At 71.4% G+C, this 55,748-nt stretch carries 54 protein-coding genes (1 of these 54 cut by a window edge); 34 read left to right on the forward strand and 20 right to left on the reverse strand.

Annotation, left to right across the window (positions count from 1 at the left end; translation table 11 throughout):
- The first annotated feature begins 689 nt into the window (after positions 1-689).
- The 12 genes from glyA (at position 690) to AB0G63_RS23560 (ending at position 12,167) form a co-directional block, all read left to right on the forward strand.
- On the forward strand, positions 690-1,928 hold the full coding sequence (gene glyA, locus AB0G63_RS23505) for a serine hydroxymethyltransferase (RefSeq protein ID WP_360753483.1): 1,239 nt from the start codon (positions 690-692) through the stop codon (positions 1,926-1,928).
- Positions 1,929-2,158: 230 nt separating this feature from the next.
- A complete protein-coding gene (locus AB0G63_RS23510) occupies positions 2,159-3,481 on the forward strand; it encodes an MraY family glycosyltransferase (RefSeq protein ID WP_324786206.1) in 1,323 nt (440 codons plus the stop codon).
- A gap of 302 nt (positions 3,482-3,783) precedes the next feature.
- Positions 3,784-4,197, forward strand: coding sequence for a hypothetical protein (locus AB0G63_RS23515; RefSeq protein WP_324786278.1), 414 nt, complete (start codon positions 3,784-3,786; stop codon positions 4,195-4,197).
- Between the two features lie 225 nt (positions 4,198-4,422).
- The gene (atpB, locus tag AB0G63_RS23520; protein WP_360753486.1) at positions 4,423-5,244 is read left to right on the forward strand and encodes a F0F1 ATP synthase subunit A; all 822 of its coding nucleotides are present in this window, start codon (positions 4,423-4,425) and stop codon (positions 5,242-5,244) included.
- Between the two features lie 71 nt (positions 5,245-5,315).
- The gene (gene atpE, locus AB0G63_RS23525) at positions 5,316-5,546 is read left to right on the forward strand and encodes an ATP synthase F0 subunit C (RefSeq protein WP_024884520.1); all 231 of its coding nucleotides are present in this window, start codon (positions 5,316-5,318) and stop codon (positions 5,544-5,546) included.
- A 43-nt stretch (positions 5,547-5,589) separates the two neighbouring features.
- Positions 5,590-6,144 (forward strand): F0F1 ATP synthase subunit B, encoded by a 555-nt coding sequence (locus AB0G63_RS23530; protein ID WP_324786208.1) that lies wholly within the window; start codon positions 5,590-5,592, stop codon positions 6,142-6,144.
- On the forward strand, positions 6,141-6,956 hold the full coding sequence (locus tag AB0G63_RS23535) for a F0F1 ATP synthase subunit delta (protein WP_360753489.1): 816 nt from the start codon (positions 6,141-6,143) through the stop codon (positions 6,954-6,956). The genes AB0G63_RS23530 and AB0G63_RS23535 overlap by 4 nt, the downstream gene beginning before the upstream one ends.
- Before the next feature lie 130 nt (positions 6,957-7,086).
- Complete coding sequence (atpA, locus tag AB0G63_RS23540) at positions 7,087-8,679, forward strand: F0F1 ATP synthase subunit alpha (RefSeq protein WP_360753491.1); 1,593 nt, start codon at positions 7,087-7,089, stop codon at positions 8,677-8,679.
- A 20-nt stretch (positions 8,680-8,699) separates the two neighbouring features.
- The gene (locus AB0G63_RS23545; protein WP_360753493.1) at positions 8,700-9,638 is read left to right on the forward strand and encodes a F0F1 ATP synthase subunit gamma; all 939 of its coding nucleotides are present in this window, start codon (positions 8,700-8,702) and stop codon (positions 9,636-9,638) included.
- The gene (atpD, locus tag AB0G63_RS23550; RefSeq protein WP_360753496.1) at positions 9,638-11,074 is read left to right on the forward strand and encodes a F0F1 ATP synthase subunit beta; all 1,437 of its coding nucleotides are present in this window, start codon (positions 9,638-9,640) and stop codon (positions 11,072-11,074) included. Before AB0G63_RS23545 ends, atpD begins: the two co-directional genes overlap by 1 nt.
- Positions 11,075-11,203: 129 nt before the next feature.
- A complete protein-coding gene (locus tag AB0G63_RS23555) occupies positions 11,204-11,578 on the forward strand; it encodes a F0F1 ATP synthase subunit epsilon (RefSeq protein ID WP_324786214.1) in 375 nt (124 codons plus the stop codon).
- Positions 11,579-11,720: 142 nt separating this feature from the next.
- Complete coding sequence (locus tag AB0G63_RS23560; RefSeq protein WP_360753500.1) at positions 11,721-12,167, forward strand: DUF2550 domain-containing protein; 447 nt, start codon at positions 11,721-11,723, stop codon at positions 12,165-12,167.
- A 144-nt stretch (positions 12,168-12,311) separates the two neighbouring features.
- On the opposite strand, the gene AB0G63_RS23565 is transcribed toward AB0G63_RS23560, so the two are convergent.
- From AB0G63_RS23565 to AB0G63_RS23575, 3 genes are all read right to left on the reverse strand, one after another.
- Positions 12,312-14,135: a glycoside hydrolase family 18 chitinase gene (locus tag AB0G63_RS23565; RefSeq protein ID WP_360753502.1), complete on the reverse strand. Its 1,824-nt coding sequence runs from the start codon at positions 14,133-14,135 to the stop codon at positions 12,312-12,314.
- Between the two features lie 117 nt (positions 14,136-14,252).
- Positions 14,253-14,897, reverse strand: a complete 645-nt coding sequence (locus AB0G63_RS23570) for a response regulator transcription factor (RefSeq protein WP_360753504.1) — start codon at positions 14,895-14,897, stop codon at positions 14,253-14,255.
- Positions 14,894-16,093: a histidine kinase gene (locus tag AB0G63_RS23575; RefSeq protein ID WP_360753507.1), complete on the reverse strand. Its 1,200-nt coding sequence runs from the start codon at positions 16,091-16,093 to the stop codon at positions 14,894-14,896. The genes AB0G63_RS23570 and AB0G63_RS23575 overlap by 4 nt, the downstream gene beginning before the upstream one ends.
- A 160-nt stretch (positions 16,094-16,253) precedes the next feature.
- Between AB0G63_RS23575 and AB0G63_RS23580 the strand changes: the two genes are divergently transcribed.
- Positions 16,254-16,787 carry a hypothetical protein gene (locus tag AB0G63_RS23580; protein WP_360753510.1) on the forward strand — a complete coding sequence of 178 codons (534 nt, stop codon included), beginning with the start codon at positions 16,254-16,256 and terminating at the stop codon, positions 16,785-16,787.
- Between the two features lie 120 nt (positions 16,788-16,907).
- Here AB0G63_RS23580 and AB0G63_RS23585 read toward each other — a convergent pair whose 3' ends face one another.
- Complete coding sequence (locus AB0G63_RS23585) at positions 16,908-17,480, reverse strand: cob(I)yrinic acid a,c-diamide adenosyltransferase (protein ID WP_360753513.1); 573 nt, start codon at positions 17,478-17,480, stop codon at positions 16,908-16,910.
- A gap of 244 nt (positions 17,481-17,724) precedes the next feature.
- Between AB0G63_RS23585 and AB0G63_RS23590 the strand changes: the two genes are divergently transcribed.
- The 5 genes from AB0G63_RS23590 (at position 17,725) to AB0G63_RS23610 (ending at position 23,451) form a co-directional block, all read left to right on the forward strand.
- The gene (locus AB0G63_RS23590) at positions 17,725-18,588 is read left to right on the forward strand and encodes a helix-turn-helix transcriptional regulator (RefSeq protein WP_360753515.1); all 864 of its coding nucleotides are present in this window, start codon (positions 17,725-17,727) and stop codon (positions 18,586-18,588) included.
- A complete protein-coding gene (locus AB0G63_RS23595; RefSeq protein ID WP_360753518.1) occupies positions 18,560-18,760 on the forward strand; it encodes a DUF397 domain-containing protein in 201 nt (66 codons plus the stop codon). Before AB0G63_RS23590 ends, AB0G63_RS23595 begins: the two co-directional genes overlap by 29 nt.
- Before the next feature lie 514 nt (positions 18,761-19,274).
- The gene (locus AB0G63_RS23600) at positions 19,275-20,123 is read left to right on the forward strand and encodes a 3-hydroxyacyl-CoA dehydrogenase family protein (RefSeq protein ID WP_324786228.1); all 849 of its coding nucleotides are present in this window, start codon (positions 19,275-19,277) and stop codon (positions 20,121-20,123) included.
- A gap of 167 nt (positions 20,124-20,290) precedes the next feature.
- Positions 20,291-20,614, forward strand: coding sequence for an STAS domain-containing protein (locus AB0G63_RS23605; protein ID WP_003997851.1), 324 nt, complete (start codon positions 20,291-20,293; stop codon positions 20,612-20,614).
- Between the two features lie 263 nt (positions 20,615-20,877).
- Positions 20,878-23,451, forward strand: coding sequence for an ATP-binding protein (locus AB0G63_RS23610; protein WP_360753521.1), 2,574 nt, complete (start codon positions 20,878-20,880; stop codon positions 23,449-23,451).
- A gap of 58 nt (positions 23,452-23,509) precedes the next feature.
- Here the strand turns inward: AB0G63_RS23610 and nucS are convergent, their stop codons facing one another.
- Complete coding sequence (gene nucS, locus AB0G63_RS23615; RefSeq protein ID WP_351898933.1) at positions 23,510-24,181, reverse strand: endonuclease NucS; 672 nt, start codon at positions 24,179-24,181, stop codon at positions 23,510-23,512.
- Between the two features lie 298 nt (positions 24,182-24,479).
- Between nucS and AB0G63_RS23620 the strand changes: the two genes are divergently transcribed.
- Positions 24,480-24,872: an SCO5389 family protein gene (locus tag AB0G63_RS23620; RefSeq protein WP_030656147.1), complete on the forward strand. Its 393-nt coding sequence runs from the start codon at positions 24,480-24,482 to the stop codon at positions 24,870-24,872.
- 86 nt (positions 24,873-24,958) lie between these two features.
- Here the strand turns inward: AB0G63_RS23620 and AB0G63_RS23625 are convergent, their stop codons facing one another.
- Positions 24,959-25,987 carry an LLM class flavin-dependent oxidoreductase gene (locus AB0G63_RS23625; protein ID WP_360753525.1) on the reverse strand — a complete coding sequence of 343 codons (1,029 nt, stop codon included), beginning with the start codon at positions 25,985-25,987 and terminating at the stop codon, positions 24,959-24,961.
- 222 nt (positions 25,988-26,209) lie between these two features.
- Between AB0G63_RS23625 and AB0G63_RS23630 the strand changes: the two genes are divergently transcribed.
- The gene (locus AB0G63_RS23630) at positions 26,210-26,539 is read left to right on the forward strand and encodes an ATP/GTP-binding protein (RefSeq protein WP_360753528.1); all 330 of its coding nucleotides are present in this window, start codon (positions 26,210-26,212) and stop codon (positions 26,537-26,539) included.
- A 43-nt stretch (positions 26,540-26,582) separates the two neighbouring features.
- Here AB0G63_RS23630 and AB0G63_RS23635 read toward each other — a convergent pair whose 3' ends face one another.
- From AB0G63_RS23635 to mce, 7 genes are all read right to left on the reverse strand, one after another.
- On the reverse strand, positions 26,583-27,461 hold the full coding sequence (locus AB0G63_RS23635) for an ABC transporter permease (protein ID WP_360753530.1): 879 nt from the start codon (positions 27,459-27,461) through the stop codon (positions 26,583-26,585).
- A complete protein-coding gene (locus tag AB0G63_RS23640) occupies positions 27,458-28,843 on the reverse strand; it encodes an ABC transporter ATP-binding protein (protein ID WP_360753532.1) in 1,386 nt (461 codons plus the stop codon). The genes AB0G63_RS23635 and AB0G63_RS23640 overlap by 4 nt, the downstream gene beginning before the upstream one ends.
- A gap of 102 nt (positions 28,844-28,945) precedes the next feature.
- Positions 28,946-29,716 carry an ABC transporter permease gene (locus tag AB0G63_RS23645; RefSeq protein ID WP_360753535.1) on the reverse strand — a complete coding sequence of 257 codons (771 nt, stop codon included), beginning with the start codon at positions 29,714-29,716 and terminating at the stop codon, positions 28,946-28,948.
- The gene (locus AB0G63_RS23650; protein WP_360753538.1) at positions 29,713-30,699 is read right to left on the reverse strand and encodes an ATP-binding cassette domain-containing protein; all 987 of its coding nucleotides are present in this window, start codon (positions 30,697-30,699) and stop codon (positions 29,713-29,715) included. The genes AB0G63_RS23645 and AB0G63_RS23650 overlap by 4 nt, the downstream gene beginning before the upstream one ends.
- A 248-nt stretch (positions 30,700-30,947) precedes the next feature.
- Positions 30,948-31,886 (reverse strand): cellulose-binding protein, encoded by a 939-nt coding sequence (locus AB0G63_RS23655; protein WP_360753541.1) that lies wholly within the window; start codon positions 31,884-31,886, stop codon positions 30,948-30,950.
- A gap of 247 nt (positions 31,887-32,133) precedes the next feature.
- The gene (scy, locus tag AB0G63_RS23660; RefSeq protein WP_360753543.1) at positions 32,134-36,048 is read right to left on the reverse strand and encodes a polarized growth protein Scy; all 3,915 of its coding nucleotides are present in this window, start codon (positions 36,046-36,048) and stop codon (positions 32,134-32,136) included.
- 209 nt (positions 36,049-36,257) lie between these two features.
- Positions 36,258-36,698: a methylmalonyl-CoA epimerase gene (gene mce, locus AB0G63_RS23665; RefSeq protein ID WP_360753545.1), complete on the reverse strand. Its 441-nt coding sequence runs from the start codon at positions 36,696-36,698 to the stop codon at positions 36,258-36,260.
- Positions 36,699-36,847: 149 nt separating this feature from the next.
- Here mce and AB0G63_RS23670 point away from each other — a divergent pair, with 149 nt between their 5' ends.
- On the forward strand, positions 36,848-38,047 hold the full coding sequence (locus tag AB0G63_RS23670) for an acetyl-CoA C-acetyltransferase (RefSeq protein WP_360753548.1): 1,200 nt from the start codon (positions 36,848-36,850) through the stop codon (positions 38,045-38,047).
- Positions 38,048-38,093: 46 nt separating this feature from the next.
- Positions 38,094-39,050 (forward strand): methylmalonyl Co-A mutase-associated GTPase MeaB, encoded by a 957-nt coding sequence (meaB, locus tag AB0G63_RS23675; protein WP_360753625.1) that lies wholly within the window; start codon positions 38,094-38,096, stop codon positions 39,048-39,050.
- 208 nt (positions 39,051-39,258) lie between these two features.
- Here the strand turns inward: meaB and AB0G63_RS23680 are convergent, their stop codons facing one another.
- Positions 39,259-39,927 carry a ScbR family autoregulator-binding transcription factor gene (locus AB0G63_RS23680; protein WP_360753550.1) on the reverse strand — a complete coding sequence of 223 codons (669 nt, stop codon included), beginning with the start codon at positions 39,925-39,927 and terminating at the stop codon, positions 39,259-39,261.
- Positions 39,928-40,296: 369 nt separating this feature from the next.
- Here AB0G63_RS23680 and AB0G63_RS23685 point away from each other — a divergent pair, with 369 nt between their 5' ends.
- The gene (locus AB0G63_RS23685; protein ID WP_360753553.1) at positions 40,297-41,178 is read left to right on the forward strand and encodes an AfsR/SARP family transcriptional regulator; all 882 of its coding nucleotides are present in this window, start codon (positions 40,297-40,299) and stop codon (positions 41,176-41,178) included.
- 201 nt (positions 41,179-41,379) lie between these two features.
- Here the strand turns inward: AB0G63_RS23685 and AB0G63_RS23690 are convergent, their stop codons facing one another.
- Positions 41,380-41,529: a hypothetical protein gene (locus AB0G63_RS23690; protein WP_360753556.1), complete on the reverse strand. Its 150-nt coding sequence runs from the start codon at positions 41,527-41,529 to the stop codon at positions 41,380-41,382.
- Positions 41,530-41,886: 357 nt separating this feature from the next.
- Here AB0G63_RS23690 and AB0G63_RS23695 point away from each other — a divergent pair, with 357 nt between their 5' ends.
- Positions 41,887-43,296, forward strand: coding sequence for a DHA2 family efflux MFS transporter permease subunit (locus AB0G63_RS23695; RefSeq protein ID WP_360753559.1), 1,410 nt, complete (start codon positions 41,887-41,889; stop codon positions 43,294-43,296).
- A 79-nt stretch (positions 43,297-43,375) separates the two neighbouring features.
- Positions 43,376-44,479 (forward strand): Gfo/Idh/MocA family oxidoreductase, encoded by a 1,104-nt coding sequence (locus AB0G63_RS23700; RefSeq protein WP_360753561.1) that lies wholly within the window; start codon positions 43,376-43,378, stop codon positions 44,477-44,479.
- A gap of 237 nt (positions 44,480-44,716) precedes the next feature.
- On the opposite strand, the gene AB0G63_RS23705 is transcribed toward AB0G63_RS23700, so the two are convergent.
- The 4 genes from AB0G63_RS23705 to AB0G63_RS23720 form a co-directional block, all read right to left on the reverse strand.
- Entirely contained in the window at positions 44,717-45,193 is a 477-nt protein-coding gene (locus tag AB0G63_RS23705; protein ID WP_360753564.1) for a MarR family transcriptional regulator, read from the reverse strand.
- Positions 45,194-45,286: 93 nt separating this feature from the next.
- Positions 45,287-46,084: an AIM24 family protein gene (locus tag AB0G63_RS23710; RefSeq protein ID WP_360753567.1), complete on the reverse strand. Its 798-nt coding sequence runs from the start codon at positions 46,082-46,084 to the stop codon at positions 45,287-45,289.
- Positions 46,081-46,731 carry an AIM24 family protein gene (locus AB0G63_RS23715; RefSeq protein ID WP_360753570.1) on the reverse strand — a complete coding sequence of 217 codons (651 nt, stop codon included), beginning with the start codon at positions 46,729-46,731 and terminating at the stop codon, positions 46,081-46,083. The genes AB0G63_RS23710 and AB0G63_RS23715 overlap by 4 nt, the downstream gene beginning before the upstream one ends.
- A 1-nt stretch (position 46,732) precedes the next feature.
- Positions 46,733-47,365: an AIM24 family protein gene (locus AB0G63_RS23720; protein WP_324784785.1), complete on the reverse strand. Its 633-nt coding sequence runs from the start codon at positions 47,363-47,365 to the stop codon at positions 46,733-46,735.
- Between the two features lie 195 nt (positions 47,366-47,560).
- On the opposite strand from AB0G63_RS23720, the gene AB0G63_RS23725 reads away from it, so the two are divergent.
- From AB0G63_RS23725 to AB0G63_RS23745, 5 genes are all read left to right on the forward strand, one after another.
- Positions 47,561-47,905 (forward strand): DUF3817 domain-containing protein, encoded by a 345-nt coding sequence (locus AB0G63_RS23725; protein WP_360753572.1) that lies wholly within the window; start codon positions 47,561-47,563, stop codon positions 47,903-47,905.
- The gene (locus AB0G63_RS23730; RefSeq protein ID WP_189701513.1) at positions 47,902-48,195 is read left to right on the forward strand and encodes an MTH1187 family thiamine-binding protein; all 294 of its coding nucleotides are present in this window, start codon (positions 47,902-47,904) and stop codon (positions 48,193-48,195) included. Before AB0G63_RS23725 ends, AB0G63_RS23730 begins: the two co-directional genes overlap by 4 nt.
- A 121-nt stretch (positions 48,196-48,316) precedes the next feature.
- On the forward strand, positions 48,317-49,069 hold the full coding sequence (locus AB0G63_RS23735) for a hypothetical protein (protein ID WP_360753575.1): 753 nt from the start codon (positions 48,317-48,319) through the stop codon (positions 49,067-49,069).
- 23 nt (positions 49,070-49,092) lie between these two features.
- Positions 49,093-49,737, forward strand: a complete 645-nt coding sequence (locus AB0G63_RS23740; RefSeq protein WP_360753628.1) for a DUF4166 domain-containing protein — start codon at positions 49,093-49,095, stop codon at positions 49,735-49,737.
- A complete protein-coding gene (locus AB0G63_RS23745; RefSeq protein ID WP_360753577.1) occupies positions 49,734-50,384 on the forward strand; it encodes a TetR/AcrR family transcriptional regulator in 651 nt (216 codons plus the stop codon). The genes AB0G63_RS23740 and AB0G63_RS23745 overlap by 4 nt, the downstream gene beginning before the upstream one ends.
- 383 nt (positions 50,385-50,767) lie before the next feature.
- On the opposite strand, the gene AB0G63_RS23750 is transcribed toward AB0G63_RS23745, so the two are convergent.
- Positions 50,768-51,751, reverse strand: coding sequence for a DUF5937 family protein (locus AB0G63_RS23750; RefSeq protein WP_360753580.1), 984 nt, complete (start codon positions 51,749-51,751; stop codon positions 50,768-50,770).
- 69 nt (positions 51,752-51,820) lie between these two features.
- Here AB0G63_RS23750 and AB0G63_RS23755 point away from each other — a divergent pair, with 69 nt between their 5' ends.
- From AB0G63_RS23755 to AB0G63_RS23770, 4 genes are all read left to right on the forward strand, one after another.
- Entirely contained in the window at positions 51,821-53,131 is a 1,311-nt protein-coding gene (locus AB0G63_RS23755; protein ID WP_360753583.1) for an MFS transporter, read from the forward strand.
- Positions 53,132-53,153: 22 nt separating this feature from the next.
- Entirely contained in the window at positions 53,154-53,663 is a 510-nt protein-coding gene (locus tag AB0G63_RS23760; protein WP_360753586.1) for a MarR family transcriptional regulator, read from the forward strand.
- Between the two features lie 66 nt (positions 53,664-53,729).
- The gene (locus AB0G63_RS23765) at positions 53,730-54,068 is read left to right on the forward strand and encodes a DUF3817 domain-containing protein (RefSeq protein WP_360753588.1); all 339 of its coding nucleotides are present in this window, start codon (positions 53,730-53,732) and stop codon (positions 54,066-54,068) included.
- A gap of 128 nt (positions 54,069-54,196) precedes the next feature.
- Positions 54,197-55,748 carry the 5' portion of a methylmalonyl-CoA mutase family protein gene (locus AB0G63_RS23770; protein WP_360753591.1) on the forward strand. The gene runs 149 nt beyond the window's last position, so 1,552 of the gene's 1,701 nt are visible here — the first part of the coding sequence; its start codon is at positions 54,197-54,199; its stop codon lies beyond the right edge, outside the window.

Below are 55,748 nucleotides of genomic sequence, written 5' to 3' on the forward strand. Positions count from 1 at the left end.
CGTGGCCTTCCGGCCTGGTGGCCTTCCGGCCTGGTGGCCTTCCGGCCTGGTGGCCTTCCGGCCTGGTGGCCTTCCGGCCTGGTGGCCTTCCGGCCTGGTGGCCTTCCGGCCTGGCGGCCTGCGGCCTTCCGGCCTGCGGCCTGGCGGCCTGCGGCCTTCCGGCCTGCGGCCTGGCGGCCTGCGGCCTTCCGGCCTGCGGCCTGGCGGCCTGCGGCCTTCCGGCCTGCGGCCTGGCGGCCTGCGGCCTTCCGGCCTGGCGGCCCGGCGGCCCGGCGGCCTTCCGACCTACGGCCCGGCGGCCCCGGTGGCCGAGGTCCGCGACGCGAGTGCGTGGACGGCCGGAGTCCGCCGCAGAGGTTGGAGGCGCCGGAGGCCTGCCGGGGCTGGATGGACAGGACCGGCTGCACAGGCCGGCTGGAGGCGCGGTGTGCCGGCGGCCCGTAGCGGGCGCCGTGTGCCTCTACCGGGCGCGGGCGCGTGTCGCTGGCATGTGCGCGGTCATCGGCGCGGGCGCGGGCGCGGGCGTGAGGGTGTCGGAGTGGGGCGGGGGCGTGAAGGTGGGGGGCGGGAGGGCCGGGTGGGTGTCAAGGGGCTGGTCCGGTCACCCGGGAGGACGTCGCGGCCGGGCGCACCGGCGGCGGCGGGCCTACATTGGTCGTACGTCACCGTCGACGCCCCCGGAGCACACCATGCCGGTCACCCCTACGCGAGAGGCCGATGTCCTGCGGCGGCAGGACCCGGAACTGGCCGACATCCTGTTCGGCGAGCTCGACCGGCAGTCCACGACGCTCCAGCTGATCGCCGCCGAGAACTTCACCTCGCCCGCCGTGCTGGCCGCGCTCGGCTCGCCGCTGGCCAACAAGTACGCCGAGGGCTACCCCGGCGCCCGCTACCACGGCGGCTGCGAGATCGTCGACGTCGCCGAGCGTCTCGCCGTCGAGCGGGCCAAGGAACTGTTCGGCGCCGAGCACGCCAACGTGCAGCCGCACTCCGGCTCGTCGGCCGTCCTGGCCGCCTACGCGGCGCTGCTGCGCCCCGGGGACACCGTCCTCGCCCTCGGCCTGCCCTACGGCGGCCACCTCACGCACGGCTCGCCCGCCAACTTCTCCGGCCGCTGGTTCGACTTCGTCGGCTACGGCGTGGACGCGGAGACCGGCCTGATCGACCACGACCAGGTGCGCACCCTGGCCCGCACCCGCCGGCCGAAGGCGATCGTGTGCGGGTCGATCGCCTATCCGCGCCACATCGACCACGCCTTCTTCCGCGAGGTCGCCGACGAGGTCGGCGCGTTCCTCATCGCCGACGCCGCCCACCCGATCGGGCTCGTCGCCGGGAAGGCGGCGCCCAGCCCGGTGCCGTACGCCGACATCGTCTGCGGCACCACGCACAAGGTGCTGCGGGGGCCGCGCGGCGGGATGATCCTGTGCGGAGCCGACCTCGCCGAGCGGGTCGACCGGGCCGTCTTCCCGTTCACCCAGGGCGGCGCCCAGATGCACACCATCGCCGCCAAGGCGGTCGCCTTCGGCGAGGCGGCGACACCGGCGTTCGCCGCGTACGCCCATCAGGTGGTCGCCAACGCCCGGGTCCTGGCGGCCCAACTCGCCGCCGAGGGGCTGGTGGTGACCACCGGCGGCACGGACACCCACCTGATCACCGCCGACCCGGCGCCGCTCGGCGTGGACGGACGCACCGCGCGCGGGCGGCTGGCCGCCGCCGGGATGGTGCTGGACTGCTGCGCGCTGCCGCACGGGGACGGCCGGGGCCTCAGGCTGGGCACGGCAGCGGTGACCACCCAGGGCATGGGCCAGGGGGAGATGGCGTTCATCGCCGGTCTGCTGGCCGGCGTGCTGCGCGGCGAGGTGGAGAGCCAGAAGGCGCGTGAGGAGGTGCGCGAGCTGGCCGGTAGATTTCCGCCGTACTCCGGCTGAGCGGCCGTGCTTCCGGCTGAGCGGGGGCAGCCGCACCGGCGTGCACATGGGTGCGTGCACCGGCGTGCACAAGGGTGTGCGCACTGGCGTGCACATTAGGTTTGACCGGGGCGCGACCCGAGGACACAGCCTCACGTGCAACCATCATCGCTACCCGGAAGTCCCCACTGGTATGCGTCCATCGCTAGGGTGTGGGGCTGTGATGGCCAGCGAGACCTGTGGGGAAGCCCGTGCGTGAATACCTGCTGACGCTCTGCATCACGGCCGCGGTGACGTATCTGCTGACAGGGCCGGTACGGAAGTTCGCGATCGTGGCCGGGGCGATGCCGGAGATCCGGGCACGCGACGTGCACCGGGAACCCACCCCGCGGCTCGGCGGTATCGCGATGTTCTTCGGCCTGTGCGCGGGCCTGCTCGTCGCGGACCACCTGACCAACCTCAGCGAGGTCTTCGAGAAGTCCAACGAACCGCGGGCGCTGCTGTCCGGCGCGGCGCTGATCTGGCTGATCGGCGTGCTGGACGACAAGTTCGAGATCGACGCGCTGATCAAGCTGGGCGGTCAGATGATCGCTGCCGGCGTCATGGTCATGCAAGGTCTGACCATTCTGTGGCTGCCGATCCCGAGTGTCGGTACGGTCGCCCTGACGCAGTGGCAGGGCACCCTCTTGACGGTCGCTTTGGTCGTCATCACCATCAACGCGGTCAACTTCGTGGACGGCCTCGACGGTCTCGCCGCAGGAATGGTGTGCATCGCGGCGGCCGCGTTCTTCATGTACACCTACCGTATCTGGTACTCGTACGGCATCGAGGCCGCCGCTCCCGCGACGCTGTTCGCCACCATTCTCATGGGAATGTGCCTGGGCTTTCTGCCGCACAACATGCACCCCGCGCGCATCTTCATGGGTGACTCGGGGTCGATGCTGATCGGACTCGTACTGGCCGCGGGCGCGATCTCCGTCACGGGGCAGGTCGACCCGGACAACCTGTTCGGGGGCTCCGAGCGCAGCACCGTCCATCAGATGGTGCCTGTGTACATCCCCTTGCTCATGCCGCTGACGATCATCGCGGTGCCGACCGCCGACCTGGTGCTGGCGATCGTGCGGCGCACCTGGCGTGGCCAGTCGCCGTTCGCGGCCGACCGCGGCCACCTGCACCACCGGCTGCTGGAGATCGGCCACTCGCACAGCCGGGCGGTGCTGATCATGTACTTCTGGTCGGCCCTGATCGCCTTCGGCGCCCTGGCGTACTCCGTCAACTCGGCGTCCATGTGGATCGTGCTGAGCGTGGTGATCCTCAGCGCGCTGGGGCTGGTGCTGCTCCTGCTGCCGCGCTTCACCCCGCGGGCGCCGCGCTGGGCGGAGGCCTTCGTGCCGCCGCGCTACCGCCGGCGCAGGGCGGTCGCCGAGGCGGCGTCCACCCCGGCGCACGCGTCCGCGGCCGATGAGGAGCCGCGCCCTCCGGTCGCCGCCGGGACCTCCGGGGTCAACGGGGCGACCGCCGTGAGCCGCCGTTCCCGCTCGCTGGACCGACGTAAGGCCGGGACGTCGGGCTGACGGCCGCAAGGTAAGAATCTGACTAGAGCATTGCCAAGTCGTGGGGGAACGAACCAGCCCAATATCAGACAGATCGGCGCTGTTTCTGCACAGACGCGCAGGGTCACTCTCATGTGTGACAGCAAGCACACCCGCTTGGTAAAGACCGCATCAAATAGTTTGTGATACGGTTCACGAGAACCCCGGACAAAGCCGAAGGGCCGCACTGTGACGGTCCCTTGGCCGTGAGGTTCCCTCTCACCCCGGGACTACGCTCGTCCATGACGACACCCCTGCCCCCTGTGAAAAGCGGAGTTGCCGCCATGCCGTCATCTGACGCCCGGAACCTGCTCCAGGCCGCTGTGCCCACAGCCGCCGTCGGCGCGATCGCCGTCGGTGTCAGCGCTGTGGTCGCCGGCGGCAAGGGGGCGATCGGGGCGGTCGTCGCGACGCTGGTCGTGATCCTGTTCATGGGGCTGGGGCTCTACGCTCTGCAGCGCACCGCCAAATCGCTTCCGCACCTGTTCCAGGCCATGGGGCTGATGCTGTACGCCGCCCAGATCCTGCTGCTGTTCGTCTTCATGGCAGTGTTCAAGAACACGACGCTGTTCCACCCCAAGGCTTTCGCGATCACGCTGCTCGTCGGCACGCTCGCGTGGATCGCCGCACAGACACGTGCCCATATGAAGTCGAAGATCCTCTATGTCGAGCCCGAAAAGTCGGGGCATTCGTCGTGAGGGGTAGGGCTGGGATAAAGACGTCTGAGAGATCCTGCTATCGTCCGGTGCCAACTGCGGCATCGCGGGCGCGGGCATCCGAGCTGACGCCTGATCGATCGCGAGGCTTGATGCCCCACAGCCGCCACCACATCCGTAACACCAGTCCGGTGCCGAACCGCGGCCTTGCGCCGCGCCGACACAACGAGGTTGCCGTACCTATGCGCCACGCTGAAGGAGCCCGCGGTGAGTGCTGACCCGACGCAGGTGCTCGCCTTCGAGACCGACTGCCACATCTTCGACGGCTGTGGCTTCCCGGCCCCCGGCCTGCACTCGTTCCTGTTCGAGCCCATCTGGGGCGACGCGAACAGCAACGTGTACTTCAACAAGACGATGCTGCTGGCGTTGCTCGGCTCGGTCATCATCGTCGGGTTCTTCTGGGCCGCGTTCCGTAAGCCGCAGGTCGTGCCGGGCAAGCTGCAGATGGTCGCCGAAGCCGGTTACGACTTCATCCGGCGCGGAGTCGTCTACGAGACGATCGGCAAGCGCGAGGGCGAGAAGTACGTTCCGCTCGTCGTCTCGCTGTTCTTCTTCATCTGGATGATGAACCTCTGGTCGGTCATTCCGGTCGCCCAGTTCCCGGTCACGTCGATCATCGCCTACCCCGCGGTCCTGGCCCTGGTCGTCTACGTCCTGTGGGTCTCGCTGACCTTCAAGCGCCATGGCTTCGTCGGTTTCTTCAAGAACGTCACCGGCTACGACAAGTCCCTGGGCGCAGTGCTCCCGCTCGCCATGGTCATCGAGTTCTTCTCGAACCTGCTGGTCCGCCCGTTCACGCACGCCGTCCGACTCTTCGCGAACATGTTCGCCGGTCACACGCTGCTGCTGCTCTTCACGATCGCCAGCTGGTACCTGCTGAACGGCATCGGTATCGCCTACGCCGGCGTCAGCTTCATCATGACCGTGGTGATGACGGCCTTCGAGCTCTTCATCCAGGCCCTGCAGGCGTACGTCTTCGTGCTCCTGACCTGCACCTACATCCAGGGTGCGCTCGCCGAGCACCACTGAGCGCCCTCACCACCCCCTATTCGTCCGGTGGCCAACCCCCACCGGTCCGGTAAAGAAAAGGAAGAACTGGCATGTCCCAGACCCTTGCTGCTGTCTCCGGTTCGCTCGGCTCCATCGGTTACGGCCTTGCCGCCATCGGCCCCGGCGTCGGCGTCGGCATCATCTTCGGCAACGGCACGCAGGCCCTGGCCCGTCAGCCCGAGGCGGCCGGCCTGATCCGCGCCAACCAGATCCTGGGCTTCGCCTTCTGTGAGGCGCTGGCCCTGATCGGTCTGGTCATGCCCTTTGTCTACGGCAAGTGATCTGACAGATCCACCACCAGCCGACTAGACGAAAGGCACCGAAATGAGCCAGCTGCTCATTGTGGCGGCCGAGGAGATGGAGAATCCCCTCGTCCCGCCGATCCCCGAGCTCGTCATCGGCCTCATCGCCTTCGTCATCGTCTTCGGCTTCCTCGCCAAGAAGCTCCTTCCGAACATCAACAAGGTTCTGGAAGAGCGTCGCGAGGCCATCGAGGGCGGTATCGAGAAGGCCGAGGCCGCGCAGACCGAGGCCCAGAGCGTCCTTGAGCAGTACAAGGCTCAGCTCGCCGAGGCCCGGCACGAGGCCGCGCGTCTGCGCCAGGAGGCGCAGGAGCAGGGCGCCGCGCTCATCGCCGAGATGCGCGCCGAGGGCCAGCGGCAGCGTGAGGAGATCGTCGCCGCCGGTCACGCCCAGATCGAGGCCGACCGCAAGGCCGCCGCGTCCGCGCTGCGCCAGGACGTCGGCAAGCTCGCCACCGAACTGGCCGGCAAGCTCGTCGGCGAGTCCCTCGAGGACCACGCCCGGCAGAGCCGTGTGATCGACCGTTTCCTTGACGAGCTCGACGACAAGGCGACGAAGGCCGAGGCCACGCGATGAACGGAGCGAGCCGCGAGGCCCTGGCAGCCGCACGCGAGCGTCTCGACGCGCTGACGGACTCCACGTCCGTGGACGCCGGCTCGCTCGCCGACGAGCTGGCCGCCGTCACCGCGCTGCTCGACCGCGAGGTCGGCTTGCGTCGGGTCCTGACCGACCCGGCGCAGTCCGGTGAGGCCAAGGCCGGTCTGGCCCAGCGCCTGTTCGGCAGCCAGGTCAGCGGTCCCGCCGCCGACCTGGTGTCCGGGATGGTGCGCTCCCGCTGGTCGCAGTCCCGCGACCTGGCGGACGCGCTCGAGGAGCTGGCGAACATCGCCGACCTCACCGCCGCCCAGCGGGCGGGCACGCTCGACGACGTCGAGGACGAGCTGTTCCGGTTCGGCCGGATCCTCACCTCGAACACCGAGCTGCGTGCCGCGCTGACCGACCGCAAGGCCTCCGTACCGGCCAAGGTCGAGCTGCTGCACCGGCTGCTCGGCGGCCGGGCCGCCGCGACGACCGAGCGTCTGGTGGTGCGTCTTGTGAGCGCGCCGCGGGGACGTAGCCTGGAGACGGGACTGGACTCCCTGTCCAAGCTGGCCGCCGAGCGCCGGGACCGTCTGGTGGCCGTGGTCACCTCGGCGGTGCCGCTGAGCGACGCGCAGAAGCAGCGCTTGGGCGCCGTCCTGGCGAAGCTCTACGGGCGCCGCATGCACCTGAACATCGACGTGGACCCCGAAGTTCTCGGCGGGATCCGGGTGCAGGTCGGCGACGAGGTCATCAACGGCTCCATCGCGGACCGCATCGAGGACGCCGGCCGCCGACTGGCGAGCTAGCAGCAACTTCATAAGCAAGACGTACTTACGGCCCTGGTTGGGCCGTGCAGAGGATTCACCTCTTTCAGGGGGGAGTCCCCATCCCCCCAAAGTGAAACTTCGGGCCCAACAAGGAGAGCAGGGAACCCAGATGGCGGAGCTCACGATCCGGCCGGAGGAGATCCGGGACGCACTGGAGACCTTTGTCCAGTCGTACCAGCCGGACGCGGCCTCGCGCGAGGAGGTCGGTACGGTCACCCTTGCCGGCGACGGCATCGCGAAGGTCGAGGGCCTGCCCTCGGCCATGGCCAACGAACTGCTGAAGTTCGAGGACGGCACCCTCGGCCTCGCCCTCAACCTCGAGGAGCGCGAGATCGGTGCCATCGTGCTCGGCGAGTTCGCCGGCATCGAGGAGGGGCAGCCGGTCACCCGCACCGGTGAGGTGCTCTCCGTGGCCGTCGGCGAGGGCTACCTCGGCCGCGTCGTCGACCCGCTCGGCAACCCGATCGACGGCCTCGGCGAGATCGAGACGTCCGGCCGCCGCGCCCTCGAACTGCAGGCCCCCACGGTCATGCAGCGCAAGTCGGTGCACGAGCCGATGGAGACCGGCTACAAGGCCGTCGACGCGATGACCCCGATCGGCCGCGGCCAGCGTCAGCTGATCATCGGTGACCGCCAGACCGGCAAGACCGCCCTGGCCATCGACACGATCATCAACCAGCGCGACAACTGGCGCTCGGGCGACCCGAAGAAGCAGGTCCGCTGCATCTACGTCGCCATCGGCCAGAAGGGCTCCACCATCGCCGGCGTGCGCCGCGCGCTGGAGGAGAACGGCGCCCTGGAGTACACGACCATCGTCGCCGCCCCGGCGTCCGACCCGGCCGGCTTCAAGTACCTGGCGCCGTACACCGGTTCGGCCATCGGCCAGCAGTGGATGTACGAGGGCAAGCACGTCCTCATCATCTTCGACGACCTGTCGAAGCAGGCCGACGCCTACCGTGCCGTGTCGCTGCTGCTGCGCCGCCCGCCGGGCCGTGAGGCCTACCCGGGTGACGTCTTCTACCTGCACTCCCGTCTGCTGGAGCGCTGCGCGAAGCTCTCCGACGACCTGGGTGCCGGCTCGATGACCGGTCTGCCGATCGTCGAGACCAAGGCCAACGACGTCTCGGCCTTCATCCCGACCAACGTCATCTCCATCACCGACGGCCAGTGCTTCCTGGAGTCCGACCTGTTCAACGCCGGCCAGCGCCCGGCCCTGAACGTCGGTATCTCGGTCTCCCGCGTCGGTGGCTCGGCCCAGCACAAGGCGATGCGCCAGGTCTCCGGCCGCCTCCGCGTGGACCTCGCCCAGTACCGTGAGCTGGAGGCGTTCGCCGCCTTCGGTTCCGACCTGGACGCCGCGTCGAAGGCCTCGCTGGAGCGCGGTCAGCGCATGGTCGAGCTGCTGAAGCAGGCGCAGTACGAGCCGATGGCCACCGAGGACCAGGTCGTCTCCGTCTGGGCCGGCACCACCGGCAAGATGGACGAGGTCCCCGTCGCCGACATCCGCCGCTTCGAGAAGGAGCTCCTGGAGTACCTGCACCGCAAGGAGCAGGGCCTCATGACCTCCATCAAGGAGGGCGGCAAGATGTCCGACGACACGCTGACGGCCATCGCCGACGCCATCGCGGAGTTCAAGAAGCAGTTCGAGACCTCGGACGGCAAGCTGCTCGGCGAGGACGCCCCTGCCACCTCCGGCAAGTGACGACGGAAGGGACCTGACTCATGGGAGCCCAGCTCCGGGTCTACAAGCGTCGCATCCGATCCGTCACCGCGACCAAGAAGATCACGAAGGCGATGGAGATGATCGCCGCCTCGCGCGTCGTCAAGGCGCAGCGCAAGGTGGCGGCCTCCACGCCGTACGCGAACGAGCTCACCCGAGCGGTCACGGCGGTCGGTACCGGTTCGAACACCAAGCACCCGCTCACCACGGAGGCGGAGAACCCGACCCGCGCCGCGGTCCTGCTCATGACGAGCGACCGCGGTCTGGCCGGCGCCTTCAACTCCAACGCCATCAAGGCCGCGGAGCAGCTGACCGAGCGTCTCGAGCGCGAGGGCAAGGAGGTCGACACGTACATCGTCGGCCGCCGCGGTGTCGCCCACTACAAGTTCCGTGAGCGCAAGATCGCGGAGTCCTGGGGCGGCTTCACCGACGAGCCCACGTACGCGGACGCCAAGAAGGTCGCGGCCCCGCTGATCGAGGCGATCGAGAAGGACACGGCGGACGGCGGCGTGGACGAACTCCACATCGTCTTCACCGAGTTCGTCTCGATGATGACGCAGACCGCTCTCGGCGCCCGGCTGCTGCCGCTGCGTCTCGAAGAGGTGGCCCAGACCCCGACATCAGCGGCTACCGCCGCGGGGCCGCAGGGCGAGATCCTGCCGCTGTTCGACTTCGAGCCGTCGGCGGAGGACGTCCTCGACGCCCTGCTGCCGCGGTACGTCGAGAGCCGTATCTACAACGCGCTGCTCCAGTCGGCCGCTTCGAAGCACGCCGCCACGCGGCGCGCGATGAAGTCGGCCACGGACAACGCCGGTGAGCTGATCGAGACGCTCACCCGGCTTGCCAACCAGGCCCGCCAGGCCGAAATCACCCAGGAAATCAGCGAGATCGTCGGTGGCGCGAGCGCCCTGGCCGACGCGACCGCGGGGAGTGACCGCTAATGACCACCACTGTTGAGACCGCGACGGCTACGGGCCGCGTCGCCCGGGTCATCGGCCCGGTCGTCGACGTGGAGTTCCCCGTCGACGCGATGCCGGAGATCTACAACGCCCTGCACGTCCAGGTCGCCGACCCGGCGAACGCGGGCGAGAAGAAGACGCTGACCCTGGAGGTCGCCCAGCACCTGGGTGACGGCCTGGTCCGCGCCATCTCCATGCAGCCCACCGACGGTCTGGTCCGCCAGGCCCCGGTGACCGACACGGGCGCGGGCATCTCCGTGCCGGTCGGCGACTTCACCAAGGGCAAGGTGTTCAACACCCTCGGCGAGGTGCTGAACGTCGACGAGTCCTACGACGGCGAGCGCTGGTCCATCCACCGCACCGCCCCGGCGTTCGACCAGCTCGAGTCGAAGACCGAGATGTTCGAGACCGGCCTGAAGGTCGTCGACCTGCTGACCCCGTACGTCAAGGGCGGCAAGATCGGTCTGTTCGGTGGCGCCGGCGTCGGCAAGACCGTGCTGATCCAGGAAATGATCATGCGTGTCGCCAACCTCCACGAGGGCGTCTCCGTCTTCGCGGGCGTCGGCGAGCGCACCCGTGAGGGCAACGACCTCATCCAGGAGATGGAGGAGTCCGGCGTCCTCGACAAGACCGCGCTGGTCTTCGGTCAGATGGACGAGCCCCCGGGCACCCGTCTGCGCGTCGCCCTGGCCGGTCTGACGATGGCGGAGTACTTCCGCGACGTCCAGAAGCAGGACGTGCTGTTCTTCATCGACAACATCTTCCGCTTCACCCAGGCCGGTTCCGAGGTCTCCACGCTGCTCGGCCGCATGCCGTCCGCGGTGGGTTACCAGCCGAACCTGGCGGACGAGATGGGTCAGCTCCAGGAGCGCATCACCTCGACCCGCGGTCACTCGATCACCTCGATGCAGGCGATCTACGTCCCCGCGGACGACCTGACCGACCCGGCGCCGGCCACCACCTTCGCCCACCTCGACGCGACGACGGTGCTCTCCCGTCCGATCTCGGAGAAGGGCATCTACCCGGCCGTGGACCCGCTGGACTCCACGTCCCGGATCCTGGACCCCCGCTACATCGCGGCGGACCACTACAACGCGGCCATGCGCGTGAAGACGATCCTGCAGAAGTACAAGGACCTGCAGGACATCATCGCGATCCTCGGTATCGACGAGCTCGGCGAGGAGGACAAGCTCGTCGTCCACCGTGCCCGTCGCGTGGAGCGCTTCCTGTCCCAGAACACCCACGCTGCCAAGCAGTTCACCGGCGTGGACGGCTCGGACGTTCCGCTGGACGAGTCGATCGCCGCGTTCAACGCGATCTGCGACGGTGAGTACGACCACTTCCCCGAGCAGGCCTTCTTCATGTGCGGTGGTCTCGAGGACCTGAAGAAGAACGCCAAGGAGCTGGGCGTCTCCTGAGCCTCGCGCTCACCGTGAGCTGTGCTCATGTCAGAGGGGGCGGGGTTCGTCCCGCCCCCTCTCTCACGCCTACTAGACTTGTAACCAACACCCGGCAGACCCGCCGGGTGGTGACCCGAGGAGCCACCCTTGGCTGCTGAGCTGCACGTCGCGATGGTCGCGGCCGACCGAGAGGTCTGGTCCGGCGAGGCCACCCTGGTCGTCGCGCGCACCACGTCCGGCGACATCGGCGTCATGCCCGGTCACCAGCCGCTGCTCGGTGTGCTGGAATCGGGCCCGGTGACCATCCGTACGAGTGATGGTGGAACGGTCGTGGCCGCTGTGCACGGCGGTTTCATCTCGTTCGCGGACAACAAGCTGTCCCTGCTGGCAGAGATCGCCGAGCTCTCGGACGAGATCGATGTCCAGCGCGCGGAGCGGGCGCGCGAGCGCGCGCAGGCCGAGGCCGACGCCCACGCGCTGCGCCGTGCCGACGTACGACTGCGGGCAGCGGCGGCGCGCTGACCCCAGCGCGCCGTGCGATGACGTCACTCAGCCGCGGCTGGGACCGGAGCGATCCGGTGCCCGCCGCGGCTGAGGCAAATCTGGATGATTTTTCCGTTCCGTTACCTGTACGGGTACCTAGGAGACGAGGAGGTCGGTGCCGATGGTCCTCGCTCTGACTGTGTGCGGAACCGTCGTCGCCCTCGTGGTGCTGGGGCTGTTCGTCTTCGGCCTGCGCCGCAGGCTCATCCAGCGCTCGGGCGGCACCTTCGACTGCAGTCTGCGCTGGGACGTGACGGAGAAACCCGACACCAGCGGCAAGGGCTGGAGCTACGGCGTCGCCCGCTACAACGGCGACCGGATCGAGTGGTACCGCGTCTTCTCCTACGCCTACCGGCCGCGGCGCACCCTGGAGCGCGCGGCGATCGAGGTCGCCGGCCGCCGTCTGCCCGAGGGCGAGGAGGAGCTGGCGCTGCTGTCCGACGCCGTCGTCCTCACCTGTCTGCACCGCGGCACGCGCCTCGAACTCGCCATGAGCGACGACGCGTTGACCGGTTTCCTCGCCTGGCTGGAGGCGGCCCCGCCCGGCCAACGGGTGAACGTGGCGTAGCCGCGTTCATCGTTGGGTGGGGGTCCCCCCGGACGAAGTCTGGGGGAGGGTGAACGTGGCGTAGTCCCGCTTTCGGCGCGCATGAAGAAGCCCGCCGCGGACGGGCCCGGAGGCCGCCCGCGGCGGGGTGGGGGGAGGGACGGATCAGCTCAGGCCGTTGCTGATGGCGCTCACCAGCTCGCCGTTCGCGGTGTCGCCGCTGAACTCCCAGAAGAAGGCGCCGCCCAGGTTCTGGGTCTTGGCCCACGCCATCTTCGTGCCGATGGTGGCCGGGGTGTCGTACGACCACCAGTTGCTGCCGCAGTGCGCGTAGGCCGTGCCGGCGACCGTGCCGGTGGCCGGGCAGGACGTCTTGAGGACCTTGTAGTCCTCGATGCCCTGCTCGTAGGTGCCGGCCGCGGGTCCGGTGGCCGTGCCGCCGGGGGCGTCCTGGGTGACGCCGGTCCAGCCGCGCCCGTAGAAGCCGATGCCGATGAGCAGCTTGCTCGCGGGCACCCCGATCGCCTTGAACTTGGCCATCGCGTCGGCCGTGGTGAACCCGGCCTTCGGGATGCCGCTGTAGGAGGTGAGCGGGGAGTGCGGGGCGGTCGGGCCCTTGGCGTCCCAGGCGCCGAAGAAGTCGTACGTCATCACGTTGTACCAGTCGACGTACGCAGCGGCGCCCGCGTAGTCGGCGGCCTCGATCTTGCCGCCGGAGGAGCCGTCGGCGGTGACCGCGGCGGTGACCAGGTTGTTCGAGCCGAACTTGGCGCGCAGCGCCTGCATCAGGTTCTTGTAGGCCGCCGCGCCGCTGGTGTCGCAGCTCAGCCCGCAGGCGTTCGGGTACTCCCAGTCGATGTCGATGCCGTCGAAGACGTCGGCCCAGCGGGGGTCCTCGACCAGGTCGTAGCAGGACTGCGCGAAGGCGGCCGGGTTCTTCGCGGCATCACCGAAGCCGCCGGACCAGGTCCAGCCGCCGAAGGACCACAGCACCTTGATGTTCGGGTACTTGGCCTTGAGCTGGCGCAGCTGGTTGAAGTTGCCGCGCAGCGGCTGGTCCCAGGTGTCGGCGACGCCGCTGACCGACTGGTCGGCGGTGAAGGCCTTGTCGTAGTCGGCGTAGGAGTCGCCGATCACGCACTTGCCGCCGGTGACGTTGCCGAAGGCGTAGTTGATGTGCGTGATCTTCGAGGCGGAGCCGGACGTCACCAGGTTCTTGACGTTGTAGTTCCGGCCGTAGATGCCCCACTCGGTGAAGTAGCCGAGCTTGACCTTGTCGCCGCCCGTGGGCGGGGGAGTGGTGGTGCCGGTGGTGTGCACGGCGACCGCGCCGCTGACCGGTCCGGTCTGGTCGGCGGTGTCACGGGCCCGGACGGTGTACGAGTAGTCGGTGCCGGCGGTCAGGCCGGTGTCCGTGTACGAGGTCGTCGTCACCGTGGCGACCGTGGCGCCGTCGCGCAGGACGTCGTAGTTCTTGACGCCCTTGTCGTCGGTGGCCGCGCTCCACGACAGCTTCACCGAGGTGTCGGTGACACCGGAGGCGGTGGGGGTCCCCGGCGCGGAGGGCGCCGCGTCGCCGGGGACGGTCGTTCCGTCACAACTGTCGCCGTTGAGCTTGCAGTTGGCGGGGGAGCCGGATCCGGAGCCGTTGAAGCCGAAGGAGACGGAGGCGCCGGGGGCTATCGAGCCGTTGTAGGACTTGTCCTTGGCGGTCCAGTGGGTGCCGGCGGAGGTGACGTCCGCGTCCCAGGCGGAGGTGACGGACGTGCCGGAGGGGAAGTCCCACTCGATCGTCCAGGAGCTGATGGCGGTGGTGCCGGTGTTCTTCACCGTCCACGTGCCCTCGAAGCCGGTGCCCCAGTCCTGGGTCTTGGCGTAGGTGGCGGTGGCGGTCGTCGCGGCCTGGGCCGGGCTCGCGAGGCCGACCAGTCCGGCCAGCGGGAGCAACAGGGTCGCGAACCCTGCCGCGGCTCTGTGTCTGAAGCGCATGCTGCGCCTCCCTCTAGGGGTGTCAGGGGCATGACTGAGCCTTCACGCCCACGGTGCCGCGAGAATAGAAAGGTCTGGACCATAGGTCAATAGGTCTGGACCACCCTGTCCGGCGGCTCAGTGCAGTCCCAACTCCTGCGCCAGCACGGCCGCTTGAACCCGGCTGCGCAGCTCCAGCTTCCCCAGCAGTCGGCTGACGTGCGTCTTCACGGTGGCCTCGGCCATGTCGAGCCGCTCGGCGATACCGGCGTTGGACAGCCCCTCGCCGAGGCAGGACAGCACCTCGCGCTCACGCCGCGTCAGGGACTCCAGGACGGCGGGGTCGGCCGACGGCTCCCGCGCCGGCCGCGCGGCGAACTCGGCGACGATGCGGCGGGTGACGGCCGGCGCGATCAGGCCCTCGCCGCGCGCGACCGTCCGCACGGCCTCCAGCAGGTCCTTCGCCTCGGCGCTCTTCAGCAGGAACCCGGCGGCCCCGGCGCGCAACGCCCCGAAGACGTACGCGTCGAGGTCGAAGGTGGTCAGCACGAGCACGTCGGCCAGTCGCTCGCCGACCACCCGCCGGGTCGCCGCCACCCCGTCCAGCCGCGGCATCTGCACGTCCATCAGCACCAGGTCCGGACGCAGTTCCCGGGCCAGCGCCACCGCCTGCTCGCCGTCCGCGGCCTCCCCGACCACCTCGATGTCGGGGGCGCTGCCCAGGATGAGGACCAGCCCGGCGCGGACGGCGGACTGGTCCTCGGCGACCAGGACACGGATCATTCGTGGGCTCCTCCGGTCAGCGGGAGACGGGCGCGCACCGTCCACCGCGGCCCGTCGGGCCCCGCCCGGAACGTGCCGCCGAGCAGCGCGGCCCGCTCCCGCATGCCGATGAGACCGGCGCCGGAACCAGGAGCGTGGGGCCCGTCGTGGCCGTCGTGTCCCTCGTGTTCGTCGTGCTTGTCGTAGGGGCTCGTCACGCGGACGTCCAGGATGTGGCCCTGCCGGTGCAACGTCACGGTGACCCGGCCCTCGGCGGCATGCTTCAGCGCGTTGGTCAGTGCCTCCTGGACGATGCGGTACGCGGCGAGCCCGACCGGGGCCGGGACCTCGCCGGGCTCGGCGTCCAGGGCGACGTCGAGGCCGTTGGCGCGGGCGCCTTCGACCAGGTCGGCGACGGCGTCCAGGCTGGGCGCGGGGGCCGGTTCCGGCTCCCCGCCGCCCTCGCGCAGCATGCCGATCAGCCGGCGCATCTCGGCCAGGCCCGCCACGCTGTTCTCGCGGATGACGGACAGGGCCCCTCGGGAGGTGTCCGGGTCGTCGAGGGAGAGGGCGGCCGTGGAGTGGATGGCGATGGCGGACAGGTGGCCCGCGACCACGTCGTGCAGTTCGCGGGCCACCCGGGCGCGTTCGGCGGTGACCGCCTGGCGGCGGTCCGCCTCGGCGAGCAGGGCGGTCTGCTCGGCGCGCAGCCGCGCGGCCTCGGCCGCGTCCCGGTGGTCGCGCACGACCCAGCCGGTGGCCGCGGGCGCGAGCGCGATCACGCCGACGCCGACGCCGATCAGCAGGGCCTCGGGGACGCGCCACAGGGCGTAGGGCACCACCGCTCCGGCCACCGTGAGCAGCCCGGTGAGCCACGGAATGCGGCGGGCGGACGCGGGAGTGCCGTACAGCACGGCCGCGTACACCAGGTCGGTGAACATCACGACGGTGACGACGCTGCCGAGGGTGACCGTGTCGGCCGCCAGCGCGACCGTCCCGGTCAGCAGGGCCGCGCGCGGCCGGCTGCGGCGCAGCAGCTCGCAGCCGGCCGTCACGACGAGCGGCACGAGCACGGCCTGCCGGGCGGGCCACAGGACGAGGCCGTCACCGGCGTGGCGCGGGGTGAGGCCGAGCCCCCACAGCAGCAGCCCCCCGAGCAGCCCGCCCACGGCGATGCGCACGTCGTGCGGGTGCGGGCGGGGGAGTCGTACGGCCATGGCTCCATCCCAGCACGGCACGGCGGTCACCGCGTGGTCCGCGAGGACGGCCCGTGACTGCAACTTTCGATGTACCGCCGAACGCCGCCGAGTCGTCTCCGGCGACGACGAAATCCGGCGCCGCCGCCGGGAGCCTGGGGGTGAGGGAAGGGGGCGTGCCGTGATCGTCGGTCTGGTCGTCGGGTGCGAGGTGGCCTTCTGGGTGCTGCTGGCCGCGGGGCTGGCCGTCCGCTACCTGCTGCGGATGCCGCGCCTCGGACTGGCCCTGCTGCTGTGTGAACCCCTGCTGGAGCTGGTGCTGTTCGCCGTCACCGCGATCGACCTGCGCAACGGCGCCGACCCCGACTGGCGGCACGGCCTCGCCGCCGTCTACATCGGCTTCACCGTGGGCCTCGGTCACGCCACGGTCAAGTGGGCCGACGCCCGCGCCGCCCACCGCTTCGCGGGCGGTCCTCCGCCGCCGCGGCCGCCGAGGTACGGCACGGCCCGCGCCGTCCACGAATGGAAGGTCGCGGGCCGCTGGATCCTCGCCGCCCTGGTCGCCGTAGCGCTGCTCCAGGCCGCGGTCTGGTACGTCGGCGGTGACGCCGCGGGCCCGCTGCGCGCCTGGCAGCAGCGGATGCTGTGGCTGATCGGCGTCAACGTGGTGATCGCCGGCAGCTACACGCTGTTCCCCAGGACCGCCGGGCGCTGAGCGGGCCGCTGGTGCCGCGCCGTGTCGTCGGCTGCCTGCCGCGCCGTCGTGGCTGGTCGCGCAGTTCCCCGCGCCCCCTCGGGGCGCTGTCGGACCGGCGGGTCTCCGGGGATCCGCCGGTCAACGCTCCCCGCCCGGCACCCACAGCACGTCCCCGACGTCCTTGTTCGCCGTGCGGGCGAGGATGAAGAGGAGGTCGGAGAGGCGGTTGAGGTAGGTCGCCGTCAGCGGGTTCATCGTCTCGCCGTGCACCTCCAGGGCCGCCCAGGTCGAGCGCTCGGCGCGGCGGACGACCGTGCAGGCCTGGTGCAGCAGGGCCGCCCCCGGAGTACCGCCCGGGAGGATGAAGGAACGCAGCTTCTCCAGCCGCTCGTTGAAACGGTCGCAGTCCGCCTCCAGCCTGTCGATGTAGAACTGCTCGACCCGCAGCGGCGGGAACTCCGGGTTCTCCTTCACCGGCGTCGACAGGTCCGCACCCACGTCGAACAGGTCGTTCTGGACGCGGGCGAGGACCTTGACGACCTCCTCCTCCAGGTTGCCCAGCGTGATCGCCGTGCCGATCACCGCGTTCGCCTCGTTGGCGTCGGCGTACGCCGAGATCCGGAGGTCCGTCTTGGCGACCCGGCTCATGTCACCGAGGGCGGTGGTGCCCTTGTCGCCGGTCCTGGTGTAGATGCGCGTCAGATTGACCATGCGACCAGCGTAGTTACGCCCCGGTCGTCCGGAGCGCTGGTGTGCCCACTGTCACGGCCACTGTCACGTAGGGCGGCCCGGCCATGACAGTGAGCAGGCCGTCACAGTGCACGCGCCGGTCAGCCTTTCGTGCACTGTGTGACGAACGACTCACAGAGTGTCGTCAGGCTCGCTACCGTGAAAGAGGATTCGCGTCCGCGACGCGAACAGTGGAAACGGCACGGTGAGTTACGGCGGTGAGCGCGTGGTGCGACGCAAGGACATCGACGGTTCGATGAGCGTCCCCGACTTCTACGGCAAGGAGTTGCGGTGGAAGCGGGAGGCGGCGGGACTGTCCCTGGAGGCGTTCCTGGAAGGCAGCTTCTACGGCAAGACGTACCTCAGCGACATCGAGCGCGGGCAGCGGCGGATGCCGCTCGACCTGGCCCGGCATGCGGAGCGCGTGCTGGGCACGGACGGGTTCTTCGAGCGGCGTTGCGAGGATGTGCGGAAGGCGCGCAGGGCCGGACACGCCGCGTACTTCGAGAAGGTTCTGGAAGCGGAGAAGCATGCCCTGGCGATCGAGGAATGGTGCCCGATGCTGCTCCCGGGGCTGCTGCAAACCCCGGCCTACGCGCGGGCCGTGGTCCTGGCGGGTCTCCCGCTGTCCCTCGATGCCGAGGTGGAGGAGAAGGTCAACGCCCGGATGGCGCGCGCCGAACTCTTCGAGGCGGATCACCACACCCCCGGATACTGGGTGATCCTGCACGAGTCGCTGATCACCGATCCGCTGCTGGAGGCCAAGGACATGGCCGAGCAACTGGACAGGATCGCGGAGCTGGCGGAGCGCCGCCGGATCACTGCGCAAGTTCTACCGAGGAAGTGCGTAGCGCACCCTTTCATGACCGGCTCCGCCATGATCATGACCTTCTCGGACGCCCCGCCGCTCTTCTACACAGAGGCTCTGCACAGCGGTGACACCATCGACGATATTGCGCTCGTACAGGCGTACCGCAAGTCGTACGATCGGCTCAGGGCCGTCGCGCTGTCACCGGAGGCGTCCCTGGCCACGTTCAAGGCAGCGGCAGAGGACTACCGAAATGGCAGAGAACCAGATCGACTTGAGTGACGCCCTCTGGCAGAAGTCCAGCTACAGCAACGCAACCGGAGGCAACTGCCTCGAAGTTGCCCACAACATCCCCGGCCTGGTCCCCGTCCGGGACTCCAAAGCCCCCGACGGCCCCGCCCTGCTCCTCACCGCCGCCGCCTGGACCCCCTTCGTCTCCTCGCTCAAGAGGTGAACCGGCGGGCCGTTGCCGTTACTCTCCCGCCTCCGGGTCGTCGAAGCGGGCGGGATCACGCAGCCATGGCTGGGTGGAACTGTCCGACGGTGCGCGCCGGTCACCGCGCGGGAGATTGAACCGCCGGCCGAGACCTTCGGCCCGTTCGGCATGGCCCAGCAAGGGTGAGCGCAAGCCCGAGGTGGTGTACGTCGTCGGATGCCCGCACCGCGCGCCGGAGCGCGCGGTGACGGTGGCCGCCGACGATGCGTCAACTGCCCCGTACCCGCGGACGTGACCGGCATCTCACCCCGTGAGACGTGAAACGCGTTACTAATCTGGCCGCTGCGCCCCCCACGGGCGCTAGTGTCCGCCGGAGAAGATAGGCGCCTGCGTGACCTTCCCGCCTCCCCGGAGGCGTCGCGGTGAGTTCCTGGTTCCAGGACCGTCCCGTGACGCCCGGCCCAACCCATCGAGCGGACGGGGGGAGAGAACGCCAGGGCCTGACGACAGCGCGTATCATGGGAGTCGCACAGTGGCACGGAAGCTCGCCGTCATCGGGGCCGGACTCATGGGGTCCGGTATCGCCCAGGTCTCCGCGCAGGCGGGCTGGGACGTCGTCCTGCGCGACGTCACCGACGAGGCGCTCAGGCGTGGCACCGACGGGATCAAGGCCTCGTACGACAAGTTCGTGGCCAAGGGCCGGATGGAGGCGCACGACGCCGACGCCGCCCTGGCCCGCATCACCGCGACGACCGACCTGGACGCCGCCGCCGACGCGGACATCGTCGTCGAGGCCGTGTTCGAGAAGCTCGAGGTGAAGCACGAGATCTTCCGCGCGCTCGACAAGCTCGTGCGCGAGGACGCCGTGCTCGCCTCCAACACCTCCGCGATCCCGATCACCAAGATCGCGGCGGCCACCGAGCACCCCGAGCGGGTGGTCGGCGTGCACTTCTTCTCGCCGGTGCCGATGATGCAGCTCGTCGAGCTCGTCCGCGGTTACAAGACGAGCGACGAAACCCTCGCCACCGCGCGGGAGTTCGCCGAGTCCGTCGGCAAGACCTGCATCGTCGTCAACCGGGACGTGGCCGGCTTCGTGACGACCCGGCTCATCTCCGCCCTCGTCGTCGAGGCGACGAAGCTGTACGAGTCTGGCGTGGCGACCGCCGAGGACATCGACCTCGCCTGCAAGCTGGGCTTCGGCCACGCCATGGGACCGCTCGCCACGGCGGACCTGACCGGCGTCGACATCCTGCTGCACGCCACCAGCAACATCTACACCGAGTCGCAGGACGAGAAGTTCGCCCCGCCGGAGCTGATGCGCCGGATGGTCGACGCCGGTGACATCGGACGCAAGAGCGGGCAGGGCTTCTACACGTACTGAACCTCCGCGACACGGCACCGCACGCACCGCACAGCCCCGGGGAATCACCCCCCGGGGTGAATTCGGTATCGGTTCGCTTGCAGACGGCAACCAGGCCGCCGCCGAAGCAGTCAGACGATGCACAGCCACCGTCACGGAGTACGACACCGCGATCACGGGGAGCGCATATGCACATCAGGGGCGACCACGCCGAGCTGGTCGTCGGGGGCCGCCTCGACGTCCGCAGCGCGGCGGACGCCCGTACGGTCCTGCACTCGGCCGTCGACGACGGCGCCGGCGACCTGGTGCTGGACCTGTCCGAACTCGACTCCTGGGACGCCACCGGGCTCGGGGTGATCATGGGGGCCCACCGGCGGGCCGGCCGCTGCGGCCGCCGCCTGGTGCTGCGCGGCGTACCGCCGCAGATGCAGCGCCTGCTGGTGGCCACCCGGCTGCACCGCATCCTGGCGATCGAGGGGGGCATCGGGGTGGAGTCACTGCCCCGCGTGTGACCCGCTCGAACCGGTGTGAACCGGATGACGGGGGAGACCCGGGCGCTCGGCACCGAAAGGCCCGTCGCGCGCAATCCTCATGAGACCGTGACGTCTCGGGCGGCGCGGCACCCCGGACTGTCGTGGATACTGAGCGAAGGTTTAGGGTTCGGTCGCCCGCTGCCTGACACCCCTGCGAGCGGGCCCGGACCAGAAGCGACAGCGCGGTGTGCAGCAAGGCCGGGAGGGGCTCACGCACACGACGCTTTTGGGGGCTTGAACCTATGGACCCGAACAGCCGGGGACCCGAGGAGTACGGCCACGACGGCAACGCGCCGCGTCAGCGCCCGCCCAGGGATCCCCTGACACCCGACTTCGGACAGCACGCTCCCGCGCTCGCGCGCACCGTGCAGCTCGTCACCGGCGACTACCTGCTCACCGTCAACCCGGTGGACGGCAGCGAGATCGAGATCTGCCCGCCGGGCGAGCGCCCGGGACGCCCGGGGAAGCTGACGGCGGACGAACGCGATCGTGCGGCCCGCGCCGCCCGGCCGCCCGCCCCGCCCGGACCGGCCCGGCCGTCACTGCCGCTGCTGGAACGCCAGGAGGTGCGCGAGGACCTCGTCCGGCTGCTCGCCCGCGGCCGCTCCGTGCGCCTCACCGGCCCGGCCGGCTCGGGCCGCACCAGCCTCCTCGACGTCGTCGCCGAGGACTGCGCGGACCTCGCCCCGGACGGCGTCGTCCGGCTGAGCGGCTTCCGCCGGACGGCCGACGACCTGCTGTACGACCTCTTCCACGCCGTCCACGACGCGCCCCTGCACCGCCCCGGCCGGGAGGATCTGCTCGACTGCCTGCGGGACGTCGGCGCGGTCGTCGTCGTCGACGACATCGAGTTCGGCGGCGCCGCCCTGGACGACCTGCTGGACGCGACGCCCGAGTGCGCCTTCCTGATCGGCGCCACGCCCGACGTGCCCGCGCCGTCCGCCGACGCGGGGATCGAGGAGATCGCCCTCGGCGGTCTCGGGCGTGCCGCCGGCGTGGACATCCTGGAGCGTGTCGTCGGCCGGGCGCTGACCGAGGAGGAGGCCAACTGGGCCGGCGACCTCTGGTTCGAGTCCGAGGGCCTGCCGCTGCGGTTCGTCCAGGCCGGCGCCCTGCTGTTCCAGCGCGACCAGTTGCGCGCGAGCGCCGACGCCGTCGACGAGTTCGGCGTCTTCGCCGACGCCACCCCCGCCGACGTGCCGCTGGACGCCGGGGACGGCGACGAGACCCCGCTGCCCTCGCTCGGTGAGGCCGCCGCGCCCGCCCGGCTGCTCGCCTCCCGGCTCAGCCCCGCCGCCCGCGCCGCCCTGCGCTTCGCCGTCGTGCTCGGCGGCGAGGTGCCGCACCAGGCCCATCTGCCCGCCCTGGTCGGCGACACCCACGCCGACGCCGCCCTCGGCGAGCTGGTGAGCAGCGGGCTGGCCCTGCCGGTCGGCTCCCGCTACCGGCTCGCCGCCGGGGTGCTCACCCAGCTGGAGGCCGCCGGTTACGCCGAAGACGCCGAGGCGCAGGCCCTGACGGCGGCCCGGCACTACGCCTGGTGGGCCGGACACCCGTCGGTCACCCCGGAGCGCGTGTGCGCCGAGGCCGACGCCCTGCTCGCCGCCCTCGCCGTCCTGGTGCCGGCCACCACCGCGTCCCTCGACGGCGAGGCGAGCGTGGCCGTGCGGCTGGCCCGCACCGCGGCGCCCGCGTTCGCCGCCGGGCTGCACTGGAGCGCCTGGGAGCGGGCGCTGCGCTCCGGCGCCGAGGCCTCCCGGCTGGCCGGCGAGGTGTCGGAACAGGCCTACTTCCACCACGAACTCGGCATCCTCGCGCTGTGCGGCGGAGAGCTCGACCGGGCCCGCACCGAGCTGGAGGCGTCCGTCGGCCTGCGCGGCGCGGCCGCCGACAAGCGCGGCGCCGTCACCGGCCGCCGCGCCCTCGCCCTGGTCACCGACCGCTCCGGCCCGCCCGCGGGTCCCGGTACGGCCGCGGCGCTCGGTACGGCCGCGGGTCCCGGTACACCGGCGGCGCTCGGTACGTCGGCGGCGCTCGGTGCGAACGCCGGCGAGGAGGTGCCGGACGTGGGCTCCGAGGAGTCGCGGTCGCCGGCCGGCGGTGTGCCGGCCGGGTTCGCGGCGGCAGCCCCGTTCCAGTCGCCGGCCGAGCCCTACGTCGTGCACCGGGAGCCCTCCGACGGCCCGGCGAAGTCCCGGCGCGGCGGCCTGCGCGGCCTCGCCCGCCGCAATCTCGTCGCGGCCGGCGCGGGCGCCCTGCTCGCCGCCGTGCTGGGCACGGTGGTCACGCTCGGCGCCACCTCCGACAACAACGCCGACAACCCCTCGGACCAGGTCGGCGTCAACCCGTCGGCCAGCCAGGGCCCCGACGACGGCAGCCTGGGCGCCGACAAGCCCGAGAGCGGGACCGGCGACGGCGACACCGGCACGGCGACCAGCCGGCCGACCGATCCGGGCCCCGACGGCACCCTCGGCACGTCCGACGACCCGACCCCGCCCGCGGACACCGCCGGGCCGTCCGACGAACCGAGCGGCACGCAGAGTTCCGGCGGCGCCGCGTCGAGCAGTCCCCCGCGGACGCCGACGACCGGGCCGCCGTCGTGGACGCCCACGACCAGGCCGTCGACGACGCCGTCGACGTCGTCGAGCCCCACGCCGACGCAGTCCGCGTCGCCGTCCGCGTCGAGCTCGTCGTCCACGACGCCGTCCACCTCCGACTCGGCCAGCGGCCGGGCGTCGGCGGCCCCCACGGTGACGAGCAGCTCGGCCGGCACGCCGACCGTCGGCGGCACGGGAACGGCGGGCACGGTGATCTGAGGCGGTGACGGACGAGGGGCCGGGTCCGTGCGCACGGACCCGGCCCCTGGAAGCGGCCTCAGAACAGCCGCAGCTTGTCGTCCTCGATGCCGCGCAGGGCGTCGTAGTCCAGCACCTGGCAGCCGATCCCGCGGTCGGTCGCCAGCACGCGGGCCTGCGGCTTGATCTCCTGGGCCGCGAAGATGCCGCGCACCGGGGCGAGATGGGGATCCCGGTTCAGCAGCTCCAGGTAGCGGGTGAGCTGCTCCACGCCGTCGATCTCGCCGCGCCGCTTGATCTCGACCGCGACGGTCTGCCCCTCGGCGTCCCGGCACAGGATGTCCACCGGTCCGATGGCCGTCATGTACTCGCGGCGGATGAGCGTGTAACCGTCGCCGAGCGTCTCTATGCGGTCGGCGAGCAGTTCCTGGAGGTGCGCTTCCACGCCGTCCTTGATCAGTCCGGGATCCACACCGAGTTCGTGCGACGAATCGTGGAGGATCTCCTCCATCGTGATGATCAGTTTTTCGCCCGCCTTGTTGATCACGGTCCAGACGCCGTCGTCCTCGCCCGTGCCCTCCTTCAGCGTGCACGGCGGGGACATCCAGTTGAGGGGCTTGTAGGCGCGGTCGTCCGCGTGGATGGAGACGCTGCCGTCCGCCTTCACCAGGATCAGGCGGGGTGCCGAGGGGAGGTGGGCGGTGAGCCGGCCCGCGTAGTCGACGGAGCATCGGGCAATGACGAGACGCATGGTCGGCAACGCTACTCGACGCGCGGCGGTGCGCGCGATCTCCCCTGCCCGTCTCCGCCCGCCGCCCGCGGCGGGGGCCCGCCGGCCGCCCTGGTTGTCCCGTAATTGAGCTGTTCGATTGTGGCCGATTGTGTGCCCAACCGGGCCCGGCTATGTACGCGTTCTCCTGGTGCGGTCACCGTCGGTTGCCTACGGTAGTGAACGGGAGGTCGCGATGTGTGTACGCAGCGTGTTGACGGCGCGAGCTCCCTTACCTGTCCGGCAACCCCTGCTCTTCGGGGGTGCGAGAGGAGAACCCATGTCGCTCGACGTCTCACCGGCCCTACTCGAACAGGCCGAGCGAGGCGAGGTCGACGAAGCCGCCTTCGTCGACTGCGTCCGGACCTCCCTGCCCTACGCGTGGGAGATGATCAGCTCCCTGGTGGCCCAGCTGAAGGTCGACGGCGGACCGTTCGCCGACAACCAGACGCCTCCGCCGGACGAGCAGGCGCGCGGTCAGCTGCTGCGTGCGCTCGCGAGTGACGCGATACGCGGTGCGCTGCAGCGGCACTTCGGTGTGCGGCTGGCCTTCCAGAACTGCCACCGGGTCGCGGTGTTCCCGCTGGACGCCTCTGTGGACGAGACGCTGGCCCGCTTCACCTCGGTGCGCAGTCAGCTGCTCAACCAGTCTCCGGAGCTCCGGGACTGCTGACCGGCAGCACGCCGTCGGCTTGCCGCTCCGTACGCGGGAGGTGCATTCAGTACCGGGGCGGCAAGCTCCGTGGCGGACAGTCCAGTTCAGCCGAGATGGGGAATTACCTCGGCGCCGAGCCGCCGCACGTTCTCCTCGGTGGCCGCGAGGTCCCCCGAGCCTTCGACGAGCAGCGCGAAGCGGGAGATGCCGGTCCGCTCGCTGGTGGCGGCGAGCCGGTCGGCGCACAGCCGCGGGGTGCCCACCGGGTGCAGCCCGCAGAGCAGTTCGGTGTACGCCACCGGGTCCCGCATCCGGCGGGCGCGGCCGTCCACCGTCACATGGGCCTCCAGCCCCTGCCTGAGCCATCCCGGCATCGCCTTCACCAGCGCCTCCACCGCGTCCGTGCGCCGGTCGGCGATCTGGCAGACGCCGGCCGAGACGTGCCCGGCGCGGTGGACCGCCTCCGCCGGGTGCCCGGCGGCGCACGCCTGTTGCCGCCACAGGGCGATCATCTCGGCCTTCTCCTCGTCCCCGACGTGCATGCCGAGCAGCATCGGCAGCCCGCGCCGGGCGGCCAGCCGCACGCTCGACGGCGAGGTGCACGCGACGACGACCTCGGGTCCCGGAGCGTCCGTCAGGGACTCCGACGGCCGCGGCACGACGGGCACTTCACGGAAGCTGTAGCGCTTCCCGGTGGCCGCGACCGACGGTTCGCGCAGCCACCGCATCAGCAGATCGAGTGATTCCGGAAACCCCTCCTCGTACGCCGCGACACCCGAGCCGAACACCTCGAGGTCGACCCACGGGCCGCCGCGCCCCACGCCGAGCGAGAACCGCCCGCCGGAGGTGAGGTGCAGCAGCACCGCCTGCTCGCCGAGGGCCACCGGGTGGGCGGTGGGCAGCACGCTGACCGCCGTGCCCACCCGGATGCGGCTGGTGCGGCCGAGCAGCAGCGCCGCCAGGGTGATCGCGGACGGACAGGTGCCGTACGGGACGAAGTGGTGCTCGGCCAGCCAGACCGAGTCCAGCCCCGCCTCCTCCGCGACCTCGGCCGAGCGGACCGCGCGGTGCAGCGCCTCCCCATGGCCCTGCCCCGGGAACTGGGCCGCCAACACGAAACTTCCGACGTGCATGTGCTTTTCCTGCTTCCTTGGCTCCGACGCGGAGCTCCCCCACCCGGCATAACCGTGTGACACGTGCCGAGGACACGGCCTGGCGAGGAGATTTGCGGATTGTCTGCAGAAATCGGCGACCGTGGCGGGGGACTTGCGGGGACCGGCGCCCTCCGCGTACCCCCGTCCGGCCCGCGTACGCTGGACACGAGCCCTGTTTCCCGCAGCCCGGTGAGGTGTTCTGTGTCCCCGCGTCGCAACCGACCCAAGGGAACCGGCTCGTCCGGCCCCAGCGCCGAGGACGACCGGTCCCGCTACGGCGGCTGGCAGTCCAGCGAGAGCTGGCAGGGCGAGGCCTGGAGCGTGCGCCATGTGGCGGGCGCGAGCGCGCAGGGCAAGACGTACCGCTGCCCCGGCTGCGACCAGATGATCCCCTCCGGCGTCCCGCACGTGGTGGCCTGGCCGGAGCACGCGGGCGTCGACGACCGGCGGCACTGGCACAAGGCCTGCTGGAACGCGAAGGACCGCCGCACCACCCGGGTGCAGCGGTCCCGCAACGCGCCCCGCTTCTAGGGTCCTGGGCAGTCCCAGGCTCTCGCGTGCCTCGGGTACGTCCTCACACGTCCCGCTGCTGCAACAGCGCCACCGCGCCGCCGTACGCGACGGCGGTCACGCCGACGGCGATCCACAGCGGGTCCCAGCCGGACGGTCCGGAGTCGCTGAGGGAGGTCGAGTAGAAGACGCTCATCTGGCTCGGGATCGAGTACTCGAACAGCGCCTGGCGCAGGCCCTCCAGGCTCTGCGAGAACATGAACAGGGCGATCACCAGTGGCGCCAGCACCAGGCCGATCATGATGGTGATCGCGCCGGCCGAGTGCCGGATGATCGAGCCGACGACGAGCGACAGCAGGCCGAGCAGGGCGATGTAGAGCGAGATGCCGAGGGTGGCCTTGAGCCACTCCGCCTGGGTCGGTTCCCGGGCGCCGTCCAGCAGCGCGACGTCCGCCAGGGCGACCAGGAGCACCGAGGCGAGCGTGACGGTGAACGCGACCGCGAAAAACACGATCGACTTCGCCGCCAGCACCCGCGTCCGCGACGGGCACGCGGTCATCGTCGTCCGGATCATGCCCGTGCCGTACTCCGAGGCCGTGGTGAGCACGCCGAGCGTCATGATGCACATGCTGCCCAGCAGCAGCCCGAAGACGCCGAACGACAGCGGGTTCTCCCCGGCCAGTTCGCCCCCCGAGGCGTTGGCGGACACCAGCGCCGCGGTCAGCAGCCCGATGCCGACGACGAGCAGCACGAACACGCCCAGCGTCCACATCGTCGAGCGCACGGACCGGATCTTCGTCCACTCCGAGGCGACCGCGTGCCCGAGGTGCGCGCGCACGACCGGGATCGGCGAGGTGTAGCCGGGGTATGGCGAACCGGGCGCGGGCGCCGCCTGCCAGTGGGGAGCGGCGGCCTGCGGCGTCGGGGGCTGGGGCGTGCTCATCGGGCGTCCTCGGGCTCGGGCTCGGGCTTGGGCTCGGGCTTGGTCAGGTCGGGGGCGGGAGCGGGAGCGGGGGCGGGGGCGGCCGCGGGCGCGGCGGGCGCGGGGCTCGCCTCGGCGGGCGCGGCCGCGGGCGCGGCGGGCGGTTCCGGCGCCTGGGCCGCGGGGGCCGGCTGCGCGGCCTGCGCGGGCGGCTGTGCGGGTGCCTGCGGGCTCTGCTGCGCCGGCTGCGCGTACGGGTTCGGCTGACCCGCGTACGGCGCTCCCGGCGCTCCGGGAGCGCCGTACGGCCCGGAGGCCGGCTGCCCGGCGCCGTACGGGCCCGGCGCGCCCTGCGGCGGTGCGAACGGCTGGCCGCCCTGCTGGGGCGGCGGCGGGGCGTACCAGCCGGGCTGGCCCTGGCCGGGCACCGGCACCGGCGGCTGCACGCCCGGCGGGAGGGGCTGCATCAGCCCCTCCCGCTGATCGGTCGTCGAGCGGTAGTCGACGGCCGCCTGCGTCATCCGCATGTACGCCTCCTCCAGCGAGGCCTGATGCGGCGACAGCTCCCACAGGCGCACGTCGGTGTCGTGCGCGATGTCGCTGATGCGGGGCAGCGGCAGCCCCGTCACGCGCAGCGCGCCGTCCTGCTCGGGCAGCACGTGCCCGCCCGCCTCGGTGAGCGCGGAGGTCAGCTTCTCGCGCAGCTGCGGCTCGGTGTCGGGGGTGCGCACCCGCGCGAAACCGGCGGAGTTCGCCGCGATGAAGTCCTGCACGCCCATGTCGGCGAGCAGCTGCCCGCGGCCGATGACGATGAGGTGGTCGGCCGTCAGCGCCATCTCGCTCATCAGATGGGAGGAGACGAAGACCGTACGGCCCTCCGCCGCGAGCGCCTTCATCAGGTTGCGCACCCAGAGGATGCCCTCGGGGTCGAGGCCGTTGACCGGTTCGTCGAACAGCAGCACCTGGGGGTCGCCGAGCAGGGCGGCGGCGATGCCGAGCCGCTGGCCCATGCCGAGGGAGAAGCCCTTGGACCGTCTCCGGGCCACGTCCTGCAGGCCGACCACGCCCAGCACCTCGTCCACCCGCCGGGCCGGGATGCCGGACAGCTGGGCCAGGCTCAGCAGATGACTGCGCGCCGACCGGCCGCCGTGCACGGCCTTCGCGTCGAGCAGCGCGCCCACCTGGCGGGGGGCGTTGGGCAGCTTGCGGTACGGGTAGCCGCCGATCGTCACCCGCCCCGCCGTGGGGTTGTCCAGGCCCAGGATCATCCGCATCGTGGTCGACTTGCCGGAGCCGTTGGGCCCCAGGAAGCCGGTGACGGCACCGGGTCGCACCTGGAACGAGAGGTTGTACACAGCGGTCTTGTCGCCGTAGCGCTTGGTCAGGCCGACTGCCTCGATCATGCTCCGCACCCATCGAAAGGTTCAGGACAGCGGGGCACGTGCCCCCCGTAAGAGTTAGGAGGATATCGAGCCGCTGACGGTTCCGCCCAAGGGCGGGTAAAGTCACGCGTCCCGTCTCCTGAGCAGTGCGTAGCCGCCCGCCAGTGCGGCGGCCGTCCACAGCACCATGATGGCGAGGCCGCCCCAGGGCCCGTACGGGGTGTCGTCGGCGACCGGCGTGACCACCCGCATGATCCGGCTGCCGGCCTGGTCGGGCAGGTAGCGGCCGACCTTCTTCGTCGCGTCGACGTTCCCCAGGATGTTGGAGATCAGGAAGAAGAACGGCATCAGGATGCCCAGCGACAGCATCGGCGAGCGCAGCATCGTGGCGACGCCCATCGAGAACACCGTGATGAGGGTCATGTAGAGGCCGCCGCCGACCACCGCGCGCAGCACGTGCGGGTCGCCGATCGACACCTGGCGCGAGCCGAGCATCGCCTGGCCGAGGAAGAAGGCGGCGAAGCTGGTGACCATGGAAACGGCCAGCGCGAGGCCGGTGGCGACGGCCAGCTTGCTGAACAGGAAGGTGCCGCGCTGCGGCACGGCGGCCAGCGAGGTGCGGATCATGCCGGTGCTGTACTCGTTGGAGACGACCAGCACACCGAACACGATCATCGCGAGCTGTCCGAGGCTCATGCCGGCGAAGCTGATGTAGGTCGGGTCGAAGCTAAGCCGGTCCCGCTCGCTCATCGAGTCGAACCCCTTGTCCGACAGGGCGGAGATCAGCATGCCGAGGGCGATCGTGACGACCACGGCCAGGGACAGCGTCCACACCGTGGACGCCACCGACCGGATCTTGGTCCACTCGGACCGGATGACCTGGGTCGCGGTCATGCCCGGCTCCTCCTCCAGTCGTCGCCCCGCCCCCAGGCCGCGGCGGGGGGCGTCCCCGGCTGCGGCGCGGGCTCGGGACCGGTGTGTGCGTGGTACTCGACCGACTCCGCGGTCAGCCGCATGAACGCCTCCTCCAGGGAGGCCTGCCGGGGGCTCAGTTCGTGCAGCGTGATCTCGTGCCGTGCCGCCAGTTCGCCGATCTGCTCGGCCTTGCCGCCGTCGATCTCCAGCGCCCCGCCCGCGGCCTCGACGGCGGTGATCCCGGCGTCGTGCAGCATGTCGAGCAGCCGCTCGCGCTGCGGGGAGCGGACCCGGACGTACGAACGCGAGTTGCGGTCGATGAAGTCGGCCATGGAGGTGTCGGCGAGCAGCCGTCCCTGCCCGATGACGACGAGGTGGTCGGCGGTCAGCGCCATCTCGCTCATCAGGTGGCTGGAGACGAACACCGTGCGGCCCTGCGCGGCCAGCGATTTCATCAGCGTGCGGATCCAGTGGATGCCCTCGGGGTCGAGGCCGTTGACCGGCTCGTCGAACATCAGGATCCGCGGGTCGCCGAGCAGCGCGCCCGCGATGCCCAGCCGCTGCCCCATGCCGAGCGAGAACCCCTTGGCCTTCTTCCGCGCGACCGCGGTGAGGCCGACGGTGTCGAGCACCTCGGCCACCCGCCGCCGGGGGATGCCGTTGCTCTGCGCGAGGCACAGCAGGTGGTTGAAGGCGCTGCGCCCGCCGTGCACGGCCTTGGCGTCGAGCAGGGCGCCGATGTACTTCAGCGGGTCCTTCAGCCGGTCGTAGTGCCTGCCGTCGATGCGCACGTCCCCGGCGGTGGGCCGGTCCAGGCCGAGCATCATCCGCATGGTCGTCGACTTGCCGGCGCCGTTGGGCCCGAGGAAGCCGGTGACGAGCCCCGGTCTGACGGTGAAGGTGAGGTGGTCGACCGCCACCGTCTCGCCGTACCGCTTCGTCAGGTCCTCGAGCTCGATCATGCGGCCACGCTAAGACGGCCCTTCCGGGCCTGCCACCCGAGCCGTTCCGCTCTCCGAGCCGGCCCGTCCCCCGAGCGGTCCCGCCGGCCCGTCCCCCGAGCGGTCCCGCCGGCCCGCCGTACGGGTGGTCGCGCCGGGCCCGCCGCACGGGTGGTCGCGCCGGGCCCGCCGCACGACGGGGCACGCCCGGTGCACGACGAGGCCCGCACCCCCGTGGCGGGGATGCGGGCCTGTGCTGCCGTCAGGGATTACCGGGACTGCTGCGCCGGAACCCCGCGGGAGATCGGCTCGTCGTCCGTGGCCGGCGTGCCGGCGGCGGCCACCGCGGCGCCCGTGAGCGTCGCGAGCATCTCGCGGACGTTCGTCAGCTGGGCGTTGATGCTGTCGCGGCGGTTGGTGAGGGCGGCCAGCTCGCGCTCGGATTCCGAACGGATCCGGTCGGCCTTGGCGTTGGCGTCGGCCACGATGTCCTCGGCCTGGCGCTGGGCGGTCTCCACCGTCTGGCGGGCGCGGCGCTCGGCGTCCGTGCGCAGCTTCTCCGCCTCCAGGCGGAGCTGCTCGGCGCGGTGCTCGATCTCGGCGAGGCGCTTCTCGGCCTTCTGCTGACGCGACGCCAGGTCGCGCTCGGACTGCTCGCGGCGCTTGGCGAGGTTCGTCTCGAAGTCGGCGGCGGCCTGCGCGGCCTTGGCGCGGGTCTCCTCGAAGAGGGCGTCGGCCTCCTCGCGCTTGGACTGCGCGTCCTTCTGGGCCTCGGCGCGCAGCTGCGAGGCGTCACTCTTGGCCTTCTCGACGATCCGGACGCCCTCGTCCTCGGCCTTGGCCTTGCGCTCCGCCGCGAAGGACTCCGCGTCGTTGCGGACCTGCTGGGCCGCGGACTCCGCGAGCTCGCGGTGCTGCTCGGCCGCCCGCCGGGCCTCCTCGCGCAGATCCTTGGCCTCTTCCTCGGCGAGGCGGAGGATCTTCTCCACGCGCGCGCCGAGACCGGCGTACGACGGCTCGGCGTCGCTTACCTGGGCCTGCGCGTTCTGCGTCTCGAGGTGGAGCTCCTCGATGCGCTTTTCCAGAGCGGTGATGCGGGCGAGAGCGCTGTCACGGTCGGAGACGAGCTTGGAGATTCGTTCGTCCACCTGAGCGCGGTCGTACCCACGCCGCACAAGCTCGAAGCCGTAGGGGGAAGTGTCGCTCATGGGGTTCCTGTCGAATGAGACCGGTGAGGTGATAGGGGGAATCCTAGGGGCCGTAGCGGCGTGTCATCGAGCGGATGCGCGTTTGATCTGGAAAATGACACCCCTTTTGAGTGGCTAACCGCCGGACCGCTTGCGGGAGACCCGGCCAAATGCCGCAGAACATACCGCAACGGACCGGCTTCCCCTGCCACCCGACGCCTCGCACTGTCACACCCGATCGCCCGACACCCGGTCAGCCCCACACGCCTCAGCCGTCCGACCCCTTGCCGCCCGAACGGGGGGCGCCCACGACGGCGCCCGCCTTGACCCCGTTGTCCTTGCCGGCCGACGGGGCCTCGAAGGACTCCAGGGCCTCCAGGACGTCCTGGACCCGCGAGATCTCGGCGTTGATGTCCTCGCGTCGGCGCACCAGGACCTCCAGCTCGCGCTTGCCCTCCTCGACCGTGCGCCGGGCCTCGCGGATCGCCTCGGCCTTGAGCTCCTCGGCCTCCCTGATGAGGGTGGCCTTCTTCTGCTCGGCCTCCTTCAGCAGCCCCTCGGCCTTCTTCACGGCGGCGATACGGACCTTGCCCGCCTCGGAGTTGGCCTCCGAGACCAGCTCCTTGGCCTTCGCCTGCGCCTTGGCCAGCTGCTCCTCGGCGGCCTTGATGAGCGCGTCGCAGCGGTCGCCCGTCGACTTCATCGTCTCGGCGACCTCGCGCCGGGCCCGCTCGTGCAGTTCCTCGATCTCGCCGGTGAGGCGGTCGCGCAGCTCCTCCGCCCGCTCCCTGATCGCCGTGGCGTCCCGGCGGGCGCCGACGAGCAGTTCGTCCGCGTCCGCACGGGCCCTCTCGACCAGCGAGTTGCCCTCGACCGTTGCCTCCGACACCAGCCGGTCGGCCTCCTTGCGGGCCGCGCCCACCATGGTGTCGGCCTGCGCCTCGGCGTCCGCGGTGGTCTTGTGCGCCTGCGTCTGCGCCTCGGTGAGCAGCTTGTCGGCCTCGGCCGCGGTCTCCGAGATGAGCGTGTCGACCTGCTCGGCCGCCTCCTGGCGCCGCTTGTTGGCCTCCTTGCGGGCCTCGTCCAGGGTCCGCTCGGCCTCCTCGCGCGCGGCCGCGGTGACCCGTTCGGCCTCCGCCAGCGCCTGGGCCTTGACCCGCCGGGAGTCCTCGCGGATCCGCTCGGCGTGCGCCTGCGCCGCCCCGACCGTCTCCGCGGCCTCGGCACGCAGCCGCTCCGCGTCGCCGGTGGCGTCCGCGATCAGCTTGTCCGCCTGCGCGACCGCCTCGGCCCGCACCCGCTCCGCCTCGGCGGACGTCTCCGACCGCAGCCGGTCGGTCTCGGCGATCGTCTCCGACCGCAGCCGGTCGGTCTCGGCGATCGTCTCGGTGGTGAGCCGCTCGGCCTCGTTGCGGGCCTCGGTGATGAGGGTGTCGGCCTGCGTCGCCGCGTCCGACCGGATGCGGTTGGCGTCCTCGCGGGCGTCCGCGCGGGTGCGGGCGGCCGCCTGGTCGGCCTCGGCGATCTTGTCCGAAGCCTCCGTGCGCGCCCGCTGGGCGTGCTCGGCCGCGTCCGACCGCAGCCGGTCCGCCTCCGCGATCGCGTCCGACACGGTGCGCTCGGCCAGCGCCTTGGCGGCCTCGGTCTCCTCGCTCGCCTGGCGCCGGATGCGGTTGGCGTCCTCGGTGGCCCGCTCCCGCTCGGCGTAGGCGTCGCCGCGGACCCGGTCCGCCTCCTCCTCCGCCTCGCGCCGGGTGCGGTCCGCCGCGTGCTCGGCGGCGCTGCGCAGCCCGGCGATCTCCTCCTGGGCCTGCTCGTGCAGCCCCGCCACGGAGTCGCGTACCTGCTGGGCGTGCAGCTCGGCCGCCGACACCATCTCGGTGGCGCGCCGGTCGGCCTCCTCGACCAGGCGCACCGCCTCCGCCTGCGCGTCCTCGACGCGCTTGCGCGCCGACGCCAGCAGCTCCTCGCTCTGCTCGCGGGCCCGCTCACGCTCCTGGCCGGCCTCCTGGCGGGCGGCGCCGAGGAGTTCCTCGGCCTCGCGGCGGCGCCGGGCGGCCTCCTCCTGGGCGGCGGCCAGCGTCTCGGACGCCTCCGCGCCGAGCCGCTCGGCGGCGGCCTGCGCCTCCGCCCGGACCCGGTCGGCGCTGTCCTGCGCCTCGGACTTCAGCCGCTCGGCCTCGGCCGCGGCCTCCGACCGCAGGCGTACGGCGACGGCCTCGCCCTCGGCCCGGAACGCGGCCGCGTCGGACGCGGCCTCGGTGCGCAGCCGCTCGGCCTCCGCCTCGGCCTGCTGCCGCAGCGTGCGGATCCGCTCGGCGGCCTCGGCGCGCAGCCGTTCGGTCTCCTCGGCGGCCTCCCGCCGGATACGGGTGGCCTCGTCGCGGGCGTCGGCCAGCGACTGCTCGGCGGCGGCGAGGCGCTCCTCGGCCTCCGCGTGCAGCCGCGCCACCTCGTCGGCGGCCTCCGCGCGCCGCGCCTGGACGGTCCGCTCGGTCTCCTCGCGCAGCTCGCGGGCGGCCCGCTCGGCGTCGGCCCGGATGCCCTCCGCCTGCTCGACGACCTCCTCGCGGTGCCGCTCCGCTTCCTGGCGGGTGCGCTGCAGGGTCTCCTCGGCCTGCCGGCGCAGCGTGGTGGCCCGCTCGATGGCCTCGGTGCGGACCTTCTCGCTGTCGGCCGTCGCGGTCTGCCGCAGCTCGTCCGCGTCCGCCTTGGCCTTGGCCAGCAGCTCCTCGGCGGTCTTGGCCGCCTCCTCGATCTGCTGGACGGCCTCCTTGCGGGCCTCCGCGCGGATCTTCTCGCCCTCGGCGACCGCGTCGGCGCGCAGCTGCTCGGCCTCGCCGCGCAGCCGGCGGGCCTCCTCCTGCAGCTCGACCGTCTTGGCGCGGTACTCCTTGGTGTCGTCCTTCGCCGCGCCCTTGAGCTGCTCGGCGATGTCGTGCGCCTCGGCGCGCAGCCGGTCCGCCTCGGCCTCCGCCTCCCGGCGGATCCGCTCGGCCTCCTCGGCGGCGGCCTTGGTGGTGTTACGGGCGTCCGCCTGCGCCTTGTTGAGGACGTCCTCGGCGGTCTTGGCGGCCTTGGACAGCGCGGTCGCGCTCTCCTCGGCGGTGATCGTCCGGGCCTTCTCGGCGGCCTCGGCGAGGAGCTTCTCCGCCGCCGCGCGCGCGTCGGCGACGATCTGCTCGGCCTCCGCCCTGGTGGACTCGGCCTCCTTGGTGGCCTCCTGGACCAGCCGGGCGACCTGCTCCTTCGCGGTGCGGGTGCGGGTCTCGTTCGCCGCCTCGGCACTCGTCAGGGCCTTGGCGGCGGCCTCCTTCGCCTCGGCGACCGTCTTCTCGGCCTCGGCCTGCGCCTTGCGCAGCGCCTCCTCGGCCTGGGCCATGCGCTGCTCGGCGGCCCGGCTCAGCTCCTGGGCCTGGCGGCGGGCGGCGTCCGACTCCGAGAGCGTGGAGCTGCGCAGCTGCTCGGCGTGGTCGGTGGCCTCCTGGGCCTGGGTGGAGGCGGCGTTCAGCAGCCGTTCGGCGTCCGCGCGCGCCCGGCGCAGGATCTGCTCGGCCTCCGCGCGGGCCGCCTCGGCCTCGCTCTGCAGCCGCTGCCGGGCCTCGCTGGTCAGCCGCTCGGCCTCGGCGCGGGCCGCCGCCATGGCCTGCTCTGCCTCGGCGCGCGACTCGTCGAGCAGCCGGCGCGCCTGCGACTCGGTGCGGGCGCGCAACTGCTCCGCCCACGCCACGTTCTCGTTGACGTGCGACTCGACGGTCTGGCGGCGCTCGGCCAGCTCCTGGTCGAGCTGCTGGCGCCGGGTGACGGCCTCCTGGTGCAGCTCCGCCTGCAGCCGGGCGGCCTGCTCGGCGTGCTCCTGGAGGATGCGCTGCGTCTGCGCCCGGGCCTGGCTCAGCTCGCGCTCGGCCTCCATGCGCAGCTGGTCGGCCTGCACCTGCGCGTTGCGCAGCAACTGCTCGGCCTGGTACCCGAGGTCGCCGCCGTCGAAGGCGGGCCGGGACATGATGGTGCGCCGCGCCTCGTGCAGCTTGGCGCGCAGCACCTCGACCTGGTAGCCGAGGTCCTCGGCGTGCTGGATCGCCTTTTCCCGCTCGGTCTTCAGCCGTTTCATCTCGGCTTCGAACCGAGTGAGGTGGTCGACGTCAGCCGCCGGCTCTCGCTCCTGGCTCTCGTAGCCCCGCACTGCGCGGTCCCATCCGTCCCCTGGTCGCAGGTTTCTCCAAACGAGCTCCGTCCATCCGCCGGACGGGGCCCCCGGGGAATGGTGTCAGATCGACGGCGGAGCAGGGGCTGTTGCCCCGACGCTCGCCCCCCGAAACCCGGACCCCGGCATGCGGCCGCCCTCGCGGAGCGGCGGCCGCCCCCAACCCTACCGGCCCATATGTACGAGGGTCAGTGCTCAGGTGACTCAACAGGCGCCGAAGTGACCAGTTCTGTGAGTACGCCGTGGCAATCCTTGGGGTGCAGGAAGGTGATCCGTGACCCCATGGAGCCGCGCCGGGGCTCTTCGTACAGGACGCGTACGCCCTTGTCCTTGATGTCCGCGGCGTCCGCGTCGACGTCCGCGGTGCCGAAGGCGATGTGGTGCACCCCCTCGCCGTTCTTGGCGAGCCACTTCGCGACGGTGGAGTCCTCCCTGGTCGGTTCCAGCAGCTGGAGGTAGGAGGCTCCGCCGTCGGAGGTGTCGTTGATCTTGAGCATGGCCTCGCGGACGCCCTGCTCCTCGTTGACCTCGGAGTGGAAGACCTCGAAGCCGTACGTGGCCCGGTAGAACTCGACGGTGGCGTCGAGGTCGTGGCAGGCGATCCCGATGTGGTCGATTCGCGTCAGCATGTTTTCAGTGCAGCGCGACTGGGATGGTTACGCAACGTGCGCGCGATCACACCGACGGCCCGATGACGTGACGGACCGCACCTCAGTACATTCGAAGTAAACCCTCGTTCACTCCTCGGCAGTGCAGCCGGTAAGGGGAATCACAGCTCATGTCTTCTGGAACGAACACCTCAGTGATCGTCGCGGGCGCCCGGACGCCCATGGGCCGGTTGCTGGGCTCGCTGAAGTCCTTCTCCGGAGCCGACCTCGGCGGCTTCGCGATCAAGGCCGCCCTCGACCGTGCGGGGATCGGTGGCGACCAGGTGCAGTACGTGATCATGGGCCAGGTGCTGCAGGCCGGCGCGGGGCAGATCCCGGCGCGTCAGGCCGCGGTCAAGGCCGGCATCCCGATGAGCGTCCCGGCGCTCACCATCAACAAGGTGTGCCTGTCCGGTCTCGACGCCATCGCGCTGGCCGACCAGCTGATCCGCGCGGGTGAGTTCGACATCGTCGTCGCGGGCGGCCAGGAGTCCATGACCAACGCCCCGCACCTGCTGCCGAAGTCCCGTGAGGGCTACAAGTACGGGGCGATCGAGATGCTCGACGCCATGGCTTACGACGGCCTGACGGACTCCTTCGAGGGCATCGCCATGGGCGAGTCCACGGAGAAGCACAACACGCGCCTCGGCATCAAGCGCCCCGAGCAGGACGAGATCGCCGCCCTGTCCCACCAGCGCGCCGCCGCCGCCCAGAAGAACGGCGTCTTCGAGGCCGAGATCACCCCGGTCGAGATCCCGCAGCGCAAGGGCGAGCCGGTCGTCTTCAGCCAGGACGAGGGCATCCGCGGCGACACCACAGTCGAGTCGCTGGGCAAGCTGCGCCCGGCGTTCACCAAGGACGGCACCATCACGGCCGGCACCTCCTCGCAGATCTCGGACGGCGCGGCGGCCGTGGTCGTGATGAGCAAGGCCAAGGCCCAGGAGCTCGGCCTGGAGTGGATCGCGGAGATCGGCGCCCACGGCAACGTGGCCGGCCCGGACAACTCTTTGCAGTCGCAGCCGTCCAACGCCATCCTGCACGCCCTGAAGAAGGAGGGCCTGAGCGTCGAGGACCTCGACCTGATCGAGATCAACGAGGCCTTCGCGGCGGTCGCGGTCCAGTCAATGAAGGACCTCGGCGTGTCCACGGAAAAGGTGAACGTCAACGGCGGCGCCATCGCCCTCGGTCACCCGATCGGCATGTCCGGCGCCCGGCTCGTGCTGCACCTGGCCCTGGAGCTCAAGCGCCGGGGCGGCGGCGTCGGCGCGGCCGCGCTGTGCGGCGGCGGGGGTCAGGGCGACGCCCTGATCGTCCGGGTGCCCAAGGCCTGACCCTGTCCCAGTACGACGGTACGACTCTGAAGTGAACGGAGCTGTGATGCAGGACGTCTCCTCACTGGTCGCCCAGGCCAGGGAAGGCCGGCCCCGGGCCGTGGCCCGGCTGATCTCCCTGGTGGAGGGGGCGTCCCCACAGCTCAGGGAGGTCATGGCGGCCCTGGCCCCGCTGACCGGCAACGCCTACGTCGTCGGTCTCACCGGCTCGCCCGGTGTCGGCAAGTCGACCTCCACCTCGGCGCTGGTGACGGCGTACCGCAAGCAGGGCAAGCGGGTCGGCGTCCTGGCCGTCGACCCGTCCTCGCCGTTCTCCGGCGGCGCGCTGCTCGGCGACCGGGTGCGCATGTCGGAGCACGCCTCCGACCCCGGCGTCTACATCCGCTCGATGGCCACCCGCGGCCACCTGGGCGGCCTCGCCTGGGCCGCGCCGCAGGCCATCCGCGTGCTGGACGCGGCGGGCTGCGACGTGATCCTCGTGGAGACGGTCGGCGTAGGCCAGTCGGAGGTCGAGATCGCCTCCCAGGCCGACACCTCCGTCGTCCTGCTGGCCCCCGGCATGGGCGACGGCATCCAGGCGGCTAAGGCCGGCATCCTCGAGATCGGCGACGTGTACGTCGTCAACAAGGCCGACCGGGACGGCGCGGACGCCACCGCCCGCGAGCTGAACCACATGCTCGGCCTCGGCGAGTCCCGCGCCCCCGGTGACTGGCGTCCGCCCATCGTCAAGACGGTCGCCGCCCGCGCCGAGGGCGTCGACGAGGTCGTCGAGGCCCTGGAGAAGCACCGGGCGTGGATGGAGGAGCGGGGCGTGCTGGCCGAGCGCCGGCGCGCCCGCGCCGCCCGCGAGGTCGAGACGATCGCGGTGACGGCTTTGCGGGAGCGTATCGGCGATCTGCACGGCGACCGCCGGCTGAGCGCGCTCGCGGAGCGGATCACGGCGGGCGAACTCGACCCCTACCGGGCGGCCGACGAACTGGTGGCGGGCCTGACCCAGGCGTGACCGCGCCGGCTCCGTCCGCCCGCCGGCGCACCGGCTTTCCCGCCGGTGCGCCGACCGGCGTGTTCCGCTGCCCCGGCGCGCCGCGTGCCGGACAGGGCGGCGGCGCAGCAGAACACGGATGCGCGGATCGTCTCGCTCGGGGCGCTCGTCCCCTTCCCCGCGGCCGGCGGCCTCCGCACGGGGGTGCCGAAGACCCTGCCCGGCAGGATCACGGGGAGTCCGGTGCCGGCCTCTGTCCCGCGGCGCCCAGGGGGCGTTCGGCGATCTGGGCGCTGCCTTCCGGGTGGAAGCGGGCCAGCCTGCGCGGTGGCACGATGCCGGGCAGCAGCACCTCCCACATCAGGGTCGTCCGCTCGGACAGGTCCTTTCGGCCGCACAGCACTTGGGAGCTGAGCTGCACTCCGGTCCAGGAGCCGACGATCAGCGCGGCCACCCGCTCGCAGTCGAGATCGGCCTTGACGTCCCCGCGGTGCTGAGCCTCGGTCAGACACTTGCGGAAGATCTCCATCCACTTCGTGTACGGCTCGCTGACGATGCTGGTCTTGGAGCTCTGGTCGGTCACGAGCCGGATCCCGGCCCGCACCCGGACGTTCTCCACCAGCAGCCGCGCCATGTGGTGGAGGATGTCGATGGCTGACTGCAGGCCGGGGTTGTCGAGGTTCTCCATGGGGGCCAGCGCGGAGAACTGCTCGTCGATCAGGTTCTGCGCCAGCTCCTCCTTCGAGGAGAAGTGGAAGTAGAGGGCACCCTTCGTCACCCCGGATTCCCTGACGATGTCGCCGAGGGTGGTGCCGTGGTATCCCTCCGCGTCGAAGACGCGTGCCGCGCCCTCCAGGATGGCGGCCCGGGTGACCTCCGCGCGTTCCTGCCTGGCCATGCGTCCAACCCCTTCGCTGAGTAACCGGAGCCGTGGTCGCGTCGTCCTCCTTCTGGCAGGTCGCGACCCGCTCTCGCCATCAGTTTGCCTGCCCTCCTCGCAAAAAACCAACTAACTGGTACTTTTCGCGCGAACGCTTCACTCGTCGGGGAGCGGAATGAACGTTCCGTGCGTCGGGGTGAGTGGGATGCGTGGATCATCCGACTGTCAGGCATTGCATGAAACCACCTGTGAGCTGCTGTTTCTCTCGGCTCTGGGTGTCACTGCAAGATGTGTGCCGACCTTGACAAACAGGTCGGATGGTTTTTTACTGTGGGCGTCATGCTGGATGCAGCTCCGGCTGCCGCGCCGACCGGGGGTGGCTCTTCCATGCGATTCAACCTGCTCGGCCCTTTAGGAGCGGTCGCCGACGGAAGACCTGTGGAACTCGGCGGATTCAATCAGCGGGCCATCACCGGTTTTCTCCTCCTGCACGCGAACGAGGTCGTACCGACGAGCAAACTGATTCACGCCCTGTGGGGGTACGACAATCCCGCGACGTCCCGGAAGATGGTGCACAACGCCGTTTCCGGGCTGCGCAGGATCATCGAACGGCACGCGCGGCCCGACGGGTCCGTGCGGCTGACGACCATCGCACCCGGCTACCGCCTCAGCGTCGCCGACGGCCACCTGGACCTGTGGCACTTCCGCCGCCAGGTGGACCTCGGCCGCGCCGCACTCGCGGCGGGTCACCGGGAGTCGGGAGTCGCCATGCTGCGCTCGGCGCTCTCGCTGTGGCGCGGGCCGGCCCTCGCCGACCTCGTCGAGTCCGGCATCGCCTGGCCGGAGCTCAAAGCGGTCACCGGACTGCGGATGAGCGTCTTCGAGGACTACGCGCAGGAGCTGCTCAGACGCGGGCAGAGCCACGACATCCTCGGCACGCTCGAGGAGATGGCAGCCGCGGAGCCCACCGGCGAGCGGCTGTGCGGGCTGCTGATGGTGGCCCTCTACCGCTCCGGCCGACAGCACGACGCGCTCGCCGCCTACCAGCGCACCCGGACCGCGCTGCTGGACAACTTCGGACTCGACCCGGGGCACGAGCTGCGGTCCCTGGAACTGGCCATCCTCAACCAGGACCCGGCGCTGACCCCCGAGTCCAGGCCGTACTGGCAGCACACGGCCCGGCGTCCGGCAGGCGTGGGCCGCTGCGAGCACTGCGTCGGCTACGCCCGCCGCACCCGCACGATGCAGCACAGCCGCAGGCATCCGTAGTTACGTCGGGTGGCCCCGGAACGTGAGGGGCTTGCGCCCGTCGCCTGTCCGTGGGCTTCACGCGGCTCCGGGCGGTCACGGCCCCGGTGCGTTCCGCGGGCCAGGAGGACCGCGCCCTCCAGGGAGGAGCGAGCGCCCGGATGGTGGCGCGGAATGCGGCGGACGGGCCTGTGGTGCGTTGCAGGGCGCTGACGTGGTTCGTCACCTGGGCGACGTAGTCGGGACCTGGGCGACGTAGTCGGGCAGGCCGGCCGCGAAGCCGCCGGCGGTGATGACCTCGGGGCGGACCGGTTCGGCCAGGGACGCCACGGCCGCGGTGACCGCGGACGCCCCCGCGGTCACCGTCTCCACCGCCCACCCCTCGCGCTCGGTCCGACGTACGACCCGGCACCCATGCCTTCCGGACGGCCGACGGAGCCAAGGCGGCCGGTGCCCTCCTCGACGCTCTGCGGGATGCCCCGCACCCCGTGCCGGCACCCGTATGGGGTGCCGGTACAGCCGCTGTGACCTGCTCGATTACCGCACGGTTGCCGGAAGGTGGCCGTGCGCGTGGCGTAGTTGATCCACGCGCGGGCGCGAGCGAACGCGTCGGCGGTGAGCGCCGGACTCCGAGCCACGACCACGATGTGACGACGAAAGAAGTGAGTGATGACCCCCCGGACAACAACGGGCCGCTCGCGCGGCCTCGCGCTCAGCATCCTCTGCGCGATGCAGCTCATGATCATCCTTGACGGGACGATCGTCACGGTCGCCCTTCCGACCATCCAGAGCGGGCTCGGCTTCTCCCAGAGCGGCCTGTCCTGGGTGGTGAACTCCTACCTCATCGCCTTCGCCGGACTGCTGCTGCTGTCCGGCCGGCTCGGCGACCTGATCGGCCCGAAGAAGGTCTTCCTCAGCGGCCTGACGACGTTCACCGTCGCCTCCCTGCTGTGCGGCATCGCGAACACCTCGGAGCTGCTCATCGCGGGCCGCTTCCTGCAGGGCGTGGGCGCCGCGCTGGCCTCCGCGGTGGTGCTCGGCATGATCGTCGGCCTGTACCCGGAGCCGGGCGAGCAGGCCAAGGCCATGGGCGTCTACAGCTTCGTCTCGGCGGGCGGCGCCTCGGTCGGCCTGATCGCGGGCGGGGTCATCACCGACGCCCTCGGCTGGCACTGGGTGTTCCTGATCAACCTGCCCATCGGCGTGGTCGCCCTGGTGCTCGGCCTGCGCCAGCCGGCCGCCCAGCCGGGGCTCGGCCTCGGCGCGGGCGCCGACGCGATCGGCGCGGTCCTGGTGACGGTCGGACTGTCGCTGGGCGTCTTCACCATCTCGCAGATCTCCGAGAACCGGTTCAGCACGGGTGAACTGGCGCTCTACGGGGCGGTGGCGGTCCTGCTGCTCGGCGCCTTCGTATGGCGGCAGGCCACAGCCCGGCGTCCGCTGCTGGCGCTGCGCATCTTCCGCAGCCGGGAGATCGTGGGCGCCAACCTCGCCGTGATCCTGGTGTTCGCGGCCGGCTTCGGCTTCCAGTTCCTCAACGCGCTCTACCTGCAGCGGGTGCTGGGCTTCGACTCGATGCAGACCGGGCTGGCGTTCCTGCCGGCGCCGCTGGTGATCGGCACCATGTCGCTGTTCTGCACGGCGAAGCTCACCGGGCGCTTCGGCACCCGGCGGGTGCTGCTGACCGGTCTGCTGCTCCTCGGCGGCGGGCTGCTGCTGCTCAGCAGGGCGCCCGTCGACGGCGACTACTGGGTGGACGTGGCTCCCACCCTCGTCATCCAGGGCTTCGGCATGGGCCTGACCGTGCCGTCGGTCATCATGCGGGCCATGTCGGGCGCGGCCCCCGAGGACGCGGGCCTGGCCTCCGGGCTGAACAACACGGCGCAGCAGGCGGGCGCGGCGGTGGGTCTGGCGGTCCTGGCGACGCTCGCCACCTCGCACAGCAACACCCTGAGGGACCAGGGCCGGTCGCAGCTGCGGGCGCTGCGCGACGGCTACAGCCTGGCCTTCGTGTTCGCCGCCGGCTTCGTGTTCCTGGCCTGGTGCGTGACCTTCCTGGTGCTCAGGGACGCCAAGGAGGCCACCTCCGCGGAGACGCAGGCCGCGGCCGACACCCCGGCCGTGAACGCCCACATCTGACGCGACGCCGGCCAGTCGCAGCGCGCCCCGACCCCAACCCCCAACCCCGAACTCCAGCGCAATCGAAAGAGGTTTCACCGTGGCGGACAGGATCCGAGTGGGAGTCGTCGGCGCACACGCCGAACGGGGGTGGGGCCGTGGCATCCACCTGCCGGCGCTGTCGGCGCTCGAAGACGACTTCGAGATCGTCGCCGTCGCCGGCACGAGCCCCGAGTCGGCACGCGCCGCGGCCGCGGTCTGGGGCGCCGGCCGGGCGTACGACGACGCCCGCGCCCTCATGGCCGACCCGGACGTCGACCTGGTCACGATCGCCGTACAACTGCCGCAGCGCGACGGCCTGGTGGAGGCGGCCGTCGACGCGGGCCGGCACGTCTACAGCGAATGGCCGCTGGCCCTGGACGCGGCGACCGCCGAGCGTTTCGAGGTGAAGGCGCGGGCCGCCGGGGTGCGGCACGCGGTGGGGCTGCAGAGCCGGCATCACCCGGCGGTGCGCCTGCTGCGGGACCTGTTGCGGGAGGGCCTGATCGGCGAGGTGTTGTCGGCGTCGCTGCTGTACTCGCTGAGCACGCCGGAGGTGTGGTCCACGCGGTACGCGGCCCTGTTCGACGAGACGAAGGGCGTCAACCACGTGGCGGTGGTCGGCGGGCACTCGCTGGACATGTTCCAGTACGCCGTCGGGGAGTTCGCCGAGCTGTCCGCGACGCTCACCACCCGGATCGACCGGGTGACGATGCAGGAGACGGGGGAGCGGATCGAGGTGACGTCCCCGGACCAGATCGTGGTCGGCGGCCTGCTCCGCTCGGGGGCGGCCGCGTCGGCTCACTTCATGACCGGCGGCCCACGCGGTGACGGCTTCCGCATCGAGGTGCACGGCCGGAGCGGGCGCCTGGTGCTGGTCTCCTCGGACGACTCCCTGGTCGGCCCGCAGTTCACGCTGACCCACGCCACGGCGAACGGCTCACCCGCGGTGGAGATCCCGGTGCCGGACGCCTACCGGCCGCTGCTGCCGGGGCCGCCGTCCCCGGTGAGCAATGTCGCCCAGGTGTACACGGACCTGGCGCGGGCGATCCGCACGGGCGCCGAGTTCGGGCCCGACTTCACCACCGGGGTGCGCACCCACCGGCTGCTCGACGCCATCAAGTCGGCGGCCCGGCACGGCGGCCGCGAGACCCTCACCCCCTGACCCGCCCCCGCACACACGACCAGGGCCGTCTCCCACGGGAGACGGCCCCTGGCCGTGGGCCGACCCGGCCCCGCATGTCCAGGACAGTAGGCAGGGCGCGGCCACGCCCGGCCACTGCGCGGTGACCGGGTGCCCATCTGCCCGGGCGGCCTCAGCCCAACTCGAAGAACTCCTGGTACAGGGCGATCTGTTCGGCGAGGTCTGTCAGCGGATCGGGGCCGTGCCCCCGCCCGCCGGCTAGGGGCGTCCCCGCTGACCGCGCAGGTGCTCCGCGATCGGCTTCAGGGCCTTGTCGAGTTCCGTCAGGGCCTCGGGGGACAGCAGGTCGATGAAGTGCCTTCGCACGGACGCCACATGGTGGGGCGCCACCTTCTGCATGGTTTCCATGCCGTGCTCGGTGAGGACGGCGTAGAGCCCGCGGCGGTCGGACTCGCAGTTCTCACGCCGGACCAGGTCCGCGTTCTCCATCCGCGTGATCTGGTGGGAGAGGCGGCTCTTGGACTGGAGGGTGGCGGACGCGAGGTCGCTCATCCGCATCCGTACGTCCTCCGACTCGGAGAGGTTCACGAGGATCTCGTAGTCGTTCATTGTCAGGCCGAACGGCTGCAGGTCCTTTTCGAGCTGGTACGTCAACAGCCTGTTGACCTCCAGGTGGGTGCGCCAGGCGCACTGCTCCGCATCGGTCAGCCAGCGCGTGGCCGTCTCGGTCTCCATGAATGAAGTCTACCTAAAAGGTTGAAAGGCGAACTAGTGAGGGGTGGTGTGACTGTGCGCACGCGTTCGATGTCACACTCCGCAGACTACCGCTCACAGCCCGAAGCGGCGCTGGAGGTCGCCCAGCTGTCCGGGAAGGCGCGGTGTGCCGCCCTGCTGTGGGGAGCCTGTGAAGAGCCCCCCGCCGCCGGGCACTCCGGCCTGCTGGGGGGTCGTCCCCGTGGGCTGCTCGGCCATGAGGGTCTCGGTGGACTGCAGCAGCACCGTGCCGGCCCCCACGAACTCGAACTGGTGCTCCTCCCCGGAGGCCCCGCCGAGCCCCGTCAGTGCACGTAGACCGCCCATCACGCCGGTCATGTACCCATGGTCGTAGTGGTGGCACGGAGAGGGGCAGTCGGCCCACCCGACGAGCGCCTGCGGGTCCACCCGGATCGGGGGTTCCATGAACACCACCGGGCCGTTGGAAGCGGCCACGAACTTTCCGGTTCCGATGAGGGTCAGGAACCCGGGCACGATCGACTGCTTGAGTGACAGGCTTGGCTGAAAAGCGAGCAGGTTGCCCGAGCGAATGGTCAGATTGCCGTCCTCGAGGTCATAGGAATTGACGTCGAAGGCCCGGTCGGCGAGGAGCATCTTGCCCGAGCCCTGCGCCACGACCCAGTCGGCGGCGTGCAAAGGCGAATGGAACGCGGTACGGACGAGCCGGTCGAGCCGGCCGTGTCCGATGCCGTCGAACTCGATCGACCCGTAGTAGGCGATCATCTTCCCCTTCTGCAGGAACCACTGGCTCCCCTTGAGCTCCACGCAGAAGGTGTAACTGTTCACGTTGTCGTCGACCGGCAGGGTCATCGGGTCGTGGACCGTGGGACCGGCCCCCGGGTAGGTCGTCACAGCTTCTCCTCCGAGGCCTGCACGTACACCGAACCGTTGCCGCTCAGCTCCAGCTGGAAGGCCTCGCCGGAGCCGCGGCCCACCATGTCCCGCCAGCCCAGCGCCGTGGACAGGCTGTTGCGCACGTCGCCGTGGTGGGCGACGTACGCCTGCGGGTCGACGTGGACCGGCCGCTGCGGGGTGATGGGGACCTCGAACACACCCCCGTGGGCCATCACGGCCACCGCGCCGTGCCCCTTCAGGGTGGTGGTGAACAGGCCCTGGCCGGTGACCTGGCCGCGCACCATGCCCATCACGCCGCCCTGCGAACCCATGAACATCGTGCCCTGCTCGAGCGTGCCCTCGAAGGCGAGCAGACGGTCCGCCTCCACGTACAGCGTGTCGCCGGCGAGGGTGATGACCTGGACGTGGTGGCCGCCGTGACCGAAGAACACGGTGCCGCTGCCCTCCACCGTCATCAGCGGGGTGGCCTCACCCGCGACCCGCCGCCCGATCATGGACATCAGCCCGCCCTGGCCGCCCTGCATATTGGGCGTGAACGACACGTCGCCCTTGTAGGCGAGCATGGCGCCGCGCTGGCTGAACAGCCGCTGGCCCGGCATGACGGTCGCCTCGATCATCTTGGAGTTGATCTCACGCAGAGCCATGTCACACATCACCCGCGATCGTGTTCCGCTCGCTCGGCTGCACGTACACCAGGCCGTCCCCCTCGAACCGGATCTGGAAGGCCTCGCCGCCGCCCTCGCCCAGGAGGGTGCGGAACGTCACACCGGACTGGAACGACTGCCGCAGGTTGCCCTGGTGCGCGATGTAGGCGCCGGGGTCGACGTTCAGCGGGTACTGCGCGCTGACCCGCAGCACGACCGCCGGACCGTCCGACATGATCGCCGCCTGCCCGTGCCCCTCGATCGTCGTCGTGAACAGCCCGTTGCCCTGGGTGGCCCCGCGCAGCCCCGTGAAGGTCGTCCCGGTGCGCAGCCCGGCGTCGGTGGCGAGCAGGTTGCTCGACTCCACGTACAGCTTGTCCCCCTGGAGCGCGACCAGGTTGATCTCGCTCGCCCGGTCGGCGAACCAGCAGGTCCCGTGCCCCTTCACCTCCATCAACGTCATCTGCTCGCCGGTGAGCCGCCGGGTCACCATGCCCCGGATGCCCTCACCGCCGCCGCTCATCTTCTTGAAGGCCATCTGCCCGTCGTACGCGACCATGGAGCCGTTCTTCGCCTTGACGGCATCTCCGGTCATGTCGACGGCCAGCACCTTGCTGCCTTGAAGTCGGAACATCGCCACGCAGCGACGGTAGCCGCCGCCCGCCCCCGCCGCACAGAGCCCACAGGGGGAGAAAGTCCCTGAAGAAACCCTCAGTGACCCCGCCGGCCGACCCCCCGACCGCCGTTCGCCCCGTCGTTTGCCACAATGGCGGAGCGTTTGTGCTTGCGTTCACAAACCTCACTCCGACCGACCCCCCGAAGGTGACCCGTGGACCTCAAGACCGCCACCGCCCTCCGCCGCCTCCGCCTCGTCTCCGCCCCCGAGGCGGTCTCCTTCCTCCTCCTGCTGGTCTGCTCGGTCCTGAAGCGGACCACGGACTTCAACGCGGTGCCGGTGATGGGCATGGTGCACGGCGTCCTGTTCGTCCTCTACGTGGTCTTCTGGGCGGACGCCTGGAACCGCGCCAAGTGGGACCTCAGGACCGCGGCCCTCTACTTCGTCCTCTCCGTCCTGCCGACCGGCGGCTTCTTCGCCGAGCGCAAGCTCAAGCGGGCGGCCGAGGACGCGGTCATCGCCTCCCGCGCCCGCAAGGAAGGGGTCGTGAACGCATGATCGTCGCCTTCTCCGTGACGCCGCTGGGCGTCGGCGAGGACGTGGGGGAGTACGTCGCCGACGCCGTCCGCGTGGTCCGCGAGTCGGGCCTGCCCAACCGCACGGACGCCATGTTCACCTCGGTCGAGGGCGAGTGGGACGAGGTCATGGACGTCGTCAGGCGAGCCGTCGCCGCGGTCGAGGCGCGGGCGCCGCGCGTCTCCCTGGTCCTGAAGGCGGACATCCGCCCCGGCGTGACCGACGGCCTGACCTCCAAGGTGGAGACGGTGGAACGCCACCTCGCCCAGTAGGAGCAACCCCGGCTCGCCCGAGCCGGGGTTTTCTCGTCCCACCTCTTTGAGCGACCGCTCAAAACCCTGTAACTTGAGCAGTCGCTCAAACTCAAGGCCGACCGGGGGACGGACGTACACCATGGGGCTCTACATAGAGGCGCGGATCCGCGCCGATCTCGACGATCTCTGGACGCGCACCCAGGACCCGGCCCAGCACCGGCGCTGGGACCTGCGCTTCACCGAGATCACCCTCCTCCCTTCCGCGGAGGGCGAGCCGCAGCGCTTCCGTTACGCCACGCGGGTGCTGCCCTTCCTGAAGATCGCCGGCACCGGAGTCTCGGCGGGCGAGCGCCGGCGCCCGGACGGCACCCGCACCTCCGCCCTCCGCTTCGCCTCCCCGCACCCCCTCTCCCTCCTCGCCGAGGGCAGCGGCTACTGGCGCTACATCCCCGACGGCGACGGCGTCCGCTTCCTCACCGGCTACGACTACCGCCCCCGCTGGGGCGTCCTCGGCGCCCTCGCCGACCGGCTGCTGCTGCGCCCGCTCATGGGCTGGGCGACGGCCTGGTCCTTCGACCGGCTGCGCCTGTGGCTGGAGCGGGGCATCACCCCCGAGCGAGCCCGCGCCAACTGGCTGGCCGAACTCCTCGTCCGCGCTCTCACGGCCGCCCTCTCCCTCACCCTCTTCGGCTACGGCCACCTCCTGCCCCCCGCCGGCCCCCTGTCCCCCCTGCTCTCCTTCACGACCCCCGTGCTGTCGCTGGTGGCCCTCTCCCTGGCCCTCTTCGCACCACCGCTGCCCACGACACCGGCCGCCCGCCGCTGCCTGCGCACGCCACCCACACACACGCGCGCCCCCCGACTGCTGCGCACCCTGGAGGACCACCGGTGACCACATCGATCTTCCGCACCGCCATGGGCTCCGACTTCGACCGCCTCCACCCCCAGTTGCGGCGCCGCTTCTCCGTCGGCCTGGCGAGCGGCGAGGCGTGCACCGGCCGGGGCGTGATGGACCGCGTCTGGCACGGAGGGGCGTTCGTGAAGCCGTTCCTGGCCCTGGGCGCCACCCGCAACATCCTGGTCCCCCGTACGGGCCGCCGGGTGCCGTTCGTGATCGAGAACGTTCCGTACACCGACCGCTACGGCCGTGAGACGGTGACCTTCGTGCGCACCTTCGACCTGGGCCGTCCCCACCGCTTCGACGCCCAGATGGTGCTGAGCCCCAAGGGCGACCGCATCCTCGACTACCTGGGCACCCACCAGCACCTCGCCAGCGACCTCCACCTCCGCGCCGAGCCGGACGGCTCGCTCCTCATCCGCTCCGGCGAGCACCGGTTCCGCGAGGGCCCGGTGGACGTGCGCGTCCCCGAACTGCTCGGCGCGACCGCCGAGGTCCGCGAGTCCTACGACGCCGCCGCCGCCCGCTTCCGCATCAGCGTCCGCGTGGTCAACCGCCACTTCGGCCCGCTGTTCGGCTACGAGGGCTCCTTCACCGCCACCTACACCCCGGTCCGCCCACGCCCCGACCTGCGCCCGGTCCGCGAGGAGCGGCGCGCGTGAGCGCCGAGACGGCCAAGTCGCACGAGACGAAGACCAGACTCCTCGAGGGCGCGCTGCGCACGCTGACCGAGCAGGGCATCGCCAAGACGTCGGCCCGTACGATCGCGACGGCGGCCGGGGTCAACCAGGCGCTGGTCTTCTACCACTTCGGCTCGGTGGACGAACTCCTCGCCGCGGCCTGCCGCTACGGGGCGGAGCGCTCCGTGTCCCGCTACCGCGCCCGCCTCTCCTCGGTCACCTCGCTGTCCGAACTCCTCGCCGTGGGACGGCGGATGCACGAGGAGGAACGCGCCGGCGGCCATGTGGCGCTCCTGGGCCAACTGCTGGCAGGCGCCCAGACCCACGCCACCCTCGGCCCCGCCACGGCAGCCGGCCTGGACCTGTGGATCACCGAGATCGAACAGGTCCTCACCCGGGTCCTCGCGGGCACCCCCTTCGCCGAGTTCACCGACCCCGCGGGCCTGGCCCGCGCCGTGGCGGCGTCCTTCGTCGGCATCGAGCTGTACGAAGGCGTGGACCTGCCCGGCGCGACCGCAGCGCTCGACGCACTGGACCAACTGGGCTCCCTCGTAGCGGCCTTGGAGGAACTAGGCCCCGTGGCCCAACGCGCCGTAAAACACCACCTGCGCCGCACAGGCCGCAACTGAACGGCACCCGCGGCCGAGTACGTGCGGGCCGTGTCGGTGCGGTGAGGCCGGCCTGAAGCTCCGCGCCATGGGGACGGACCCGCGGCCGAGTACGTGCGGGCCGTGTCGGTGCGGTGAGGCCGGCCTGAAGCTCCGCGGCATGGGGACGGACCCGTGGCCGAGTACGCGCGGGCCGTGTCGGTGCGGTGAGGCCCGCCTGAAGCTCCGCGCCATGGGGACGCACCCGCGGCCGAGTACGCACGGGAGCGGGTCGTGGCGGTGCGGTGGAGCCCGCCGCTTACCTGGTCCCCACGCCCTGGGCCGTGGCGGCGGGCGGAGGGGCGCAACCCGCGGCGGGCTCACCGCACCGCCACGACCCCGACCCCCCACGCACCCAGAGCCGTTCACCCGTCCCCCGAGACCAGCGCGATCCCCAGCGGCGTCCGCTCGTACAGCACCTGATGCCCGTACCGGCGCGAGGTCAGCAGCCCGGCCTCGCGCAACACGGTCAGGTGGGCCGACACGGACGACGGCGCGAGCCCCAGCCGAAGGGCGAGCGCGGTGGTGGCGGCGGGTTCGTCCAGTGCGGCGAGCACGGCGGCGCGCCCCCGCCCGAGCAGCCGTACGAGCGCCTCGGGAGCGCGGTCGTCCGGCGCGGCCCACAGCCCCCCGATCCCGCGGGCCGGATAGGCGAGCGTCGGCTGCCACGGCGGGTCGAAGGTGCTGACGACGTCCGGCCAGAGGAACACGCTCGGCATGAGCACCAGCCCCTGCCCGCCGAGATGCCGCTCGTGCCGCCCCCGGAACTCGACGGTCAGCGTCCCGGCGCGCCACCCGAACCGCCGGTTGATCTCCGGCAGCAGCCTGCCCAGCCCCACCTCGGCCAGCCGCCGCGAGTGAAAGGCCACGTCGGCCTCCAGCAGGGCGCGCAGCCGGGTCCAGTCCGGTGCGAGCAGAGTGCGCCAGACCTCCTCCATCGTGTCGGACAGTTCCCGGACCATGCGGGCCGGATCCCGCAGCCACCTCCTGGCCTGTGCCGAGTCCAGCGCGCCCGGGGTGTCCGCGAGCGACTTCGCGGTGTCCGCGCGGGCCTCCTCCGGGTCGCTCGCCCGCACGGCCGCGATCTCCTCCTCGAAACCGGCCGCGGGCCCGATCGGCGGCGGGCAGAGCCAGTCGGGGCAGTGCCCGTACCGCGGCATCAGCAGCCACAGGTCGGTCAGATCGAGCGCGGCGGCCGCGCGGCCCGTGCGGCGCAGCCAGTGCGCGTGGTAGCCGTGCCGCTCGGGATACTTCAGCATGCGCACGGCCTGCTGCGTCTCCCACAACGGGGACACGGCGAAGCGGCACCGGAGGAAGTCGTCCTCCCCGAAGTGCAGATATGAGGGCACGACACTCCCAAGATTCGGACACCCCCGAATCTCTAGAATGCCCCACCCCCCTCACCCAAGCTGCTGCCCATGCCAGACCACGCACCACCCCCACCGATCCCCGAACCCGCACCCGCCCCCGCACCCGTCCCCGAACCCGCACCCGCCCCCGAACCCGCACCCCCACCCGGCTACACCCAAGTCTTCGCGGTCCGCGAGTTCCGCGCCGTCTTCGCCGCCCACGCCCTGTCCCTCCTGGGCGTGATCGTCAGCGAGATCGCCCTGTCCGTCCTGATCTACGACCTCACCGGCTCACCCCTGATGAGCGCCCTCACCTTCGCGCTCGGCTTCCTCCCGTACGCGGTGGGCGGAACGCTGCTGGCGGGGATCGCCGACCGCTTCCCGGCCCGGCGGGTCCTGGTGGTGTGCGACCTGGCACAGGCCGCGTGCACCGCCCTGATGGTCGCCCCCGGCACCCACACAGCCGTCCTGCTCGCCCTGCGCTGCTGCGTGGCCGTCGTCTCGCCGGTGTTCCAGGGGACCCGGATGGCCACGCTGGCGGACATCCTCGGCGACGGCGACCTGTTCGTGCTCGGACGCTCCCTGCTGCGCATCGTCTCGCAGAGCGCGCTGCTCGTCGGCTACGGCCTCGGCGGCCTGCTGCTCGTCGCCGTGTCACCGCGCCACGCGCTGCTGATCACCGTGGGCACCTTCTGCGCCTCGGCAGCCCTGCTGCGCTTCGGCACCCGGCGCAGGCCCGCCCGCGCCGGCGCCGGAAGCGCCCTGGCGCAGGACTCTCCCAAGGGCGGCGCCCGGCAGCTGCTCGCCGACCGCCGCGTGCGCGTGCTGCTCCTGCTGTTCTGGGTGCCGCCCATGTTCGCGGTGGTGCCGGAGGCGCTGGCGGCGCCCTACGCCGACCAGCTGGCCGCCGGCTCCGTAGGGCTCGGCCTGCTGATGTGCGCGCTGCCGGTCGGCACGATCGCCGGCGAGCTGTACGCGGGCGCCCGCCTGCGCCCCGCCACCCGGGAACGGATCGCCCTGCCCCTGGTCTGCCTGACCCTGCTGCCGTACGCCGGGTACGCCTTCCGTCCCGGCCTCGCCGTGTCCCTCCTGCTGCTCGCGGTCTCGGGCACGGGCTCGGCGTACACGCTGGGGCTGGACCAGTGGTTCGTGCGGGCCGTGCCGGAGGAGTCGCGGGGCCGGGCGATGACCCTGCTCACCGCCGGGCTGATGACGATCCAGGGGGCGGGCATGGCGCTGGCCGGCGTGGCCGCCCAGTTCGCCGGGGTGACGGCGACGGTCGTGGGCGCCGGAGTGCTGGGCACGGCCTGCTGCACCCTGCTCGCCCGCGAAGCGGTCCGCACCCGACCGAAAGACGAGACGGGGCTGACCAGCATATGACCGGCCGGTAAGGTCTGATGCCGTGCCGAAGCCGCTCAGTCTCCCGTTCGATCCCATCGCCCGCGCCGACGAACTCTGGAAGCAGCGCTGGGGAAACGTGCCGTCCATGGCGGCCATCACCTCGATCATGCGCGCGCACCAGATCCTGCTCGCCGAGGTCGACGCGGTGGTCAAGCCCTACGGACTGACCTTCGCACGGTACGAGGCCCTGGTGCTGCTGACCTTCTCCAAGGCCGGCGAGCTGCCGATGTCCAAGATCGGCGAGCGTCTGATGGTGCACCCCACGTCCGTCACGAACACCGTGGACCGGCTGGTGAAGTCCGGCCTGGTGGACCGCAGGCCCAACCCCAACGACGGCCGCGGCACCCTCGCCGTCATCACGGACAAGGGCCGCGAGGTGGTCGACGCCGCCACCCGTGACCTGATGGCGATGGACTTCGGCCTGGGCGTGTACGACGCGGACGAGTGCCAGGAGATCTTCGCGATGCTGCGCCCGCTGCGAGTCGCGGCGCACGACTTCGACGACGAGTGACACCGCGCCGGGCCCGCCCCGGGCCCGGCGCGGGATCCACCGGAACGGGCGGTTACGCTCGATGCCATGAAGAAGAGCGTGCTGACCCGCTACCGCGTCATGGCCTACGTCACCGGTGTGCTGCTGGTCCTGCTGTGCCTGAGCATGATCGCCAAGTACGGCCTGGACATGGACGGCGCCGCGGACTTCACCCGCGTCGTCGCCATCGCGCACGGCTGGCTCTACGTCGTCTACCTGGTCTTCGCCTTCGACCTGGGCTCCAAGGCGAAGTGGCCGGTCGGCAAGCAGCTGTGGGTGCTGCTGGCGGGGACGATCCCGACGGCGGCCTTCTTCGTGGAGCGCAGGATCAGCCACGAGCTGGAGGCCCGGACCGCCGGGGAGGCCCCGGCCGTCGCCAAGGCCTGACCCGGACCTCACCGCCGTACGCGCGCCTCGACCGTACCGCCGTACGCGCGCCTCGACGTACCGCCGTACGAGTGCGTACGGCGGTCCCCCATCGACATTTACTTGGACGTCCTAGTAAATTCGAGGGTATGGACGCTGACGCCATCGAGGAGGGCCGCCGACGCTGGCAGGCCCGGTACGACGCCGCACGCAAGCGCGACGCAGACTTCACCACGCTCTCCGGGGACCCCGTGGAGCCGGTGTACGGGCCACGGCCGGGGGACGCCTACGACGGATTCGAGCGCATCGGCTGGCCGGGGGAGTACCCCTTCACGCGCGGGCTGTACCCGACCGGCTACCGGGGCCGTACCTGGACCATCCGCCAGTTCGCCGGGTTCGGCAACGCCGAGCAGACCAACGAGCGCTACAAGATGATCCTCGGCAACGGCGGCGGCGGGCTGTCCGTCGCCTTCGACATGCCGACGCTGATGGGCCGTGACTCCGACGACCCGCGCTCGCTGGGCGAGGTCGGCCACTGCGGTGTGGCCATCGACTCGGCGGCCGACATGGAGGTGCTGTTCAAGGACATCCCGCTCGGTGATGTCACCACCTCCATGACCATCAGCGGACCGGCCGTCCCGGTCTTCTGCATGTACCTCGTCGCCGCCGAGCGCCAGGGCGTCGACCCGGCCGTCCTCAACGGCACGCTGCAGACCGACATCTTCAAGGAGTACATCGCGCAGAAGGAGTGGCTCTTCCAGCCCGAGCCGCACCTGCGCCTGATCGGCGACCTCATGGAGTACTGCGCGGCCGGCATCCCCGCCTACAAGCCGCTGTCCGTCTCCGGGTACCACATCCGCGAGGCCGGGGCCACGGCGGCGCAGGAGCTGGCGTACACCCTCGCGGACGGCTTCGGGTACGTGGAGCTGGGCCTGTCCCGCGGCCTGGACGTCGACGTCTTCGCCCCCGGCCTGTCCTTCTTCTTCGACGCGCACGTCGACTTCTTCGAGGAGATCGCCAAGTTCCGCGCGGCACGGCGCATCTGGGCACGCTGGATGCGGGACGTGTACGGCGCGACCTCCGAGAAGGCCCAGTGGCTGCGCTTCCACACGCAGACCGCCGGCGTCTCGCTGACCGCGCAGCAGCCGTACAACAACGTGGTGCGCACGGCCGTCGAGGCGCTCGCGGCGGTGCTCGGCGGGACCAACTCGCTGCACACCAACGCCCTGGACGAGACCCTCGCGCTGCCGAGCGAGCAGGCGGCGGAGATCGCCCTGCGCACCCAGCAGGTGCTCATGGAGGAGACCGGCGTCGCCAACGTCGCCGACCCGCTGGGCGGTTCGTGGTACGTCGAGCAGCTCACCGACCGGATCGAGTCGGACGCCGAGAAGATCTTCGAGCAGATCAAGGAGCGGGGTCTGCGCGCTCACCCGGACGGGCGACACCCGATCGGGCCCATCACCTCCGGGATCCTGCGCGGCATCGAGGACGGCTGGTTCACCGGCGAGATCGCCGAGTCCGCCTTCCGTTACCAGCAGGCCCTGGAGAAGGGCGAGAAGAAGGTCGTGGGCGTCAACGTCCACACCGGGTCCGTCACCGGCGACCTGGAGATCCTGCGGGTCAGCCACGAGGTGGAGCGGGAGCAGGTCCGGGTGCTGGCCGACCGCAAGGCCGCACGGGACGACGCCGCCGTGCGCTCCG

It is taken from the genome of Streptomyces sp. NPDC020996 (assembly GCF_040641355.1).
Taxonomy (GTDB): Bacteria; Actinomycetota; Actinomycetes; order Streptomycetales; family Streptomycetaceae; genus Streptomyces.

What these genes read in the sequence shown, in the direction of transcription:
- AB0G63_RS23685 (WP_360753553.1), top strand. Translation starts at nt 40,297, where the DNA reads ATGCGATTCAACCTGCTCGGCCCTTTAGGAGCGGTCGCCGACGGAAGA.
- AB0G63_RS23565 (WP_360753502.1), bottom strand. Translation starts at nt 14,135, where the DNA reads ATGCGCTTCAGACACAGAGCCGCGGCAGGGTTCGCGACCCTGTTGCTC.
- AB0G63_RS23625 (WP_360753525.1), bottom strand. Translation starts at nt 25,987, where the DNA reads ATGCACGTCGGAAGTTTCGTGTTGGCGGCCCAGTTCCCGGGGCAGGGC.
- AB0G63_RS23640 (WP_360753532.1), bottom strand. Translation starts at nt 28,843, where the DNA reads ATGATCGAGGCAGTCGGCCTGACCAAGCGCTACGGCGACAAGACCGCT.
- AB0G63_RS23595 (WP_360753518.1), top strand. Translation starts at nt 18,560, where the DNA reads ATGGCAGAGAACCAGATCGACTTGAGTGACGCCCTCTGGCAGAAGTCC.
- mce (WP_360753545.1), bottom strand. Translation starts at nt 36,698, where the DNA reads ATGCTGACGCGAATCGACCACATCGGGATCGCCTGCCACGACCTCGAC.
- AB0G63_RS23635 (WP_360753530.1), bottom strand. Translation starts at nt 27,461, where the DNA reads ATGAGCACGCCCCAGCCCCCGACGCCGCAGGCCGCCGCTCCCCACTGG.
- meaB (WP_360753625.1), top strand. Translation starts at nt 38,094, where the DNA reads ATGCAGGACGTCTCCTCACTGGTCGCCCAGGCCAGGGAAGGCCGGCCC.
- AB0G63_RS23645 (WP_360753535.1), bottom strand. Translation starts at nt 29,716, where the DNA reads ATGACCGCGACCCAGGTCATCCGGTCCGAGTGGACCAAGATCCGGTCG.
- AB0G63_RS23655 (WP_360753541.1), bottom strand. Translation starts at nt 31,886, where the DNA reads ATGAGCGACACTTCCCCCTACGGCTTCGAGCTTGTGCGGCGTGGGTAC.
- AB0G63_RS23515 (WP_324786278.1), top strand. Translation starts at nt 3,784, where the DNA reads ATGCCGTCATCTGACGCCCGGAACCTGCTCCAGGCCGCTGTGCCCACA.
- AB0G63_RS23720 (WP_324784785.1), bottom strand. Translation starts at nt 47,365, where the DNA reads ATGTTCCGACTTCAAGGCAGCAAGGTGCTGGCCGTCGACATGACCGGA.
- nucS (WP_351898933.1), bottom strand. Translation starts at nt 24,181, where the DNA reads ATGCGTCTCGTCATTGCCCGATGCTCCGTCGACTACGCGGGCCGGCTC.
- AB0G63_RS23570 (WP_360753504.1), bottom strand. Translation starts at nt 14,897, where the DNA reads ATGATCCGTGTCCTGGTCGCCGAGGACCAGTCCGCCGTCCGCGCCGGG.
- AB0G63_RS23560 (WP_360753500.1), top strand. Translation starts at nt 11,721, where the DNA reads ATGGTCCTCGCTCTGACTGTGTGCGGAACCGTCGTCGCCCTCGTGGTG.
- atpE (WP_024884520.1), top strand. Translation starts at nt 5,316, where the DNA reads ATGTCCCAGACCCTTGCTGCTGTCTCCGGTTCGCTCGGCTCCATCGGT.
- atpD (WP_360753496.1), top strand. Translation starts at nt 9,638, where the DNA reads ATGACCACCACTGTTGAGACCGCGACGGCTACGGGCCGCGTCGCCCGG.
- AB0G63_RS23730 (WP_189701513.1), top strand. Translation starts at nt 47,902, where the DNA reads ATGATCGTCGCCTTCTCCGTGACGCCGCTGGGCGTCGGCGAGGACGTG.
- AB0G63_RS23705 (WP_360753564.1), bottom strand. Translation starts at nt 45,193, where the DNA reads ATGGAGACCGAGACGGCCACGCGCTGGCTGACCGATGCGGAGCAGTGC.
- AB0G63_RS23575 (WP_360753507.1), bottom strand. Translation starts at nt 16,093, where the DNA reads ATGGCCGTACGACTCCCCCGCCCGCACCCGCACGACGTGCGCATCGCC.
- AB0G63_RS23680 (WP_360753550.1), bottom strand. Translation starts at nt 39,927, where the DNA reads ATGGCCAGGCAGGAACGCGCGGAGGTCACCCGGGCCGCCATCCTGGAG.
- AB0G63_RS23650 (WP_360753538.1), bottom strand. Translation starts at nt 30,699, where the DNA reads ATGATCGAGCTCGAGGACCTGACGAAGCGGTACGGCGAGACGGTGGCG.
- AB0G63_RS23735 (WP_360753575.1), top strand. Translation starts at nt 48,317, where the DNA reads ATGGGGCTCTACATAGAGGCGCGGATCCGCGCCGATCTCGACGATCTC.
- AB0G63_RS23755 (WP_360753583.1), top strand. Translation starts at nt 51,821, where the DNA reads ATGCCAGACCACGCACCACCCCCACCGATCCCCGAACCCGCACCCGCC.
- AB0G63_RS23695 (WP_360753559.1), top strand. Translation starts at nt 41,887, where the DNA reads ATGCAGCTCATGATCATCCTTGACGGGACGATCGTCACGGTCGCCCTT.
- AB0G63_RS23545 (WP_360753493.1), top strand. Translation starts at nt 8,700, where the DNA reads ATGGGAGCCCAGCTCCGGGTCTACAAGCGTCGCATCCGATCCGTCACC.
- AB0G63_RS23765 (WP_360753588.1), top strand. Translation starts at nt 53,730, where the DNA reads ATGAAGAAGAGCGTGCTGACCCGCTACCGCGTCATGGCCTACGTCACC.
- glyA (WP_360753483.1), top strand. Translation starts at nt 690, where the DNA reads ATGCCGGTCACCCCTACGCGAGAGGCCGATGTCCTGCGGCGGCAGGAC.
- AB0G63_RS23610 (WP_360753521.1), top strand. Translation starts at nt 20,878, where the DNA reads ATGGACCCGAACAGCCGGGGACCCGAGGAGTACGGCCACGACGGCAAC.
- AB0G63_RS23620 (WP_030656147.1), top strand. Translation starts at nt 24,480, where the DNA reads ATGTCGCTCGACGTCTCACCGGCCCTACTCGAACAGGCCGAGCGAGGC.
- AB0G63_RS23715 (WP_360753570.1), bottom strand. Translation starts at nt 46,731, where the DNA reads ATGGCTCTGCGTGAGATCAACTCCAAGATGATCGAGGCGACCGTCATG.
- AB0G63_RS23605 (WP_003997851.1), top strand. Translation starts at nt 20,291, where the DNA reads ATGCACATCAGGGGCGACCACGCCGAGCTGGTCGTCGGGGGCCGCCTC.
- AB0G63_RS23585 (WP_360753513.1), bottom strand. Translation starts at nt 17,480, where the DNA reads ATGGTCAATCTGACGCGCATCTACACCAGGACCGGCGACAAGGGCACC.
- AB0G63_RS23670 (WP_360753548.1), top strand. Translation starts at nt 36,848, where the DNA reads ATGTCTTCTGGAACGAACACCTCAGTGATCGTCGCGGGCGCCCGGACG.
- AB0G63_RS23740 (WP_360753628.1), top strand. Translation starts at nt 49,093, where the DNA reads ATGGGCTCCGACTTCGACCGCCTCCACCCCCAGTTGCGGCGCCGCTTC.
- atpA (WP_360753491.1), top strand. Translation starts at nt 7,087, where the DNA reads ATGGCGGAGCTCACGATCCGGCCGGAGGAGATCCGGGACGCACTGGAG.
- AB0G63_RS23535 (WP_360753489.1), top strand. Translation starts at nt 6,141, where the DNA reads ATGAACGGAGCGAGCCGCGAGGCCCTGGCAGCCGCACGCGAGCGTCTC.
- AB0G63_RS23530 (WP_324786208.1), top strand. Translation starts at nt 5,590, where the DNA reads ATGAGCCAGCTGCTCATTGTGGCGGCCGAGGAGATGGAGAATCCCCTC.